Annotated in this window: 53 protein-coding genes and 2 riboswitches (1 of these 55 only partly in view); of the genes, 28 read left to right on the top strand and 25 right to left on the bottom strand. The window is 62.0% G+C overall.

Annotated features, from left to right (window positions below):
* The first annotated feature begins 69 nt into the window (after window positions 1-69).
* Complete coding sequence (gene tesB / locus ACSSNI_RS09165) at window positions 70-939, top strand: acyl-CoA thioesterase II (RefSeq protein WP_102837044.1); 870 nt, start codon at window positions 70-72, stop codon at window positions 937-939.
* On the top strand, window positions 936-1529 hold the full coding sequence (locus tag ACSSNI_RS09160) for an HAD family hydrolase (protein ID WP_200636761.1): 594 nt from the start codon (window positions 936-938) through the stop codon (window positions 1527-1529). The genes tesB and ACSSNI_RS09160 overlap by 4 nt, the downstream gene beginning before the upstream one ends.
* 179 nt (window positions 1530-1708) lie before the next feature.
* Here ACSSNI_RS09160 and trxA read toward each other — a convergent pair whose 3' ends face one another.
* The 4 genes from trxA to ACSSNI_RS09140 all read right to left on the bottom strand — a co-directional run bounded on the left by trxA (window position 1709) and on the right by ACSSNI_RS09140 (window position 4345).
* Complete coding sequence (trxA, locus tag ACSSNI_RS09155; protein ID WP_200636759.1) at window positions 1709-2578, bottom strand: thioredoxin; 870 nt, start codon at window positions 2576-2578, stop codon at window positions 1709-1711.
* A gap of 90 nt (window positions 2579-2668) precedes the next feature.
* Entirely contained in the window at window positions 2669-3199 is a 531-nt protein-coding gene (gene thpR / locus ACSSNI_RS09150) for an RNA 2',3'-cyclic phosphodiesterase (protein ID WP_200636757.1), read from the bottom strand.
* 31 nt (window positions 3200-3230) lie between these two features.
* Entirely contained in the window at window positions 3231-3908 is a 678-nt protein-coding gene (locus ACSSNI_RS09145) for a class I SAM-dependent methyltransferase (protein WP_200636755.1), read from the bottom strand.
* Complete coding sequence (locus ACSSNI_RS09140; RefSeq protein ID WP_102837039.1) at window positions 3905-4345, bottom strand: YbaY family lipoprotein; 441 nt, start codon at window positions 4343-4345, stop codon at window positions 3905-3907. Before ACSSNI_RS09140 ends, ACSSNI_RS09145 begins: the two co-directional genes overlap by 4 nt.
* Before the next feature lie 102 nt (window positions 4346-4447).
* On the opposite strand from ACSSNI_RS09140, the gene nrdR reads away from it, so the two are divergent.
* Entirely contained in the window at window positions 4448-4915 is a 468-nt protein-coding gene (gene nrdR / locus ACSSNI_RS09135; protein ID WP_045424280.1) for a transcriptional regulator NrdR, read from the top strand.
* Window positions 4912-6021: a bifunctional diaminohydroxyphosphoribosylaminopyrimidine deaminase/5-amino-6-(5-phosphoribosylamino)uracil reductase RibD gene (ribD, locus tag ACSSNI_RS09130; RefSeq protein WP_200636753.1), complete on the top strand. Its 1110-nt coding sequence runs from the start codon at window positions 4912-4914 to the stop codon at window positions 6019-6021. The genes nrdR and ribD overlap by 4 nt, the downstream gene beginning before the upstream one ends.
* Window positions 6022-6069: 48 nt before the next feature.
* Here the strand turns inward: ribD and ACSSNI_RS09125 are convergent, their stop codons facing one another.
* Complete coding sequence (locus ACSSNI_RS09125; RefSeq protein ID WP_200636751.1) at window positions 6070-6819, bottom strand: phytanoyl-CoA dioxygenase family protein; 750 nt, start codon at window positions 6817-6819, stop codon at window positions 6070-6072.
* Window positions 6820-7172: 353 nt separating this feature from the next.
* Window positions 7173-7317: riboswitch (FMN riboswitch) on the top strand.
* Window positions 7318-7436: 119 nt separating this feature from the next.
* Here ACSSNI_RS09125 and ACSSNI_RS09120 point away from each other — a divergent pair.
* From ACSSNI_RS09120 to ACSSNI_RS09075, 10 genes are all read left to right on the top strand, one after another.
* Window positions 7437-8105 carry a riboflavin synthase gene (locus ACSSNI_RS09120; protein WP_102837036.1) on the top strand — a complete coding sequence of 223 codons (669 nt, stop codon included), beginning with the start codon at window positions 7437-7439 and terminating at the stop codon, window positions 8103-8105.
* 22 nt (window positions 8106-8127) lie between these two features.
* On the top strand, window positions 8128-9207 hold the full coding sequence (gene ribBA, locus ACSSNI_RS09115) for a bifunctional 3,4-dihydroxy-2-butanone-4-phosphate synthase/GTP cyclohydrolase II (RefSeq protein ID WP_159967099.1): 1080 nt from the start codon (window positions 8128-8130) through the stop codon (window positions 9205-9207).
* A 64-nt stretch (window positions 9208-9271) separates the two neighbouring features.
* Complete coding sequence (ribH, locus tag ACSSNI_RS09110) at window positions 9272-9748, top strand: 6,7-dimethyl-8-ribityllumazine synthase (RefSeq protein ID WP_019340068.1); 477 nt, start codon at window positions 9272-9274, stop codon at window positions 9746-9748.
* The gene (gene nusB / locus ACSSNI_RS09105) at window positions 9745-10230 is read left to right on the top strand and encodes a transcription antitermination factor NusB (RefSeq protein ID WP_200636749.1); all 486 of its coding nucleotides are present in this window, start codon (window positions 9745-9747) and stop codon (window positions 10228-10230) included. Before ribH ends, nusB begins: the two co-directional genes overlap by 4 nt.
* Before the next feature lie 12 nt (window positions 10231-10242).
* Window positions 10243-11202, top strand: a complete 960-nt coding sequence (gene thiL, locus ACSSNI_RS09100) for a thiamine-phosphate kinase (RefSeq protein ID WP_200636747.1) — start codon at window positions 10243-10245, stop codon at window positions 11200-11202.
* A gap of 36 nt (window positions 11203-11238) precedes the next feature.
* Window positions 11239-11739, top strand: a complete 501-nt coding sequence (locus ACSSNI_RS09095; RefSeq protein ID WP_200636746.1) for a phosphatidylglycerophosphatase A family protein — start codon at window positions 11239-11241, stop codon at window positions 11737-11739.
* 94 nt (window positions 11740-11833) lie between these two features.
* Complete coding sequence (locus tag ACSSNI_RS09090; RefSeq protein ID WP_148925241.1) at window positions 11834-12481, top strand: retropepsin-like aspartic protease family protein; 648 nt, start codon at window positions 11834-11836, stop codon at window positions 12479-12481.
* Window positions 12482-12601: 120 nt separating this feature from the next.
* Entirely contained in the window at window positions 12602-13219 is a 618-nt protein-coding gene (gene ribA, locus ACSSNI_RS09085; RefSeq protein WP_102837031.1) for a GTP cyclohydrolase II, read from the top strand.
* The gene (locus ACSSNI_RS09080) at window positions 13216-13635 is read left to right on the top strand and encodes a hypothetical protein (RefSeq protein ID WP_102837030.1); all 420 of its coding nucleotides are present in this window, start codon (window positions 13216-13218) and stop codon (window positions 13633-13635) included. The genes ribA and ACSSNI_RS09080 overlap by 4 nt, the downstream gene beginning before the upstream one ends.
* The gene (locus tag ACSSNI_RS09075; RefSeq protein ID WP_200636745.1) at window positions 13635-14435 is read left to right on the top strand and encodes a cobalamin-binding protein; all 801 of its coding nucleotides are present in this window, start codon (window positions 13635-13637) and stop codon (window positions 14433-14435) included. The genes ACSSNI_RS09080 and ACSSNI_RS09075 overlap by 1 nt, the downstream gene beginning before the upstream one ends.
* 60 nt (window positions 14436-14495) lie before the next feature.
* On the opposite strand, the gene ACSSNI_RS09070 is transcribed toward ACSSNI_RS09075, so the two are convergent.
* The 6 genes from ACSSNI_RS09070 to cadR form a co-directional block, all read right to left on the bottom strand.
* Complete coding sequence (locus ACSSNI_RS09070) at window positions 14496-16409, bottom strand: TonB-dependent receptor (protein ID WP_234484329.1); 1914 nt, start codon at window positions 16407-16409, stop codon at window positions 14496-14498.
* A gap of 95 nt (window positions 16410-16504) precedes the next feature.
* Window positions 16505-16718: riboswitch (cobalamin riboswitch) on the bottom strand.
* Between the two features lie 255 nt (window positions 16719-16973).
* A complete protein-coding gene (gene dxs / locus ACSSNI_RS09065; RefSeq protein WP_200636744.1) occupies window positions 16974-18875 on the bottom strand; it encodes a 1-deoxy-D-xylulose-5-phosphate synthase in 1902 nt (633 codons plus the stop codon).
* Between the two features lie 129 nt (window positions 18876-19004).
* Complete coding sequence (locus ACSSNI_RS09060) at window positions 19005-19892, bottom strand: polyprenyl synthetase family protein (RefSeq protein WP_200636743.1); 888 nt, start codon at window positions 19890-19892, stop codon at window positions 19005-19007.
* Window positions 19889-20131 (bottom strand): exodeoxyribonuclease VII small subunit, encoded by a 243-nt coding sequence (locus ACSSNI_RS09055; RefSeq protein WP_102837024.1) that lies wholly within the window; start codon window positions 20129-20131, stop codon window positions 19889-19891. The genes ACSSNI_RS09060 and ACSSNI_RS09055 overlap by 4 nt, the downstream gene beginning before the upstream one ends.
* Before the next feature lie 97 nt (window positions 20132-20228).
* Window positions 20229-20999 carry a sulfite exporter TauE/SafE family protein gene (locus ACSSNI_RS09050; RefSeq protein WP_102837023.1) on the bottom strand — a complete coding sequence of 257 codons (771 nt, stop codon included), beginning with the start codon at window positions 20997-20999 and terminating at the stop codon, window positions 20229-20231.
* A 189-nt stretch (window positions 21000-21188) separates the two neighbouring features.
* Complete coding sequence (gene cadR / locus ACSSNI_RS09045) at window positions 21189-21611, bottom strand: Cd(II)/Pb(II)-responsive transcriptional regulator (protein ID WP_234484328.1); 423 nt, start codon at window positions 21609-21611, stop codon at window positions 21189-21191.
* Window positions 21612-21709: 98 nt separating this feature from the next.
* Here cadR and ACSSNI_RS09040 point away from each other — a divergent pair, with 98 nt between their 5' ends.
* Complete coding sequence (locus tag ACSSNI_RS09040) at window positions 21710-22369, top strand: cation efflux transmembrane domain-containing protein (protein ID WP_200636742.1); 660 nt, start codon at window positions 21710-21712, stop codon at window positions 22367-22369.
* 56 nt (window positions 22370-22425) lie between these two features.
* Here ACSSNI_RS09040 and ACSSNI_RS09035 read toward each other — a convergent pair whose 3' ends face one another.
* The 3 genes from ACSSNI_RS09035 to rloA3 all read right to left on the bottom strand — a co-directional run bounded on the left by ACSSNI_RS09035 (window position 22426) and on the right by rloA3 (window position 25653).
* Window positions 22426-23424: an SDR family oxidoreductase gene (locus tag ACSSNI_RS09035; RefSeq protein ID WP_200636741.1), complete on the bottom strand. Its 999-nt coding sequence runs from the start codon at window positions 23422-23424 to the stop codon at window positions 22426-22428.
* Window positions 23425-23449: 25 nt separating this feature from the next.
* Entirely contained in the window at window positions 23450-24874 is a 1425-nt protein-coding gene (locus tag ACSSNI_RS09030) for a vitamin K epoxide reductase family protein (RefSeq protein WP_234484431.1), read from the bottom strand.
* Window positions 24875-25113: 239 nt separating this feature from the next.
* Entirely contained in the window at window positions 25114-25653 is a 540-nt protein-coding gene (gene rloA3, locus ACSSNI_RS09025; RefSeq protein WP_200636739.1) for a retropepsin-like aspartic peptidase RloA3, read from the bottom strand.
* 285 nt (window positions 25654-25938) lie between these two features.
* Here rloA3 and ACSSNI_RS09020 point away from each other — a divergent pair, with 285 nt between their 5' ends.
* On the top strand, window positions 25939-26826 hold the full coding sequence (locus ACSSNI_RS09020; RefSeq protein WP_148925233.1) for a manganese catalase family protein: 888 nt from the start codon (window positions 25939-25941) through the stop codon (window positions 26824-26826).
* Window positions 26827-27142: 316 nt separating this feature from the next.
* Here ACSSNI_RS09020 and ACSSNI_RS09015 read toward each other — a convergent pair whose 3' ends face one another.
* The 10 genes from ACSSNI_RS09015 to exaC form a co-directional block, all read right to left on the bottom strand.
* The gene (locus ACSSNI_RS09015) at window positions 27143-29374 is read right to left on the bottom strand and encodes a xanthine dehydrogenase family protein molybdopterin-binding subunit (protein ID WP_200636736.1); all 2232 of its coding nucleotides are present in this window, start codon (window positions 29372-29374) and stop codon (window positions 27143-27145) included.
* Window positions 29375-29399: 25 nt separating this feature from the next.
* Window positions 29400-30386 carry an FAD binding domain-containing protein gene (locus ACSSNI_RS09010; RefSeq protein WP_200636734.1) on the bottom strand — a complete coding sequence of 329 codons (987 nt, stop codon included), beginning with the start codon at window positions 30384-30386 and terminating at the stop codon, window positions 29400-29402.
* Window positions 30387-30395: 9 nt separating this feature from the next.
* Window positions 30396-31172 carry a (2Fe-2S)-binding protein gene (locus tag ACSSNI_RS09005; RefSeq protein WP_448259142.1) on the bottom strand — a complete coding sequence of 259 codons (777 nt, stop codon included), beginning with the start codon at window positions 31170-31172 and terminating at the stop codon, window positions 30396-30398.
* Window positions 31173-31490: 318 nt separating this feature from the next.
* On the bottom strand, window positions 31491-33758 hold the full coding sequence (locus ACSSNI_RS09000; protein WP_200636730.1) for an MHYT domain-containing protein: 2268 nt from the start codon (window positions 33756-33758) through the stop codon (window positions 31491-31493).
* A gap of 250 nt (window positions 33759-34008) precedes the next feature.
* Window positions 34009-34536 carry an inorganic diphosphatase gene (gene ppa / locus ACSSNI_RS08995; protein WP_102837015.1) on the bottom strand — a complete coding sequence of 176 codons (528 nt, stop codon included), beginning with the start codon at window positions 34534-34536 and terminating at the stop codon, window positions 34009-34011.
* Window positions 34537-34675: 139 nt separating this feature from the next.
* Window positions 34676-35488, bottom strand: coding sequence for a M90 family metallopeptidase (locus tag ACSSNI_RS08990; protein ID WP_200636728.1), 813 nt, complete (start codon window positions 35486-35488; stop codon window positions 34676-34678).
* Window positions 35489-35705: 217 nt separating this feature from the next.
* Complete coding sequence (gene eutC, locus ACSSNI_RS08985) at window positions 35706-36521, bottom strand: ethanolamine ammonia-lyase subunit EutC (protein WP_200636726.1); 816 nt, start codon at window positions 36519-36521, stop codon at window positions 35706-35708.
* 46 nt (window positions 36522-36567) lie between these two features.
* Window positions 36568-37962: an ethanolamine ammonia-lyase subunit EutB gene (locus ACSSNI_RS08980; protein WP_200636724.1), complete on the bottom strand. Its 1395-nt coding sequence runs from the start codon at window positions 37960-37962 to the stop codon at window positions 36568-36570.
* A gap of 151 nt (window positions 37963-38113) precedes the next feature.
* Window positions 38114-39562 (bottom strand): ethanolamine permease, encoded by a 1449-nt coding sequence (gene eat / locus ACSSNI_RS08975; RefSeq protein ID WP_200636722.1) that lies wholly within the window; start codon window positions 39560-39562, stop codon window positions 38114-38116.
* Window positions 39563-39734: 172 nt separating this feature from the next.
* Complete coding sequence (gene exaC / locus ACSSNI_RS08970) at window positions 39735-41255, bottom strand: acetaldehyde dehydrogenase ExaC (protein ID WP_200636720.1); 1521 nt, start codon at window positions 41253-41255, stop codon at window positions 39735-39737.
* A 216-nt stretch (window positions 41256-41471) separates the two neighbouring features.
* On the opposite strand from exaC, the gene mpl reads away from it, so the two are divergent.
* From mpl to ftsH, 4 genes are all read left to right on the top strand, one after another.
* Window positions 41472-42821, top strand: a complete 1350-nt coding sequence (gene mpl, locus ACSSNI_RS08965; protein WP_200636719.1) for a UDP-N-acetylmuramate:L-alanyl-gamma-D-glutamyl-meso-diaminopimelate ligase — start codon at window positions 41472-41474, stop codon at window positions 42819-42821.
* Window positions 42822-43076: 255 nt separating this feature from the next.
* Window positions 43077-43706, top strand: a complete 630-nt coding sequence (gene ubiX, locus ACSSNI_RS08960) for a flavin prenyltransferase UbiX (protein ID WP_102837008.1) — start codon at window positions 43077-43079, stop codon at window positions 43704-43706.
* Window positions 43707-43769: 63 nt separating this feature from the next.
* Complete coding sequence (locus ACSSNI_RS08955) at window positions 43770-44069, top strand: YceK/YidQ family lipoprotein (protein ID WP_418952658.1); 300 nt, start codon at window positions 43770-43772, stop codon at window positions 44067-44069.
* A 123-nt stretch (window positions 44070-44192) separates the two neighbouring features.
* Complete coding sequence (gene ftsH, locus ACSSNI_RS08950) at window positions 44193-46022, top strand: ATP-dependent zinc metalloprotease FtsH (RefSeq protein ID WP_200636718.1); 1830 nt, start codon at window positions 44193-44195, stop codon at window positions 46020-46022.
* Here ftsH and queG read toward each other — a convergent pair.
* Window positions 46019-47110 carry a tRNA epoxyqueuosine(34) reductase QueG gene (queG, locus tag ACSSNI_RS08945; protein WP_200636717.1) on the bottom strand — a complete coding sequence of 364 codons (1092 nt, stop codon included), beginning with the start codon at window positions 47108-47110 and terminating at the stop codon, window positions 46019-46021. The two genes, ftsH and queG, sit on opposite strands and share 4 nt — an antisense overlap.
* A gap of 184 nt (window positions 47111-47294) precedes the next feature.
* Here queG and ACSSNI_RS08940 point away from each other — a divergent pair, with 184 nt between their 5' ends.
* The 8 genes from ACSSNI_RS08940 to hflK form a co-directional block, all read left to right on the top strand.
* A complete protein-coding gene (locus ACSSNI_RS08940) occupies window positions 47295-48794 on the top strand; it encodes an NAD(P)H-hydrate dehydratase (RefSeq protein ID WP_200636716.1) in 1500 nt (499 codons plus the stop codon).
* A complete protein-coding gene (tsaE, locus tag ACSSNI_RS08935) occupies window positions 48782-49252 on the top strand; it encodes a tRNA (adenosine(37)-N6)-threonylcarbamoyltransferase complex ATPase subunit type 1 TsaE (RefSeq protein ID WP_200636715.1) in 471 nt (156 codons plus the stop codon). The genes ACSSNI_RS08940 and tsaE overlap by 13 nt, the downstream gene beginning before the upstream one ends.
* Window positions 49253-49269: 17 nt before the next feature.
* Complete coding sequence (locus ACSSNI_RS08930) at window positions 49270-50691, top strand: N-acetylmuramoyl-L-alanine amidase (protein WP_325166555.1); 1422 nt, start codon at window positions 49270-49272, stop codon at window positions 50689-50691.
* A complete protein-coding gene (gene mutL / locus ACSSNI_RS08925) occupies window positions 50688-52571 on the top strand; it encodes a DNA mismatch repair endonuclease MutL (protein WP_200636708.1) in 1884 nt (627 codons plus the stop codon). Before ACSSNI_RS08930 ends, mutL begins: the two co-directional genes overlap by 4 nt.
* Before the next feature lie 63 nt (window positions 52572-52634).
* Window positions 52635-53606, top strand: coding sequence for a tRNA (adenosine(37)-N6)-dimethylallyltransferase MiaA (gene miaA, locus ACSSNI_RS08920; RefSeq protein ID WP_200636706.1), 972 nt, complete (start codon window positions 52635-52637; stop codon window positions 53604-53606).
* An 89-nt stretch (window positions 53607-53695) separates the two neighbouring features.
* Window positions 53696-53950 (top strand): RNA chaperone Hfq, encoded by a 255-nt coding sequence (gene hfq, locus ACSSNI_RS08915; RefSeq protein ID WP_019340119.1) that lies wholly within the window; start codon window positions 53696-53698, stop codon window positions 53948-53950.
* A 12-nt stretch (window positions 53951-53962) separates the two neighbouring features.
* Window positions 53963-55264 carry a ribosome rescue GTPase HflX gene (gene hflX, locus ACSSNI_RS08910; protein WP_200636704.1) on the top strand — a complete coding sequence of 434 codons (1302 nt, stop codon included), beginning with the start codon at window positions 53963-53965 and terminating at the stop codon, window positions 55262-55264.
* A 97-nt stretch (window positions 55265-55361) separates the two neighbouring features.
* On the top strand, window positions 55362-55947 hold the 5' end (the start) of the coding sequence (gene hflK / locus ACSSNI_RS08905; RefSeq protein ID WP_200636702.1) for an FtsH protease activity modulator HflK. The gene runs 602 nt beyond the window's last position; only the first 586 of its 1188 coding nucleotides appear in the window; the start codon lies at window positions 55362-55364; its stop codon lies off the right edge, out of view.

Here is a 55947-nt window from a genome sequence, read left to right as displayed (position 1 = left end):
GCCGCTTCGGAGGAATCCGTAACATTGCGCGCCTGCCTCGTGCCTCGCATACATAAAGGAACTTACACCATGAGCGACACCCTAGACACGCTGGTCAACCTGCTGTCGCTGGAGCGTATCGAAGAAAACCTCTTCCGCGGTGCCAGCCAGGACCTGGGCTTTCCCCAGCTGTTCGGCGGCCAGGTGGTCGGTCAGGCGCTGTCCGCCGCCAGCCAGACGGTGGCGCCGGAGCGTCACGTGCATTCGATGCACGGTTACTTCCTGCGCCCTGGGGATTCGCATCATCCGGTGGTCTACGACGTCGACCGGGTGCGTGACGGTGGCAGTTTCACCACGCGCCGCGTGAGCGCGATCCAGAAAGGGCAGACCATCTTTACCTGCAGCGCCTCGTTCCAGGCCGACGAGACCGGGTTCGAGCATCAGTTGCCGATGCCTGACGTGGTCGGCCCCGAAGACCTGCTCAGCGAATGGGAGCTGTTGCACAAGCTGACACCACTGGTCCCGGCGCGCGTGGCGGAAAAGCTGCGCCGTCCAAAACCCATCGAGATCCGTCCGGTCACGCTGCAGGACCCCATCAATCCGCAGCCGATCGAGCCTGTTCGGCACATCTGGTTCCGCGCCGATGGCTCGCTACCGGACAACCCGGCCCTGCACAAGTACCTGGTCGCCTACGCCTCGGACTTCAGCTTTATCGGCACCGCCCTGCAGCCACACGGCGTCAGCTCCTGGAGCAAGTTTATCCAGCTGGCGAGCCTTGACCATGCCATCTGGTTCCACCGCGAAGTGCGCGCCGATGAATGGCTGCTGTACTCCATGGACAGCCCCTGGGCCGGCAACGCGCGTGGTTTCGCCCGCGGCAGTATCTTCAACCGCGCGGGTGAGCTGGTCGCTTCGGTGGCGCAGGAAGGCCTGATTCGCGTGCGTGAGGACTGGAAGTGAGCCTGGCCGATGCGCGGCACTGGGTGTTCGACATGGACGGCACCCTGACCCTTGCCGTGCATGACTTCCCGGCGATCAAGCGGGCGCTTGACATTCCCCAGGAAGACGACATCCTGCATCACCTGGCTGCGCTGCCGTCTGACGAAGCCGCCAGCAAGCGCGCCTGGCTGCTCGATCACGAGCGCGAGCTGGCTCATGCGGCGACACCCGCGCCAGGCGCCCGTGAGCTCCTGCACATGCTGCGTGACCGAGGTTGCCGGCTTGGCGTGCTGACGCGCAATGCGCATGAGCTGGCGCTGGTAACCCTGCAAGCGGTGGGCATGGGTGACTGCTTTGCCAGTGAAGACATCCTCGGCCGTGACGAAGCACCACCGAAGCCCGATCCGGGCGGCTTGCTGCACCTGGCGGACAAATGGAGCATCGAACCCAGCGAGCTGGTGATGGTGGGTGATTTCCGTTTCGACCTGGAATGCGCCAAGGCGGCAGGCGCGCGCGGCGTGCTGGTCAACCTGCCAGAAAATCCCTGGCCTGAGCTGACCGATCTGCACGCCCGTGATTGCCTGGCGTTGCGCCAGCTACTCAGTGGCTAGCCGAAGCATCGCCCAAAGATCGGCATGCATTAAGCGGTAGGGTGGATCACGCTCTACCGATCCGCCGCGCTGTCAGGCTGGACCAGGACGCGGGTATGAGAAACGGGACATCCCCGGAACGGATAGCCGGCCTATCCGAGCCGGGAGGATCTATTGCTGAAGACGCTTCCGTCGATGGCTCAGTAAAGCGCCTGATACAGCTTGCGGCGGTAGGTTGTGACCAGCGGATGGTCGCTTCCCAATAGGTCGAATACCTGCAGCAACGTCTTGTGCGGCAGGCCGTCCGCGTAGCCGCGATTGCGCACGAACAACTTCAACAAACCGTCCAGCGCCGCTTCGTGCTGCTGGCGTGCCAGCTGCTGAATGGCCAGCTGGTAAGCCGCCTCGTCATCTTCGGCGTCCTGCGCCAGGCGGCTTTTCAGATCGGCCACTTCCGGCAGATCAGCGGCTTGGCGCAGAAAGGTCAGCTGCGCGCGGGCGCCGGCAAGTGCCTGCTTGTGCTCGTCGCCCTTGACCGCGTCGAGCACCAGTTCGGCTTCGCCAAGCTCGCCACGCTCGGCCAGGCAGCGCGCATAGAGAATCAGTGCTGCCGCGTTTTCGTTGTCTTCGGCCAGCAATTGCTTGAGCAGATTTTCCGCGTCGCTGATGCGCCCTTCGGCGAACAGCGCTTGGGCGGTTTCGAGCAGATCAGCTTCCGGCGCGGCTGGCGCCTGCACGTGTGGCTCAAGCATGGCGCGAATGGCCGATTCCGGCTGAGCACCGGCAAAACCGTCGACCGGCTGACCGTCCTTGAACAGCACCACGGTAGGCAGGCTGCGTACGCCGAAACGCGCCACCACGTCCTGCTCGATATCGCAGTTGACCTTGGCCAGTACCAGTTCGCCCTGATACTCCTCGGTAATCTTCGCCAGCAGCGGCATCAGCGCTTTGCACGGCGCACACCACTCGGCCCAGAAGTCCACCAGCACCGGCTTGTGAAAGGAGTTTTCCAGCACCAACTGCTCGAAATTGGCGCTGGTGACGTCAAAGATGTAGGGAGTCTGGCTCATTGAAATTCTCGGAATGGGCACATGCGAAGTAGGCGTGCATGTTAAGTGGGGGCGAGGCGATTCGGAAGCAAGGGTGCAGGTTGCAGATGCTCAGCCGCAGGGTGCAGCCAGCGGCCAGCTTGCCAGCTCGGTGTAATGAGCACCTTGTGCGGTGTTTTCTGAGAGGTAGAGCCCGAAGTGGTTCACGGCCCAACGAAAAGCCCGTGGCTCCATAGTGGGCAAGGCTTGAACCTGCCGCGACAGGGTGACATGCGGCAGGAACGGGCGAGAATCAAGCACGACACCGTGCGCGGACAGTCCGGCGTGCAATTGCCCGACGAGGTCAATCAAGGGCGAGGGGCTCAGGCTGGGCGTCAAACAGGCGAAATTCTTGCCGATCATCTGCAGCTGGTCGAGCTGCAGCAAGAAAGCATCAACACGCAGGCTGTTTGCAAGCTGCTTCAAGCCATCCACCGCTGTTGCCGGTTGGTTACCGAGAAAAGCCAGAGTCATATGCAGGTTGGCCTGGGCGACAGGGCGACCGCCCAGCGCGTGGCTGTCGCGCCAGTTGCAGATGGCATCCGCAAGGTCGGATGGGCAGGACAGGGCGAAGAACAGGCGTAATGGTTTGTCGGTCTGCATGTGTCCTCCAGAGCAAAGCCTGCGCTGCGCTTCAGCACATTGCGATGGGCACAGCTTGGCGATGGGCGTGGTAGAGGCTGACCCGGCGAAACTCCGCCGGTTCGGCCAGATCCGGCCAGGTGCAGGCGTCGAGAATATCCAGGCGCTCGTACAGGGGGTGCTGAAAGTCCCGCACGCGGGAATCGGCGACCAGTGCCACCTGGCCGCGGCTGAGAAACTCATCGAGCAGGGGCAGGTTGGCCCGGTCATAGAGCACATCGGCGACGATGATCAGGTCGTAACGGTCAGCCTCGGTAAAAAAATCGTCCGAATAGTTGAGCTGCACACCGTTGAGCTCCGCGTTGGCGCGACACGCGGCCAGGGCCAGCGGGTCCAGATCACAGGCCACAACCTCTGCGGCGCCGGCCTTTGCTGCGGCAATGGCCGCGACACCTGAGCCTGCACCGAAGTCCAGGACGCGCTTGCCTCGCACCCATTCCGGACGCTCGGCCAGCCAGCGCGCCAGGACCAGGCCGCTGGCCCAACAGAAGCACCAATAGGGCGGCTCTTCGAGAATCCTCCGGGTTTCCTCGGGGCTGAAGGCGCGGTCCATGTTCAGCGCATCGATCAACCACAGTTGGATATCCGTGCCGGGCAATGACTCGATGCTCAGCGAAGCATCGCCGAGCAGTTCTGCCAGTGCCTGTTGCAGCGCAGCGGGCGGCTTCATGGGGCTGGCACCAGATGCAACGGGCCGAGGGACTGGTTGGCCGAACTGCTGACTTGCACGGCGGGCAGGCGCATGATCAGTTGCCCAGAACGGGTCACGCGTCCGCGCAGTTCCACATCCCGGCCCTTGGGGAATTTCTCGGCATTGAACTTGAGAATGAACGGCAGCTCGGTTCCCCGGCCTTGCAGCCTCACATTGCTCAGCAGTCGGTCTGGCTGGTCACGACGGTTGACCTCCAGCAGCGCCAGCTCGACTTCGCTGTCAGCGGGTACGCCGATCAGACTGCCGTGCAATTCGTGCATCAAGGTGCTGGCCTCGGGCGGCTCTTCGAAGGTGACGGCCGCGGTAGGGCGCTGGGAACGCTCATTCGCACAACCAACCAGAACCAGCAGCAGCGCAGGTAGAACAAAGTGGCGTAACAGCACAAACGGCTCCATAACATGACGTAGATGCGCGCCTGTATAGCAACAATTCGCTCGATTTGTCTTGCTGGCGGGATGCGCTACCATGGCTCTCCCGACGTCTGACAGCTCTAGCCCATGCATTGTCCCTTCTGTGGTGCTCATGACACCAAAGTCATCGACTCGCGCCTCGTGGCCGAAGGCGATCAGGTGCGCCGTCGCCGTGAGTGCCTCGCCTGCGGTGAGCGTTTCACCACCTTCGAGACCGCTGAGCTTGTCATGCCTCGGCTGATCAAACAGGACGGCAGCCGTCAGCCGTTCGACGAGGAAAAGCTCCGCGCGGGCATGCAGCGCGCGCTGGAAAAACGCCCGGTCAGTGTCGAGCGCCTCGAAGAAGCCATCGCTCATATCAAGCATCGCCTGCGTGCCACCGGCGAACGCGAAATCAAGTCGCGCGTGCTCGGCGAGCTGGTGATGGTCGAGCTGCAGAAGCTCGATGAGGTCGCCTATATCCGCTTCGCGTCCGTCTACCGCCGTTTTCAGGACCTCAACGAATTCCGTGAGGAAATTGAGCGTCTGTCCCGCGAACCCGCCAAAACCGAATGAGCGCCAACGATCACCTCTGGATGGCCCGTGCGCTGCAGCTGGCGCGCAAGGGGCTCTATTCGACGCACCCTAATCCGCGGGTCGGCTGCGTCATCGTCAAGAGCGGTGAACTGGTGGGTGAAGGTTGGCACGTGCGTGCTGGCGAGCCGCATGCCGAAGTCCACGCCCTGCGTCAGGCTGGCGAGCGCGCCGCTGGCGCAACCGCTTATGTCACCCTTGAGCCATGCAGCCACTACGGCCGCACACCGCCCTGCGCCGAGGCGCTGGTCAAGGCGGGGGTTGGCCGGGTAGTCGCAGCCATGCAGGACCCCAATCCACAGGTGGCCGGTCGTGGCCTGGAGCTGTTGCGCAGCTCGGGCATCGAGGTCGCCAGCGGCGTGCTGGAAAGCGAAGCGCGCGCGTTGAACCCTGGTTTCATCAAGCGCATGGAAACGGGGCTGCCTTACCTGCGGGCCAAGTTGGCGATGAGCCTGGATGGGCGCACCGCGATGGCCAGCGGCGAAAGCCAATGGATCACCGGGCCGGATGCACGCGCCGAGGTACAGCGTTTGAGAGCGCAGTCGAGCGTGGTGCTCACCGGCGCAGACACGGTGCTGATGGACAGCGCTCGGCTGACTGTGCGTGCTGGCGAGCTGCGGTTGGATGACGAACTGTCCGCGCTGGCGATGCAACGGCAACCGCTGCGGGTTCTGGTCGACGGGCGACTACGTGTGCCGTTGGACGCGCCGTTCTTTTTGGCTGGACCCGCACTGGTCGTCAGCAATAGTGAGGATCAGGCCGCTCGTTATAAGTCGGCGGGCCATGAGTTGCTGGCGCTTCCCTGTGAGGCGGGGCGTGTCGATCTGCGTCGTCTGTTGCATGAACTGGCCAAGCGCGATGTCAACGAGGTGCTGCTCGAAGCCGGGCCGCGCTTGGCCGGTGCCTTCGCCGCGCTGGGCCTGATCGACGAATACCAGATATTCGTCGCCGCTAAGTTCCTAGGCTCCTCGGCGCGGCCGCTCCTAGATATGCCGCTGGATCGCATGAGTGAGGCGCGCGAACTGCAGTTCAAGGATGTCCGGGCAGTTGGCGACGATTGGAAAATCACCGCCACCCCCAGCGTCTGATCAGGCGCTGGATAGCCGCCAGACTGCCAGCACCGTTGCGCAAAACCCTCAGTTCACCGGCCTCAGCCCATTATGGTCCAGCTTGGCCCGGCGTTTGTTCGCTCCCAGTAATGATCGCGCCAGCGCGCTTTCGTGATGCGGATTGCCGAAGTGAAACAGCGCCGTGGCGCGCAGCATAGATGGATCGCATACGTCATTCGCATGCAGGCTGCGGTAGCCCGAGAACAGATACAGGTTGCCGGGCACCAGCTTCAGGCGGATCGGTTTCAGCCAGCCGCGCCGCACCGCAAAGGCGACCAGCTTCTGACTGACAGTGTTATGCAGCACGGCCTTTTCAATAACGTTGCGCAACGCGTTGAATCGGATATGCCGCGTATTGGGAAAGATGATCAGGTCGCCGCAGTGTTCGCCTTCAGTCGGAATGTACAACGGTAGCAATGCGGTAACGGCCGTGGCGTCGAAGTGGTAGAAGTGCGATTGCTTGAGCCCACTGCGCCCTTGCAGACAGCGAATAACCGGAAAGACCTGCTCCTCAGTGGCCGGCTCTTGGCCCGACTGAAGGCGGTAAAGCTGCGCCATTCGGTCCTTGAATGGCGGTGAGAGCGCCAATCCCGCAAACATGGTGCCGCTCAGCTCTTCAATACCATGAATGCAGAAATACTCACCGTCGCGGGTGGCCGCTTGTTGCTTGATGAAGGCGCGGCCCAGTTCGAGTTGTTCGGGTGAGATGTAGTGCTCTATGACGGTGTAGCCCTTGCGGTCGATCTGGGCAGCATGTGCCTCAGCCGACGGTTCCATAGCCGTAACCTCTGACATACCCATCCCTCATGGCACATGTGAAGGTTCGGAGCGTTCGTCCTGATCGTGTCCTGGTCGGCGCGGAGGATCTGCAACTACGAGCGGATCCTGGCTCGGCGTGTCGGTACGAAGATTGCGGGCGTGACGTTCCTTCCTGATCGTCTTGTGTTGCGCGGGTGCAGCTGGCGGCGTCTGCGCGAATAGACCGCTGCGACGCGTATGGACAAACAAACGCAACGGTAGTTGCGTAGATGTTTGAAAATGTTTCGCTGCCGCAGCGCCGGTCTGGCGGTCGTTTGTCGGCTGCAGAATCGACGCAACTGTGGTAAAAACTGCGCCGGGCCTGAAAGGGCCCACGTTCTCAGGGCGGGGTGAGATTCCCCACCGGCGGTAATGGCACAGTTCAGTGCCTAGCCCGCGAGCGCTTGCCCAGGCAAGGTCAGCAGACCCGGTGTGATTCCGGGGCCGACGGTATAGTCCGGATGAGAGAGAGCGGGATGCCTCGACGGGCGCCTTTCGTGCGCGCGTCCACTCCCTATCGATCTGCAGCGCCCTGTTTTATCCAAAACAGGAGTTCGTCATATGCATCGTTTCAACAGCCTTCCACGGGAGGCCGCATGTTCACAGGAATAATCGAATCCATCGGGACCATTGGTGCCATGACGCCGAAGGGTGGCGACGTTCGCGTGCTGGTCGAGACCGGCAAACTGGATCTGGGCGACGTCAAGCTCGGCGACAGTATTGCGGTCAATGGCGTCTGTCTGACCGCCGTTGAGCTGCCGGGCAACGGTTTCTGGGCCGATGTCAGTCGTGAGACGCTCGCGCGCACCGCCTTCGTTGATCTCAAGACCGGTAGCCGGGTGAATCTGGAGAAGGCCCTGACGCCGACCAGTCGCCTCGGCGGGCACCTGGTCAGCGGTCACGTCGATGGCGTGGGTGAGGTGGTTTCGCGTGAAGAGAATGCCCGCGCCGTGCAGTTCCGTATCCGCGCGCCACGCGAATTGGCCAAGTACATCGCGCTCAAGGGCTCGATCACCGTCGATGGCACCAGCCTGACGGTCAATTCGGTCAATGGCGCGGAGTTCGAACTCACCATTGTTCCGCACACCCTGGCCGAAACCATCATGGTCGACTACCGCCCCGGGCGGAAAGTGAATCTGGAAGTAGATCTGCTGGCGCGTTACCTGGAGCGCCTGCTGATGGGTGACAAGGCCGCCGAACCCAATGCCTCGGGCCTGACCGAAAGCTTCCTCGCCGAACACGGCTACCTGAACCCGGCTCGGTAAACGAATAGAAGGAATGGCCACCATGGCTCTGAACACCGCTGAAGAACTGATCGAAGATATTCGCGCCGGCAAGATGGTCATCCTCATGGATGACGAGGACCGGGAAAACGAGGGCGACATCATCATCGCCTCCGAATGCGTGACTGCCGAGCACATCAATTTCATGGCTCGTTTCGCCCGCGGCCTGATCTGCATGCCGATGACACGCGAGCGCTGCGAAACCCTTCAGCTGCCGCTGATGGCGCCGCGCAACGGCTCCGGCTTTGGCACCAAATTCACCGTCTCCATCGAGGCGGCTGAGGGTGTCACCACCGGTATCTCTGCCGCTGACCGCGCACGCACCGTGCAGGCCGCCGTGGCAAGGAATGCCGTGGCCGAAGACATCGTCAGCCCCGGTCATATCTTCCCCCTGATGGCGCAGCCGGGCGGCGTCCTGGCGCGCGCCGGGCATACGGAAGCGGCCTGTGACCTCGCGCGCATGGCCGGCTTCGAGCCGTCTGGTGTGATCTGCGAAATCATGAATGACGACGGCACCATGGCGCGTCGCCCAGAGCTCGAGCTTTTCGCTGAGCAGCACGGCCTGAAGATCGGCACCATCGCCGACCTGATCCACTACCGCATGATTCACGAACGCACCGTCGAGCGGGTTTCCGAGCAGCCGTTGGAAACCGAGCTGGGTCAGTTCACGCTGGTCACCTATCGCGACGACGTGGAAGACACGGTGCACATGGCGTTGACGCGCGGTGAGATTTCCCCTGAAGAGCCAACCCTTGTGCGCGTGCACAACATGGAGCCCCTGCGCGACCTGTTGCTGGTGACCGTGCCGGGGCGCTGGAGTCTGCGCGCGGCGATGAGCGAAGTGGCAAAAGCCGGCAGCGGCGTGGTACTGCTGCTGGGTAATCCGCTGACCGGACCGCATCTGCTGGCTCAGCTCAACCGTCAGCAATCTCCGAGCCCGGCAACTTACAGCACCGTGGGTGCCGGATCTCAGATCCTCCGCGACCTCGGTGTTCGAAAGATGCGCTTGCTGAGCTCGCCGATGAAGTTCAATGCGATATCCGGCTTTGATCTGGAAGTTGTAGAATACCTGCCCGCCGAATAAACGATGTCAGGGCGCCGCGTTGCAACGCGGCGCCTTCGTTCTTTAAAGAGATGAGAAACCACCTATGACACTGAAGACCATCGAAGGTACCTTCATCGCCCCGCAGGGCAAGTTCGCCCTGGTCGTTGGCCGCTTCAACAGCTTCGTTGTCGAGAGCCTGGTGAGTGGCGCCGTCGATGCGCTGGTGCGCCACGGCATCGCCGAAGACGCCATCACCATCATCCGCGCGCCGGGTGCCTTCGAGATTCCGCTGGTCGCACAGAAAGTTGCCCAGCAGGGCGAGTACGACGCGATCATCGCCCTCGGCGCGGTCATCCGTGGTGGCACACCGCACTTCGAATACGTGGCTGGCGAATGCACCAAGGGCCTGTCGCAGGTTTCCATGGAGTTCGGTGTGCCGGTCGCCTTCGGCGTGTTGACTGTCGATTCCATCGAACAGGCTATCGAGCGCTCCGGCACCAAAGCTGGCAACAAAGGCGCCGAAGCTGCCCTGTCTGCGCTTGAAATGGTGAGTCTGCTGGCGCAGCTGGAGGCCAAGTGAGCCTTAATCACGACGACAGTCAGGATGCTCCGCAGCCAAAGGCCAAGGGCAAGATCGCAACGCGCCGCGTCGCGCGTAGCCTGGCAATGCAGGCGCTGTACCAGTGGCACATGGCCGGCCAAAGCCTCAACGAAATCGAGGCGCAGTTTCGCGTCGACAACGATTTCTCCGGCGTCGATGGCAACTACTTCCATGAGCTGCTGACTGGCGTTGCGCGCGCGAAGACTGAAATCGACGGCGCCATCGTGCCGCATCTCGATCGTTCGCTCGAAGAGCTCGACCCGGTTGAACTGGCGGTTCTGCGCCTGTCCACTTTCGAGCTGATGCATCGCGTCGACGTCCCGTATCGCGTGGTGATCAACGAGGGCATCGAGCTGGCCAAGGTGTTCGGCGCCACTGACGGGCACAAGTTCGTCAATGGTGTGCTGGACAAGCTGGCGCCCAGCCTGCGCAGTGCCGAGGTCAGCGCACACAAGCGCTGAGCCATCCGGCTGATGGGTGAGTTCGAGCTGATCCGCCACTACTTCGCCGCCGCCGCTTGTGCCAGGGCTGGCGGCGATGTCGCGTTGGGCATCGGCGATGACTGCGCGTTGCTGACCGTCCCGGTCGGCGAGCAGCTGACAGTTTCCACAGACACGCTGGTCGCTGGCGTGCATTTCTCCGATCCGTGCGATCCCTATCTGCTTGGTCAGCGTGCGTTGGCTGTATCGACCAGCGATCTCGCCGGGATGGGCGCGACGCCCATTGGTTTCACGCTGGCGCTGACGATTCCTTCCGTTGATCCCGACTGGCTGAGTGAGTTCGCCCGTGGTCTCGACACCATGGCTGCTGGCTGTGACATGCGCCTGATCGGCGGCGACACTACGCGCGGCCCGCTGAGCATGACGCTGACGGTCTTTGGGCGCGTACCGGTAGGTCAGGCGTTGTTGCGCAGCGGCGCGCAACCAGGCGATTTGCTGTGTGTTGGTGGAGCGCTTGGCGATGCGGCCGGGGCGTTGCCGGTGGTGCTCGGCGAGCGAGAAGCGAGCTCAGTCGAGGCTGCAGCGCTGCTAAGGCGCTACTGGTCGCCGCAACCGCAGCTCGCGCTCGGTCAGGCGCTGCGGGGCAAGGCAACCGCGGCGTTGGACATCTCCGATGGCCTCTTGGCCGACTGCACGCATATTGCCAACGCGTCCTCTGTTTCGCTGGTCGTCGAGCAAGCGAGGGTGCCGCTGTCGGATTCGCTGCTGCGTTTTGCCGGTGCCCAGCGGGCGCTGCAGTGCGGCTTGGCAGGAGGCGATGACTACGTTCTTGCGTTTACCTTGCCAGCTGATGCGTTTCCCATCATGCAGGCTGAAGGCTGGCCCATTCATGCGATCGGCCACGTGGCCGCGGGTGAGGGCGTTCGGTTGGTCGATGCAGAAGGGCATTTCGTGGACGTCAGCCATCAGGGCTACAACCACTTCACGAGCTGAGCCGTTGCTGCTCGATTAGAACAAGAGGACCACCGTTTGACCGATTCCCTGCAGCCTGTCGCCGAACCAATCCCTCATTCGGTGTGGAGCAATCCGTGGCATAACCTGGCCTTTGGTTTCGGCTCCGGCACGCTGCCCAAGGCACCCGGCACCTGGGGATCCCTTGTGGCGCTGGCGTTCGTGCCCCTGTGGCAGATGCTGCCGGCGTGGGGCTACGGCGCGCTAATCCTCGCCAGCATGCTGTTCGGCATCTGGTTATGTGGCAAGGTCGCCCAGGATCTGGGCGTGCATGACCACGAGGGCATTGTCTGGGACGAGTTCGCCGGTATCTGGATTACCTTCTGGCTGGTGCCGGCGGGCTGGTACTGGCTGCTGCTCGGTTTTGTCGTGTTCCGTCTGCTGGATATCCTCAAGCCCTGGCCGATCAGTTGGGTGGATCGTCAGGTGCATGGTGGGCTGGGCATCATGCTTGACGACATCCTCGCCGGCTTCGCCGCTTGCGGTGTGATGCATATTGGAGTGCGGTTGCTGGCCTGACCCGGCTTGGGCTCTGGCTGTGCATCGGATCGCTGCAAGGCCTGGATGCTCTATGAAAGAATGCGACCTGCCCAGATTCTAGGAGCCGCCGCTGATGCGCCCTGTTGCCCTGCTGTTCGCCGTTAGCCTTTCGCTCGTCTCGCTCGCTGTCACGGCCGCGCCCCGGGTGCAGGTTGTCGGCCTGTTTCCTGGCGCTGCGGTATTGAATGTCGATGGTCAGCGCAAGCTCGTACGGGTTGGCCAGGTGGGGCCGGGCGGTGTAGAGGTGGTCAGCGCAGATTCGAAAGGCGCCGTTCTGCGGGTAGATGGCGTCGAGCGCAATTACGGGCTTTCCCGTGAACTGAGTTCCGGGTTTGCCGAGCCTGATCGTCGCCAACTGAGCATCGCTCAGGGGCAGGGCGGTCACTACTGGATAGCCGGTTCGGTCAATGGACAGCCCGTTCAGTTTCTCGTCGATACCGGCGCCACCTCGGTGGCGATCAACGAAATCCAGGCGCGGCGCCTCGGTATCGACTATCGGGTCGATGGTCGGCAAATCGTCGTCGGCACGGCAAGCGGCACGGCCAAGGCCTGGCGGGTCAACCTCAACAGCGTGAAAGTCGGCGCGATCGACGTGCTCGGGGTCGAAGCCGTGGTGGTGGAAGGCAGCTCACCTACCGACGCCCTGCTTGGCATGAGCTTTCTCAGTCGCGTCAGCTGGCGCGAGGATCAAGGCGTTCTGAAGCTCGAATCGAAGATATAGGCGAGGCCCCTCGTGATAGAGGCTTGCCTATATCCACCGAGGTCTGCGGTATCTTCCGATACAGCTTGCCGCAGCACTGCTGTTACAATATCCGCTTTTCCGCCTTCTGGAGTTTCTCCGGTGTCAGTCGTGTTCGTCGCCGCTTCCCAACTGCCGACGCCGTTCGGTGTGTTCACCATGCATGGTTTTCTCGATCAGGACACTGGCAAGGAACATGTCGTACTGACCCTGGGCAATGTGGCCGACGGCAAGCCCGTTTTGGGTCGCCTGCATTCCGAGTGCCTCACCGGTGATGCCCTGTTCAGCCTGCGTTGCGATTGCGGGTTTCAACTAGAAGCTGCGCTGCGTGCGATCTCCGACGAGGGTCGTGGGGCGTTGTTGTATCTGCGTCAGGAAGGCCGCGGCATCGGCTTGCTGAACAAGATCCGCGCCTACGAGCTGCAGGATGCAGGCGCCGATACTGTCGAGGCCAACGAACGCCTGGGCTTTGCCCCGGACATGCGTGACTACGCCATCTGCCTGCCAATGCTCGAGCATCTGGGTATCGCCGAAATCAAGCTGATGACCAACAACCCACGCAAGGTAAAGGCGCTGCAAGGGTTCGGCATTCGTGTAGCCCAGCGCATGCCGCTGGAAATCGCACACAACCCGCATAACGAAAAGTACCTCGCTACCAAGGCCGGCAAGCTCGGTCACATGCTCGGCGAAATCCATCAGGGCGAAGCCGAGCAGTCGTGAATCGTGCTGCTGCCCGTCGCCAGCTGTCACGTGACGGCTGGCTGCAACTGCTGCTGGTAGTAGTGCCGGTGCTTGCTGCCAACCAGCTTCCCGAGCTGACTGGTAGCCACCAAGATTTCCTTGCGTTCCCGTTGTTCTTTATCGGCCTGGGCCTGTTGTTTCTCAGCTTGCCGCGCTTCACCGCGTACAAGCATGCCCTGATTAAAACCGAGCGAGCGTTCGACAGCGATGCCGAGCCCTCAGCGTGGTCCGCGTTGCGAAATGTTCGTCTACGCGCACTGCGGATTGCCGGGCTGCCGGCCTGGGTCGCTGCGGTTGGCGCACCGCTCGGGGTCGAGCCGGTGGCACAGCTGCTGCTGGTGTGCGGCAGCCTGATGCTGCTTGTTCTCTATCGCGTCCCACGTCAGCTTCAGTGATGCATGCGTTGCTGCTGTGCCTGGCGCTGCTGGTTTCGCCGCAATTGCCGGCCGTCGAGCGCGTAATCAGCCTGGCGCCCTCGCTCAGCGAGATCATGCTGGAGCTGGACGCCAGCGATCTTCTGGTCGGCGTTCTCGACGGCGGCGAGCGGCCGGCGGCGCTGGCGGGGGTGCCCTCGGTCGGGCGTGTGGGACAGCTCGAAATGGAGAGCCTGCTCGAGCTGCAGCCAACCCTGGTGCTGCTCTGGCCAGACAGTATCAGCCGTGCGCAGCGCGACCAGCTCACTCAATTTGGCATTCCGGTACTTGTCGCTCAGCCGACCTCCCTAGCGCAACTCGCCAACCAGTTTGCCGTGATCGGTCAACGCGTGGGGCGAAGCGAACAGGGACAAGCACTCCAGCGCCAGTTCAATCAGGGTTTGGATCAGCTACGTCAGCGCTATCGCCGTGAGCCCCCGCTGGATGTCTTCTACCAGATATGGAATCGCCCGCTTTACACGCTCGGCGGACCTCAGATCATTGGTGAAGCCATCGAAATCTGCGGTGGTCGCAACGTCTTCGCCGATCTACAGCTGCCCGCGCCGCAGGTCAGCGTGGAGTCCGTGCTGTCTCGGAACCCTGACGTAATCCTGGCCGGCAGCGGTGCTCAGCTGTCCGAATGGAGCGCCTGGCCCCAGCTGAAAGCAGTGCGTAAAGGGCAACTCTGGGAAGTGCCCGACAAGGGGCTTGAGCGACCGAGCTTCCAGATGCTTGGGGCGATCGAGAAGCTCTGCGAGGTGATGGGGCAGGCGGTTTACTGACCGGGCGCAAGACGCCCGCACTCCACTGCGAACTGGACAGCCGGCCTTATCCCCCTGGGTTCAAAAGCGATAGCCCACACTTAGCTGAATATCTTCTTCTGGCGCTGGGTACAAAGCCTTGTTGCCTGCTTGCCAGCTGTTGTAAACGGCGTAGCTGTCGTAGCGCTTTCCAGTCAGGTTATTGATGCGAAGTTTGGCGTTGAGGTTTCGGTATTCGTACCGGATAGCGGCATTGAACAACGTATAACCACCCTCCTTTGGTAGCGCCAGGCCGTCATCGCTGGCTAAGTAACGCGGGCCTGTATAGATGGCCTCAAGATATCCGTGAAGATTAGCAATGATCTGGTAGTCCAGATGCATGGCGGCACTGTGGCGTGATACCCAGGGGATTTCATTGCCCTTGTTGGCACCTGCACGCAGCTCCGTATCGGTAAAACTGTATTGGCCTCCGACGCGAAGTCGATCGGTCAGTTTACGCTCAGCCTCGATCAGCAGGCCTTCGCGCCGAGTCTGGTTCAAGTTTACATTAGCGCCCCAGCCACCAAAGGCATAAGGCGCGAAGAGCAACTCATCGTCGAGATCGAGCCGGTAGAGGCTGGCCTGGTAGAGTTGGGTGGCGTCTTGCCAGGCGATTCCCGCTTCCCATGACTCGCCCGTCTGTGGTTTGAGAAATTCGATGCCAGGCTCGACGAGCGCGTTTTCGTTGACGTTGGCCCAGCGCAGAACTTCCTCGCGTTTAATGAATGCGTGAGTCTGGTCAGTCACCTGCCAGCTCAGCGCTACGCTCGAGCTGTCTTCGCTGTCGCTGCGCGTACGGCCGTTGTGTCTGTCATTCACTTCACTGATGCGATAGCCGAGGCTTAGAGTCAGGCGATCGGTTAGCGGTTGGTTGACTTGCGTGTACCAGTCTCGCTGCGTTTGCTCGGCGTCGCTGCTTAGCGTCGGGTAGAACGCATACGCTGCCTGGTAATCAGCCTTCAGGTAATCGAAGCCCAACAGCCACTCGCCGCGGCCTGACGTACTGTCCCAATTGGCGGTGAGGCGAGGGCTGATGGTTTCGACGCGGGTCCGTTCTGTGAACGGACTACCTGAAATCAGGCCCGCCCCATCGCTGTCTCTGATGCTGTAGTCCAGGTTCGCGGTCCAATGGCGACCTAACGCCTGTTCGCCCGCAAAGCGATGCACGTCCGTCTTGCTGTTGTTCCATTCGTTCGAGGTGCTTGCTCTGCGGTCGGCGCGGCGTTGCGCGATGGTGAGGCTGCGCGGGTAGAGCAGCTCATCGTCGATGTTCTGGTATTCGTACAGAAGCCAGCCGCTGTCATGGTCATAGCGGAGGCGTCCGAACAGGTCGCGGTAGCTGGCGTCGTTGTGGTCGCGATAGTTGTCCGTATTCCGGGTCTCGCCGGTGATATATGCGGAAAGACCGCCCCAGAGCGCTTGAGACACATGGCCACGGTACGCCTCCAAGTCGTGACTGCCTTGAGTGGTTTCGATATAGGCTTCGTTGCCCGATGGGCGACGGGTAATGATGTTGACCACCCCACCGACAGCCTGGTCGCCGTATAGGACTGTTCCGGCGCCGCGCAAGATCTCGATCCGCTCGATGTTTGCAAGCGGTACGCTATTCAGGTCCGGGCCGCTGAGACTTGGATTGTTCAGCCTCCGGCCGTCGACCAGAACCAGCACGTTGTTCACCGCGTTGTCCCCGAAACCACGCAGGCTGATGGAGGCATGGTTGCCGTCACCGAGCGTGTCACGGATCTGGATACCAGCTTTCCCGTTCAGCACCTCTATCAGGCTACTGGCTGCACTCCGCTCGATTTCGTTCCTGTCGATCACTCGAGTGCTGGCCGGAGCAGGCTTTTCCAGGGCAGTCGCTCGGGTGATGACCATTGGAGGAGCTTGGTAAGGCTCCAGGGCGGCAGCAATGCTCGGCAGCAGCGCCACGGCCAAGGCAAGACGGGTCAGTTTCATCAGGTTCGATCCTCAAAAGTTCAGCGCTTTTGAGAAGGGCAGGAACAAGGGCGGAATGACGAGCAGCCGCGCTTGACGGTGCTGCCCTCCGCAACACCAGTCGAATCCGTCAGGCCGGTCTCCGGGCTTTCGACACGCACCGTGCTCGCCTTCCCGTGACGTGCACAGTGGCGGTTGAGCGGGCGGTGATCCTCTGATCACGGTCGATTACCGTTGCGGGGGCAGCGCCGGCCTTGCTCTTCGAGCGCACCGGCTTCCCGTTTAATGCGGACCAGGAGGTCGCGCACACCTGGGCGGATTGGAAATCGCGCGAACCTTACGGCCTGGGCTGGGGAAAGACAAGCGAATGAATGACGCGCCTCAATGCAAACGTTTCGACGGTCAGAATTGGTCAATTGGATCTTGATGTGGCGCATGGTGCGCTAGGTCGACCTGCCAAGCCGGCTGTAGAAGCCCAGCGCGAATCATGCTGTCCTCGATCCGCCGAGCATGGGGCGGATCGAGATGACGCTACTTTCGCGGTGTGGCGAGCCGTCTCGCTGCTACCTGCGGTGGCGTTGGACCTTACGATCGGCTGTGCAAGTCTGCCAGGCGCGCCCGAACTGCGGCTTCGATACCGGCGGCGTCCAGTCCGCACTCCTTGATCATCTCGGTGGGTTTGGCATGTTCGACATAATAGTCGGGCAGGCCCAGATGAAGGATCGGTGTGCTCAGGTTCTGCGAAGCGAGGAACTCGCCGACCGCGCTGCCAGCACCGCCCATGATGCTGTTCTCCTCGATGGTCACCAGTAGGTCGTGGCTGTCGGCCATCTGGCGAACCATCGCCTCGTCCAGGGGTTTGACGAAACGCATGTCGACGACGGTTGCGTCCAGGGCTTCGGCAACCTGCATGGCTTCCGGCAGTTGCACACCGAACACCAGCAAAGCGACCTGCTTACCTTCGCGACGCACCACTGCCTTGCCGATTTCCAGCGGTTCGAGGCCCGGTTCCAACCTTGCGTTCGGGCCGGTACCACGCGGATATCGCACGGCGGCGGGACCTTCGAAGTGATAGCCGGTGGTGAGCATCCGGCGCATCTCGTTCTCATCGCTTGGGGTCATCACCAGCATGCAGGGGATGCAACGCAGATAGGTCAGGTCGAAGCTGCCCGCGTGGGTCGGACCGTCCTCGCCAACCAAACCGGCGCGGTCGATGGCGAAGAGTACGTCGAGGTTTTGCACCGCGACGTCATGAATCAGCTGGTCGTAGGCACGCTGCAGGAAGGTCGAATAGATCGCCACCACTGGCTTGGCGCCTTCGCAGGCCATGCCGGCAGCGAGGGTAACTGCATGCTGTTCGGCAATGGCGACATCGAAGTAGCGGTCAGGGTAGCGCTCGCTGAAATCGACCAGGTCGGAGCCTTCTTTCATCGCCGGGGTGATACCCATCAGGCGCGGGTCTGCCGCAGCCATATCGCACAGCCACTGGCCGAACACATTGGAATATTTGGGACCGCTGGGTTTCTTCGGCTTGACTGGTGCGCCGATGGGTTCGAGCTTGCTGATCGCGTGCCAGGTGATCGGGTCGACTTCGGCCGGGGCGAAGCCTTTGCCTTTTTTGGTGACCACATGCAGAAACTGCGGGCCGGAGAGGTCGCGCATGTTGCGCAGGGTGCCGATCAGCGTCGGCAGGTCATGGCCGTCGATGGGGCCGATGTAGTTCCAGCCGAGCTCTTCGAACAACGTGCCAGGAACCAGCATGCCCTTGGCATATTCCTCGGTGCGGCGGGCGATTTCCCAGGCGCCGGGCAGGCGCGACAGGACCTTTTTGCTGCCTTCGCGCATGCTCGAGTAGGTGCGGCTGGAGAGGATCTTAGCCAGGTAGTTCGACAGTCCGCCGACGTTGCGCGAAATCGACATGTCGTTGTCGTTGAGTACCACAAGCATGTCCGCACCGACTTCCGGCGCGTGGTTTAGCGCCTCGAAGGCCATCCCGGCCGTGAGCGCGCCGTCGCCGATGACTGCAATCGACTTGCGCTTCTTGCCCTGCATGCGGGCGGCGATGGCCATGCCCAGGGCGGCGCTGATCGAAGTGCTGGAGTGGCCGACGCCAAAGGTGTCGTACTCGCTCTCGCTGCGGCGCGGAAAGGCAGCGAGGCCATCCTTCTGACGCAGACTTTCCATGCGCTCGCGGCGCCCGGTGAGGATTTTGTGCGGATAGGCCTGATGACCGACATCCCAGACCAGGCGGTCTTTCGGCGTGTCGTAGACATAATGCAGGGCAATGGTCAGCTCGATCACGCCAAGGCCAGCACCGAAGTGCCCGCCGGTCCGGCCCACGCTGTAGAGGAGGTCCTGACGCAGTTCGTTGGCGAGTTCTTCGAGTTCCGCTTCGCCTAGGCGGCGCAGCTGCTCGGGCGTAGCCGCGCGATCTAGAACGGGCGTCGCAGGGCGGACCCGAGGAATCTCATGAAACGTCTTGGGCATCGGGCGAATCATTTTGGCTGAAAAAAGAGCCGCAGTTTACCCGATGGTTACAACGATAAGAACGCCTCAAGCATCAACGGTCACCGCTGGGCCGAACAGCCACAGCGGCGAGCAGTTGCGATTTGGCTTTCAGCTGCGGCGTTCGACGATAAAGCAGGCCAGCTGGCGCAGCGGCTCGGCGCTAGTTCCGAGCGGGGCGAGTGCGGCGAGCGCCAGGTCGCGCAGCTCCAGCGCATAAGCCTTGGCACTGTCCATGCCCAGCAGCGCCGGATAGGTGGGTTTGTCGCGCGCGATGTCGGCACCCTGGTGCTTGCCCAGCGTCGCGGTGTCGCTTTCCACGTCGAGGATGTCGTCCTGTACCTGAAAGGCCAGGCCCACGGCTTGCGCGTATTGCTGCAGCGCTGACAACGTTGACGCGTCGGCACGGCCGCTGGCAAGGGCGCCGAGGCGCACGCTGACCTCGATCAGTGCACCGGTCTTGTGCCGGTGCATCAGCTCCAGCGCGGTTCGATCAAGCTTCAGACCCACCGAACCAAGATCGATCGCCTGGCCACCGACCATGCCGGCCGGTCCGGCTGCGCGTGCGAGGCTGGCGACCATCTCCAGGCGCTGTGACGGATCCGCAGGATTATGGGCATCGAGCGCCAGGGCCTCGAACGCCAGGCTCTGCAGGCCGTCTCCGGCGAGAATGGCGCAGGCTTCGTCGAAGGCCTTGTGTGTGGTGGGCTGGCCGCGACGCAGGTCATCGTCATCCATGGCCGGCAGATCGTCATGGACCAGCGAATAGGCATGAATCAGTTCGACAGCACAGGCTGCACCATCTGCCAGCGCAACCTCGCCCTCGAGCGCTTCGCACGAGGCGTAGACCAGGAGCGGGCGGACGCGCTTGCCCCCATTCATCACGCTGTAGCGCATGGCCTGATAGAGACGGTCGAGTTGCGGCCGAGGCGGGGAGAAGAGCGTGTCTAGGCAGCTGTCTACGCGTTGCTGGCAGCGTTTCTGGTAGGCGCCGATCATGCTTCCGGGTCCACCTCGAATGGCGCTTCCTGCAGTTTGCCGTCGCGCTCGAGGAGAATCTGCACCTTCTGCTCAGCCTGGCTCAGTGCAGCCTGGCAATCGCGAGTCAGGCCGATGCCCTGCTCGAAGCAGGTCAGCGAATCCTCCAGCGACAGCTCGCCACTTTCCAGACGCTCGACCAGCTGCTGTAACTCGGCGAGGGATTGTTCGAAATCGAGGGCGACTTTCTTGCGGGCCATGCGGGAACCTGTTCTCTGCGGCTGCTCTGAATCGGGCGCGACACTAGCAGAGCTCTGCGGCAGAAGCCATAAGCCGAGCGGGCTAGATGCCTGTCGGTCAAGGCAGGTACATGGCCTTGAAGTAATAAACCGTCATGACGCTGCCGACCAGAATGACGAACAAACGCAGCCAGGTTGCGGGTAGTTTCTTGCTCAACGCGCCGCCCGCGTAGCCGCCGAGCGTGGTGCCCACCAGCAGGATCGCCAGCTCGTAGCCGCTCACCCGTCCGGCAATCACGAAGGTCGCCGTGGCCACACTGTAGATCACCGCAGAAATCAGATTTTTCAGCGCGTTGGCGCGGACCAGCTGATGGCCTTCGATGGAAAATGCGGCCAATTGCAGGATGCCCATGCCGGCGCCGAAGTAGCCGCCGTAGATCGAGACTAGTCCGTGAGCGGCCAGCGAAGTCGGGGCGTGAGGCGGCACCGCATTGGTGTCCTTGCGGCGCGCCGCGAGCCAGCGGCTCAGCCAGGGACTGGCGGCGAACAGTGCGGTGGCGAGCAATAGCAGCCAGGGGATGAGCAGACTGAAGACGTCATCGCCGCTGGCCAGCAGCAACAGGCCGCCCAGCAAACCCCCGACCAGGCCCGCCAGCAGCAGGGGGATCAGGTAGCGGCCAAGAGGGCGCAACGCCGACCGTGCTGCCCAGGCGGCGGCGAGGCTGGCGGGCCAGAGCGCTACGGCATTCGTCGCGTTGGCGGTCACGGGTGGCAAGCCGGTTGCCAGCAGTGCGGGAAATGAAAAGAAGGTGCCGCCGCCTGCGAGTGCGTTCATGCCTCCCGCAGCAAAGCCGGCGGCGATCAACAGCAGCATATCGAACAGGGGCATTGGAAAGGCTCGCGGCAAAAGAGCCGAAGAGTATCGCTGCCGCTTTGTTGCGCCAAGCATCCCGTTTGCAGCTCTTAGCAGCGACCCGTGCCAGCGAGGCGCCTGCAGGCCGTGTTTTGTTCTCGGATGGAACGGTACGCATGCCAGGTCTCGCTGACCCCGGAATGGCCACGGACGAGAAACTACTGCCTACGGCTGCATATCGTCGCCAGCCAGCGGCGCACTGCTCAGCTCGTTGAGGATGCCGCAGCCGTGCATCGCGCTGTTGCCAGTGCAGCAGCTGCGCAATTCCTGCAACTGACGTTCAAGGGCATGGAGGTTTTCCAGTCGCGTGCGGACACGTTCGAGTTGCTCGTCGATCAGCAGGTTGATGTCTCCGCAGCTGGCATCCGGGTGGGTAGAGAACTCCAGAAGCCGGCGGATATCAGCCAGGCCAATGTCCAGTGCGCGGCAATGGCGAATGAACGTCAGCTGCGCCAGCTGCTTGGATGAATAGGACCGATAGCCATTGGCGCCGCGCTCCGGGGCGGGCATCAAGCCGATCTTTTCGTAATAGCGAATGGTCTCGACGTCGACCTCGGCCGCTGTGCTCAGCTCGCCTATGCGCATCATGGCCTCCTGCTTGTCGGCTTGATTCGGTAAATGGGGCTTGACCCTGGAGTTGCTCCAGGGTGTGCAATGGCTCCGAATATAGTTCAGGAGGACATCCGATGTCGTCGAGATGCTGTGATTCCGGTTGCTCTACCCCGGCGGTCAATCCGGGCTTCCGCAAGGCGTTGTGGGTCGCGCTGGCGATCAATCTGCTCATGTTTGTCGTGGAAATCATCAGCGGGCTTCGTTCCGGCTCGGTTTCCTTGCTGGCCGATGCCATCGACTTTGCAGGCGATGCGGCCAACTACGGGATCACCCTGGTGGTGTTGTCGATGGGGCTGGTCTGGCGATCGCGGGCGGCTATGGTCAAAGGTCTGACGATGCTCGCGTTCGGCGTATTCGTGCTGGCTCGCGCAGGCTGGTCGATTTATGCCGACGTGGTGCCCGAACCGCTGACCATGGGCATCATCGGTGCGCTGGCGTTGATTGCCAATGTCGTTGTGGCGCTGATGCTCTATGCCTTTCGCGAGGGCGATTCGAATATGCGCTCGGTCTGGCTGTGCAGCCGCAACGACGCGATTGGTAACGTCGCTGTAATGATCGCCGCTGCCGGGGTGTTCGGCACTGGCGCCGGCTGGCCTGATCTGGTCGTGGCGCTGGTCATGGCCGGGCTTGCGTTGTCAGCCGGCTTCTCGGTCGTTCGGCAGGCGCGCCAGGAGTTGAAGTCCCACTCAGCGACTCCGGGCGAAGCTGTCTCGACAGACACCAAGGCAGGTTGACGGAGCCAATGATCGAAAGCTGGTCGCCGGTCGTGGCAGGCCGCCCGTGCATGGCCCTAGCTGGCGATGGCAGCGACCAGCGCGATGACGAGTACGGCGATCACTGCCAGGCCTCCGGCGGCCAGTTTGCCGACCGTTTCGGCACTCAAACCGAGGGCCTTGTCTTTCACCTGACTGCCGAACCGGCCGTCGATTCGGTGCAGTCCGTCGACCGGCTGGAACAGGTTGTCAGGCTGTTCATCACTGGCCGGTTCATCAGTCATCTGCCCGCTCCAGGCCTGCTTGGCCATCATCCGGTCGAGCAGGCCGGGCATGAACATGTTGCCGATGATCGCCTGGAACGAGGCGCGCCCCAACCAGAGTTCACGCGGTGCATCGGTCGCGGCGCGCAAAATGGCGCGTGCGGCCACCTCTGGGGTATGGATGGGCGGAACCGGCTGCGGGCGTTTGCCCATCTTGTTACGCGACCAATCGAACTGCGGCGTGTTGTGCGCAGGAAGCTGGACCATGGTCAACCGGACCTTGCTGTTGGTATGGATCAGTTCGCAGCGCAGGGAATCGGTGAAACCTCGGATCGCGAATTTCGCCGCGCAGTAGGCGGATTGCAGCGGAATCGAACGGTAGGACAACGCCGAGCCGACCTGAACAATGGTGCCCCGGTTGCGGGCCTCCATATAGCGTAGCGCCGCCAGCGTGCCGTGAACGAAGCCCAGATAAGTCACCTCGGTGACCCGCTTGAATTCCGCGGCGCTGGTCTTGTTGACCGGCCCGAACACTGTGGCCATGGCGGCATTGACCCAGACCTCGATCGGGCCCAGCTCTGCTTCGATTCGCTCGGCAGCGTGGTCGACCGCTTCGGCATCGGCGACATCGGCTGAAATCGCCAACACCTTCGCCCCCGCCGCTTCCAGCTCTTTGCGTGTGTCGGCCAGGCCCTGCTCACCGCGCGCGATCACCGCCACACGAAAGCCCGCCTGCGCGAACGCATGGGCCGTTGCGCGGCCTACGCCAGCAGTGCCTCCACAGATCACGGCAGTCTGTTCGCGGTCGCTCATCTAAAAGCTCCTTGTCTTTGATGGGTTAGCGCAGCAGCGCGTTCCAGCCCGCATAGCGGTGGCGGATCGGTCCGCGCGGCAGGCTCAGGCCAATGACCAGTACGCCGGCGATCAGGCTGCCAACGGTGGCGGCGAAGCCGGCACCCTCCAGAAAGGACGGAGCGGCGATCAGCCAGGCGCCGATCGGCAGGTTGAGAAAACGTAGCGGGCGCGCCACTTCGGCAAAGGCCAGCACCGAGACGGTGATCAACAATGAGCCCATCAGGTGGTCGCTGTTGGCCATTGACCCTTCGGTGCCGAATATCAGGCGTGTGCACATCAGCCAGACGCCGAGGATGCAGAGCAGCGCAAGGCCCCATGGAGGGTTCACGCCGCGAAGCCCTTTCAGTGCCATGGACGACAGGCTGTTGTCGAAATCTGGTGTGTTGTCCTCGCGCGCGCCTTCCATCGCGTCGCCTTGCCAGAAGGTTTTCCAGAACGGCTTACCACGACTCTTGGCGTCTTTAAGGAATTGCCCCATGGCCACCAGCTCATTCAAGGCGTAAGGCATCATCACCAGCATCGCCAGCGCCTGGACCAAGCAGAGCGTGCACCAGGTGTCGATGAAGATCGGCTGGGCGATGATGAAAAAGATACTCACGGCCCCCAATGGCACCACGACCACGCCAAACCCGGCGACCATCCAGGGCATGGTCCGCCAGCGCCGCGCATCGCCCATCACCGCCATCAACAGCTCAATCATGTAGGCCATGACGCCGATCCCAGCATCGGAGACCGGCCAGGCGCGGGACATGTCGGAAGTGATGATGGTCTCGGTGCCGTTGGGCTCGGTCCCAAAGAACGGATCCCAGGCGCCGGCGGTATGCCCCAACTGATAGCCGGCCAGGTACCGAGCCAGCAGGATGCCGATCACCGCCAGAAAGGCGATGGGCAACCGCTGCAGCCAGGTCGATGGATTGTAGTCCCAGCCCGGCGGCACGGCTGCCTTCTGCATCATGCCGCTCATGCTCATGCCGGGCATCATCGGCACCAGGGTCGAGAAGGCGATCACCAGCCCGCCGACCAGAAGTGCATTGCCGTAGCCGGCGGGCGAGGGCGTCCAGAACAGCAGCGGTGCCAGCATCAGCCAGAGACCCATGACCGTGTTAGCCCATTGCGCCCAGGCGATACGCTTCAGCGAAAGGATCGAAAACAGCACGATCAACGCACCACTGACGACGTCGTTCCAGGTCATCAGCAGCGCGCGGGTGGCGACACTCGGCAGGTCACGTTCGGCCGCCAGTCTCGGCAAGTCCAGATCGGTTGGTGCGATGTTCAGGTAGCCAAAGATGAAGGGGGCGCTAAGCACCCATAGCCCCAGCAGTGCATTGACGAAATGGCACCAGAGCGTGGCGAGCCGGCGTCGCTCCATCATCTGCATGTGTGCGTCCATGCTCATGTCGGATGGCATGGCGCCCTGTCTCAGGTATTCACCTTGATGCTCCACGAATCCCCCGCATGACCGGTCGTTTTGCTGAGATCTGCCCAGGCAGCCAGGAATGTCGCCTCGCTGGCGGCGACAGGCTGCTGTTCAGTTGACCGGAGGGGCTTGGGTGAGTTGCAGAAAAAGCGCCGGGCTTGCGGATCGATGCCGACCGCAGCACTCAGCGTGCTGGCTAGCGCGCAGTGCCCGGTCGGGTTTGATGGCTGTTACTGCTCAGGCTCGGAGCAACTTGGCTCGATGGTAAAGGTCTTGGATGAATCCACCAGGCCGACCTTTTCCAGCGTGCGGCGGCCAATCAGCACCGGGTAATTCATCTTGTCCCGGTCATTTAGCGAGAACTGCTCTTCATACATTTGGCTGCCGAGGCAGACCTTCATCAGCACCACCGGCCGCTCTTCAGCGCCGCCTGCACCACGCACCTTGATGTCGCGGATCAGCGGGCGTTCCAGGCGAGTCCGCACCTGCTTGTCGGTGTTGATGTCTTCGAGCTCGACGGTAAATCGTACCCAGTCTTCGCCATCCTTCTCGAAATGATCGATGTTTTCCGCGTGCATGGAAGAAGTCAGGGCGCCGGTGTCGAGCTTGAATTTCACCGCGACCCTTTCAGGAAGGATCAACCCTTCCTCGACCCAACCGAGCACCTGTGGCGAGTCAGCAAGGCCTGGCGTGCTGCCGAGCGAGAGGGCTGCGGCTGCAAGCATCAAGGTGGCGAAGCGGTTACGGACGGAACCTAGGGGATGACGCATCTGAGACCTCGATCAGCAAAAGCTGTGGTTTCGATAGAGTCGTCTCGTTTGGAACCGTTCACGTTTTTTCATGACGGGAACAGCAAAGTGGCGGGCGAGAGACCGTCAAACAGCGACGACAAACCATTGCTATTTCTCATGGCCTTCATTGAAAAAAACAATCGGACGGCTGCCGCGCCTTGCACTCCATCTTTAGGGTCGCCTGCAATCAGTGCAGTTCGCAGCGACCATTTTTGACCACATAGGAGGCAGTGAATTAGGGAAGCCCAACCTGAGAGGTGAACCATGTTCGTCCATAACAAACGACTTCAATACACCGTGCGAGTAGCCGCTCCGAATCCGGGACTGGCCAACCTGATGCTCGAGCAGTTCGGCGGACCGCAAGGCGAGTTGGCCGCTGCGATGCGCTATTTCGTCCAAGGCGTAGCCGAGGATGACCCAGGCCGCAAAGACATGCTCATGGACATTGCGACCGAAGAGCTCAGCCACCTGGAAGTCATTGGCTCCATCGTTGGCATGCTCAACAAAGGTGCTAAGGGTGAGTTGTCCGAAGGTGTCGAAAAGGAAGCGGATTTGTATCGCTCCCTGACCGGTGGCGGTAACGATTCGCACATCACCTCGCTGCTCTACGGCGGCGGTCCGGCGCTGACCAATTCGGCGGGTGTGCCCTGGACGGCGGCGTATGTCGACTCCATCGGCGAACCAACCGCAGATCTGCGTTCCAACATTGCCGCCGAGGCGCGCGCCAAGATCGTCTACGAGCGTCTGATCAACGTGACCGATGACCCAGGCATTAAGGATGCACTCAAATTTCTGATGACCCGCGAAATTGCGCACCAGAAATCTTTCGAGAAGGCCTTGCACGCGATTCAGCCCAACTTCCCTCAGGGCAAACTGCCGGGTGATCCGCAATTTGCCAACGTCTACTACAACCTTTCGCAGGGTGAAGGCGACTTGCGCGGCCCGTGGAACCAGGGGCCGGAGTGGGAGTTCGTCGAGAACCCAGAGCCGGCTGTAGACGGCGGAGATGGAAAACCCTCCGTCGATCTGAGCAAGGCGCAGCAGAAAGTGGTACAGCAGATGGCGGTGCGGACCCAGTCCGACGTCTCCGTCGATCCGATGACCGGAGCCGATCTCGGTTCGGGAGAGGCAATCAAGAAAGGCAAGAGCTGACGGGCGAACGCTGCCGATTCGTCTGTAATCAGACGCATCGGTAGCGTTCTGTTTGCGGCTTCGTGAGCCGGCCTTTCAGGCCGGCTTTTTCGTGTCGGACGACCCGTTTCCGCCAGGTGAGCAGTGGTGTCGAAGCGTTTCGTCTAACTGCGTGTGCGTGTGCGGATTTGTGGCTCGCATCAGTCCCAACGCTGGGACGGAACCGAAGCGCCACCTGCAGAGCTCTGGCAGCAAAACCCTGGCCAAGCGGCCAGAGCCTGCAGCTGTCTGGTCGGCCGCGCCTGAGCGAGCCGGCTGCCTTCCAGCAGCCTCGCCGTTACGCCTGTTTCACCGAAGCCGAGGCGTCCATTAGCTTGTCCATGGTGATCGGCAGGTCGCGGATGCGCTTGCCGGTGGCGTGGTAGACCGCGTTGGCAATCGCGGCGGGTATCCCGGTGATGCCGATCTCGCCAATGCCGCGCGCGCCGAACTCGTTGAACTTGAAGTCCGGATAGTCGAGCAGGATGACGTCGACATCCGGCTGGTCAGCATGAACCGGCACCAGGTATTCGGCGTAGTTATTGTTCACCGGGCGTGCATCGCGGTGGTCGTAGTCGGTCTGCTCGAAACGCGCCATGCCGATGCCCATGACAATGGCGCCCTCGACCTGGTTGCGCGACGTCAATGCGTTGATGGCGCGGCCGACATCGATGGCGCTGACCACGCGGGAGACGCGCAGGTTGGAGATGCCCGGGTCCCAGCGCACCTCGACGAAATGTGCACCGAACGAGCGGAAGGCATAGGTCTCGGTGGGGGCGCCCTCGGTATGCGCCTCACCGTCGGCACTGGCCAGCTGGCGGGCCTTGAGCACCTCGGCGAAACCGATCGACTTCCCATCGGTGTTCTTCAGCTGACCGTCTTCGAAAGTAAGGTCCTCTGGCTTGGCATCTGGAAAGGCCCCGTTTTCCGACGTCGCATACTCCTTGAGCACCTCGATGGCCTTGCGCCCGGCTGCGGCGATAGCGGGCAGGGTGGTCGCCGTCGCCCAGGAACCGCCGGAGATCGGCCCGGACGGATAGGAAGAGTCACCGAGCTCGACCTCGATCTTCTCAAGCGGCACGCCGGTTACATCACTGACCGCTTGGGCCACGATGGTGTAGGTGCCGGTACCGATGTCTTGGGTTGCACAGGAAGCAAAAGCGGAACCGTCGGCACGCAGCGAAACCCGCGCATCGCAGGGCCGGCGGATCGCCTCCCAGTTGCAGCTCGCCATGCCCCAGCCAATGATTTCATTGCCCTTGCGCATCGAGCCGATTGCTGGATTGCGTTTGGCCCAGCCAAAACGCTCGGCGGCTTGGTCGTAGGCTTCACGAATCTGATTGCTCGACCAGGGCAGTCCCTTGCTCTCGTCAGTGTCGGAGACATTGCGACGGCGGAATTCGAGAGGGTCCATGCCGAGTTGCTCGGCCATCTCGTCCATGGCCGATTCCAGCGCAAACATGCCCGGCGCCGCGCCTGGCGCGCGCATCGAGGTAGGCGTGCCGCGGTTGGTACGCGCCGCTGCGTGGGTCACGCTCAGGTTGTCGCAGCTGTACAGGCCCTGGGTCATCTTTCCGCAAGACTCGACGTAGGTATCGACCTGGTCGACCGTCGACGTGGTGTAGATCGTCTCATGGCGCAGCGAGACCAGTCGCCCAGCATCGTCGGTGCCCAGTCGCATACGCTGGCGCGTCTCGGGTCGATGGCCGGTGGTGGTGAACATTTCCTGGCGCGGTACCACGAGCTGCACCGGGCGACCAATTTCACGGGCAGCTGCCGCCGCGGCAATGGCGTTCGGCCAGGGCCATAACTTGCTGCCGAAGCCCGAGCCGAGAAACGGCGTCAGCACCTCGACCCGATCCGGCGATAGACCAAACACCTTGGCATAGACGTTACGCGCATTCACCACGCCCTGGGTCGTGTCGTACATGGTCAGCTTGCCGTCATTCCAGGCCGCTACGGTGGCGTGCATCTCCATCGGGTTGTGCGTCTCGACCGGCGTGTAGTACGTGGCATCAATGGTTTTGGCCGCGTTCCCGTACGCCTCCTCTGGATTGCCCCGGGTATGGTTGGATTTTTTCTGCATCTTGCTGCCGTTGCGCTCGACAGCTTGGTCAAGATTGGCGATGGCGGCGCTCTTCTGATAATCGACCTTGACCTTGTAGGCGGCTGCACGGGCGTTCTCGAAGGTGTCAGCCACCACCAGCGCGACGAACTGGCCAGCGTAATAGACCTTGTTGTCTTCGAATGGCAGGCGTACCTCGTCGACCTTGTTTTCCTGCGCCATGCTGCTGGGCGTGTGGTACAGCTTCGGGAAGTGGTTGTGATGAAAGATGTCGATCACGCCGGGAGACTGTTTCGCCACGCGGGTATCGATGTTAGTGATTTCGCCGCGGGCGATGGTGCTGAACACGCCGTAGGCATACACCATGCCGGGCAGGTTGTTGTCCGAGGAATACTTGGCGCGGCCGGTCAGCTTCTGGGGGCCGTCGATGCGTGGTTTGGCAGCACCGATGATTTTTTCGCTCATGGTTGCGGTCCTGTATTGGCTGGCTTCATCCGGCGGTGAGGTTGGTCAGCGTGCGCACGATGGCTTGCTGGCCCAGCGGAATCTTGAATGCGTTGTGCTCGTAGCCCTTGGCCCCTTGCATGGCGATGCGCGCAGCCTTCTCGAAGGTGGCAGTGTTAGCCGGTTGCCCTTTGAGGGCCTGCTCGGCTTCCAGGGCGCGCCAGGGTTTGGTCGCGACGCCGCCAAGTGCCAAACGCGCATCACGGATGGTGTTGCCGTCGAGCGCAACGATGACTGCGCTCGAGGCCAGGGCAAACTGGTAAGAGGAGCGATCGCGCAGCTTCAGATAGCCGGACTTCCCGCCCTGCAGCGGCGCATCCAGAGTGACGTGGGTGATCAGCTCATCATCCTTCAGCGCGAACTCTTCCCAGGGCTTGTCGCCCGGTAGCAGGTGAAAGTCTAGAAAGTCGATATCACGTGCCCCATCGGGCCCGACTACGTTGACCTTGGCGCCAATGGCTGCCATGGCCACGCACATGTCGGAGGGATGGCTGGCGATGCACTGATCGCTGGTCCCGAGCACCGCATGCACCGAGCGGTTGTAGCCGCCAATGGCCGAGCAGCCTGAGCCCGGGTCACGCTTGTTGCAGGCCGAGGTGCCGTCACGGAAATAGGGGCAGCGCACCCGTTGCATGACATTGCCGCCGGTAGTCGCCTTGTTGCGCAACTGCGTCGAGGCGCCGGACAGCAGCGCTTCGGACAGCACCCGGTAGCTCTTTTCCACCCGCGGATGGCGCGCCAGCGCGGCGTTGGAAACCATGGCGCCGACCTTGAGTCGTCCGTCATCCAGTTCTTCGACCTGACCGAGTTGCAGCCGATTGACGTCGACCATCAGCTCGGGACGCATGATGTCGAGCTTGACCATATCCAACAGGTTGGTGCCGCCGGCGAGAAACGAGGCATCTTTGCCCCCGGAATAAGTAGCGACTGCCTGCTCGACGCTGTCGGCGCGGCTGTATTCAAAATGGCGCATGGCGATCTCCTAGGCGGGCTTCATCTGCTTGCGCGCCGACTGGATGGCGCTGAGGATGTTCTTGTAGGCACCGCAGCGGCAGATGTTGCCGCTCATGGCCTCACGCACGGAGAGATCGTCCTTGCCCACGCTCGGATCGTTGAGGATGGCCACGGCCGTCATCATCTGGCCCGAGGTGCAGTAGCCGCACTGATAAGCGTCGTGTTCGAGGAAAGCCTGCTGGATGGGATGCATCTGGCCGTCGCGCTCCAGGCCTTCGACCGTGGTGATCTCGTCCCCGTCGTGGGCAATCGCCAGGCTCAGGCAGGAATTGATCGCCTGCCCGTTGACGTGAATGGTGCACGCGCCGCACTGGCCGTGATCGCAGCCTTTCTTGGTGCCGGTCAGATCGAGCTGATGTCGCAGCACGTCGAGCAAGACCATGTTGGCCGCGACATTCAGGGTATGGGGTTTGCCGTTGACCTTGAGCGTGATTCGCTGTTGGCCGGCCGCCGGGCCCGCTTCGCCATCCGCGTGCTGCGCAGCCGGCTCTTCCTTATCGTCATTGACGTACCCGACCCGACCCCAGGCGGGCACCGCTGCCGCCGCCAGGCCGGTCGCCCCGACCGCCTTGAGAAAGGCGCGGCGCGATCTGGATGCGGCATCGGGGTCATGGATCTCGACACCGTTGCGCGGGTTGCTGTCGCGGGCGTCCTGGCCCGGAGGGTTGCGGTTGTCATCGGCCATGGTCTGCCCCATCGCTGGGCTGCCTTGCGGCAGCGGGTTGCTGACTAGCGTTCTTTGCACGCCGTCCTGAGTCCTGCGACGGTTGTGCCGGCAGGGTTGCGATCCAACCGTTTGGACTGCCATAGGTCGGCAAGCGTTTCAGGGACGTGGGTGCGCTGGGGATGGGAGTGAAGTCAGCCGAGCGGGGGCAGACCACAACAGACCTTGCTATAAGGACCAGAAGCCCCGGCATCAGCGGGCAGAGCTTCGGCTGTTGACGTTGCAAACGGGGTGCCGCCGTTCGTCGATTTTGAAACCGTGTGCGGCTTGGCCGGCCCTACGGCAGCCCCGTCGGGCCTAGGATCGTCGGCGTTAAGGTTGTTTGCCGTCTTTGACGGGTCACCGCCGGCTGAGCAGGGGGACCACGACATTCGAACTGGGACGGCCCAGCGCTTCGCTGATCGCACCGCTCAGCGCCTGCTGTGTAAAAGGCTTGGCCAGCGTGTGCAGCAGGCGACCTTCCTCAGACAGATCTGCATAGCCGCTGACCAACAGGATTGGCAGGGCGGGGTGCTCGGCTTTAACGGTCTTTGCCAGTTGGGTTCCGGTCATCCCAGGCATCATCTGGTCGGTAATCAGAATATCGAAGGGCTGGGCTTGGCGTAGCGCGTCGAGTGCCGCGTCGCCACTGCTGACAGCAGTCACTCGATGCCCCAGATCCTCAAGCAGTGCAACCGTGTTGTCCAACACGAGTGGATCGTCGTCGACTACGAGAATCGTCAAGTTTGATAGCGATAGAGTAGTCAGCTCACTGTCATCGACTGCTGCGGGAGCGGCTGTTCTGGCAGACACGCCCAGGGGCAGCCAAAGCTCGATGGTAGTGCCCACGCCCGCACTGCTGGTGATTTCCATTAGGCCGCCGGACTGCTCGGCCAGCCCATGCGCCATCGACAGACCCAGGCCGGTGCCTTTACCGGGGCCTTTGGTGGTAAAGAAAGGTTCGGTTGCGCGGGCTAATGTTTCCGGATTCATGCCGGTGCCGTTGTCATTCACGATCAGTGCGACAAACTCCTGGGCCCGTTGTCCGGCGGACTCCAGCGCTCGCAGCTGCCCTTCGATGCAGATCAGGCCGCCTTCCGGCATCGCGTCCCGGGCATTGACGACCAGGTTGATCAACACCATTTCGAGCTGATTTGCGTCAACGTAGGCCGGAGGCAGACTGAGCGGAAACCGCGTGTCGATGGTGATGCCGGTTCCGACTGAACGTTGCAGCAGCTCACGCATGTTCAGTACCAGGTCCGGCAGTTCGACTGAACTGGGGTTCAACTCCTGCTTGCGTGCAAAGGCCAGCATGCGTTGAACCAGACTTGCGCCACGTTGGGTAGCCAGCAACGCGTTATCGATCAAGGTACTTGCCCGGGCCGGGTCGTGCGGCAACCGCTTGCGCAGCAGTTCGAGATTTCCGCTCACCACCGCGAGCAGGTTGTTGAAGTCATGTGCGATACCGCCAGTCAGCTTGCCGATGGCTTCCATCTTCTGAGCCTGGCGAAGGGCGGCCTCGGCGTTACGGCGCTCGGTGATGTTTACCAGCCCACCAATGATGAGTGCGCCTTGGATGGTCTTCTCCAGGCGAGTGGAAGCCAGTACATCGATGAAGACACCGGCCCTTGCGACCAAGCGGTACTCGGCGTTCAGGCATTCGCCAGTACCCAGTAGTACGGGCCAGTCCTGATCCAGCATTTGTCGCGCCGAGCGCTCGGTCATGAAGTTGATCAGTGGGCGGCCGATCACGTCCTCACGGCGATAGCCCATCAATATGAGCCATGCATCGCTGACCGATTCCAATCGGCCCTGGTCATCCAGCGAATGCAGCGGCAACGGAGTTTTGCTGTACAGCTCCCGGAAGCGCTCTTCGCTCTGGCGCAATGCAGCTGCTTCGTGATCGCTGATAATCGCCATGCGTCTGTCGTACATGGAGGCGGTAAGACCCAGAAACAGCACGACGAATGTTGAGCCGGCCACCGCTAGCGCCAGTGTCAGTAGATCCAGATTGCTGGACGGGGCCGGCATCGCATCGTCCATGGGCGTGAAGTTCGCGCCAATCATCGCCGAGTAATGCATGCCCGCCACGGCAAAACCCATGGCAACGGCTGACCCAGCCTGCAACAGAAAGCGCCGACTTTGTGCCGAAAGCCAGAGAGATGTGGTTGCTGCGCCAATGGCAATGGCGAACGAAATGCCAACCCAAAGCGGGTCGTAGGTCAGTTCGGCGTGCATCGTCATGGCAGCCATGCCCATGTAATGCATGGCCCCGATCCCGATCCCCATGAGCAGCCCGCCGACGACGAGCGTCTTGCTTCCAGGCCCGCGGATGTTTACTGCGAAAAAGCCGATAGCGGTTACCACAATCGGCACGGCCAGCGACCAGAGCGTGAGCGCCAGGTCGTACTTGATTTCCATACCAGGCATGCCGAACGCGAGCATCCCGACAAAATGCATCGACCAGACGCTGCCGCCCATGCATACGGCCGCCGCACACAGCCAGGCGTGCTTCATCCAGTTCTCTGCCGCGCGTGCCCGGCTGGCCAAGTCCAGGGCCGTAAAGGAACCGGCGATGGAGATCAGGATGGAGAGGCACACCATTGCGGTGTTGTAGGTGGCAGGCATCGTTGAATCCGCTAGACGTTGATGGCAATCGCCCTGTTTAGTAGACGAGTCACAACTGGTGTCAGGGTTCCCGGTCGCGGTGGAGTTTCCGGAGAATTGTGATCTGCCTCGCGGCTGAAGCTTAGCAGGAGGCGGACATGTCTACGGCCTACGCTATCCGCCGGGTCTGAGAGCGGCTGTGTCTGTTGACTAGAAATATGCAGGCAATAAAAAAGCCGGCTTGTGGCCGGCTTTTCTTCAGTGCTTCGGCTTACTTCTGGTAAGCCTCGGCAGCTTTCATGATGGCTGCGCGAGCGGCGTCGGCGCCTTCCCAGCCTTCGACCTTGACCCACTTGCCCTTCTCGAGATCCTTATAGTTCTCGAAGAAGTGCTTGATCTGCTCGATCAGCAGCGGCGGCAGGTCGGTGTATTCCTTGATGTCTGTGTAGAGCTGGGTCAGCTTGTCGTGCGGGACGGCGATCAGCTTGGCGTCGCCGCCGGCTTCGTCGGTCATGTTCAGCACGCCGACCGGACGGCAGCGGATAACCGAGCCCGGCGCAACCGGATAGGGGGTTACAACCAGTACGTCGAGCGGGTCGCCGTCGTCAGCCAGAGTGTGCGGGATGAAGCCGTAGTTGGCCGGGTAGAACATCGGCGTAGCCATGAAGCGGTCGACGAACAGGCAGTCAGTGTCGTGATCGATTTCGTATTTGATCGGCGCGTGGTTGGCCGGGATTTCGATGGCGACGTAGATGTCGTTTGGCAGGTCTTTGCCGGCCGGGACTTTGCTGTAGCTCATGAACATTGCTCCGTGGTCGGCCAAGGCGGCCTGGGGCGAAAAAAGTGGGCGCGATTATAGGCGCAGTGTCGGGCGTTTTGCCATGCCGGCGGTGGCGAAGCTCGCTGGTCCGGCAATGCGCGCATTCGACGGTCACAAATCAGTGAGGTTCCGCGTACTGCGGATGGCTGGCTTGCAGTTGCTGCAGGCGTTTCAGCGGGTCCTGTCGATAGAAGGCCGCGAGCTGCCGGTAGACCTCTGGATAGGCCTCGTGCAAGAGATCGGGGGCGCTGAAGAAGTACTCACTGGTGACGGCAAAAAACTCGGCCGGGTTCTCCGCGGCGTAGGGATCGATGGCGGTGTGGGCATGGGGATGGGCGTCCAGCCGGGCGTTGAGGGCGTCGTACGCCTTTTGCATGGCGTGAGCCCAATCCTCGATACGCATGGTGCGGTGCAGCGGGGGCAGGCCGTTGGCGTCGCCGTTGAGCATGTCGAGCTTGTGGGCGAGCTCGTGGATCACCAGGTTGTAGCCTTCCCAGGCGCCGCTTTGCCGGACACCTGGCAGGGCGAGAATCACCGGCCCCTGCAACCAGGCTTCGCCGCTGTGCTCGCCGTCCCACTCGTGCATCACGCCAGTGGAGTCGCGGTGCTTTTGCGGGCTGTGGAAATCGTCGGGGTAGATGACGATTTCATGGAAGCCCTGATACCAGTCCAGATCCGCCAGGTGCAGCAAGGGCAGCTCGGCCTGGGCGGCCAGGCGCAGCCGGTCAGCCGGCTCCAGTTCGACGCCGGGTAGGGCGGTCAATCGTTTGGCATGCAGGAACAGCAGGCTGCGCTCACGTAGACGCTCGGTCTCCTCGGTGCTGAGGCCATCGAGAATCGGCAGGCTGTCGAGCACGCTTTGCCAAAGCGCCGGTTCGATGGCGAGACGGGCGAGGATGCGCTTGCGGCGCCAGTCGCGAAAAGACCACATGAACGAGCTTCCAACCTGGGGGCGATCACCTTAAGCGCGGTGGCGATGGGCAGCAAGCGGGTGGCTCTGGGGTAAGTGCGCCAGTGGCGCGCCTATATGGGCGAAATGGTGCGGTCGCTGGCCTATCGATGCGTTCAGTCGTCAAAGCGGCTGCGGTTGAGTCGCGTGCCGCGGGCAGCAAATCGGCTGCGCATCCTCTGTCGCGACAGGCGATTCATTAACCGAGCAGGAAATTGCCGACCTTCGGCTTGCCGTCATCCAGGCTGAGCATTTCCGCTTCGTCTTTGAGATTCACGCCGGAAAGCTGCCTGCGGCAGGCTTCGCGCATCAAATGAATCAGGCGGTGGGCGGCGAGGTTGTAGCTCAGGCCTTCGAGGCGGATGTTTGAGATGCAGTTGCGGTCGGCATCGGTGCGCCCGACCTTGGGCGCATAGGTGAAGTACAAACCCAGACTGTCCGGCGAGCTCAGGCCGGGGCGTTCGCCGAGCAGCATGACCACCATCTTCGCCTTCAGCCGCTCGCCCACCTCGTCACCAAGCGCGACGCGGCTCTGCCGCACCAGGCTGATCGGCGCAAGGCTCCAGCCGTCTTTCTCGATCTGCTCCTCGATTCGCTGTAGCAGCGGCAGGGCGTGGCGCTGTACGGCGAGCGCCGAAAGCCCGTCGGCAATGACGATGGCCAAGTCATAGCCCGCCCCATGTTGCTGCGCGTGGGCGTCTACCCGCTCGGCCGACTCGTCGCTTAATCGCCGTCCCAGGTCTGGCCGTTGCAGATAGATGTCGCGGTCCGGTGCGGCGCTGTGCAGCTGCAGGACGCGATGGCCGCGTTGTTCCAGCTGCATGGCCAGAGTTTCGGTGTCCAGAGTGAGGTGTACGGCGTCGCGGGCCTGGGCGTGGGCGAACTGGAAGTCCAGTTGAGCCTCAGTGGGCAAGCTGGCGCCGGCTCGGCCCAGTGCGATCCGTGCCGGGGTGTGTTGACGCAGGTGCGCCCAGGGATTGGTGATCGCGGTGGGTGCTGGAGGTTGGCGGCTCATGGAGCACTCCTTGGAGAGGGTCGACCAGTGCACGCGACACGGGACTTCATGTCATGCGCTCCAGCGCCTGGCGGAACGCAGGTGGGAGCTGGCTGCCCATCTGCAAGCGGCCGCCGTCCTGGCGCAGGATCTCCATCTTCGCTAGCCATTCCTCGAACTCTGGCGCCGGACGGAGGCCGAGGCTCTGACGCAGGTAGAGTGCATCGTGGAAGGAGGTGGTCTGGTAGTTGAGCATCACGTCGTCGGAGCCGGGGATGCCCATGATGAAGTTGATGCCGGCGGTGCCGAGCAGGGTCAGCAGCACGTCCATGTCGTCCTGATCGGCTTCGGCGTGGTTGGTGTAGCAGATGTCGCAACCCATGGGCACGCCGAGCAGTTTGGCGCAGAAATGGTCTTCGAGCCCGGCGCGAATGATCTGCTTGCCGTTGTAGAGGTATTCCGGGCCGATGAAACCGACCACGGTGTTCACCAGCAGCGGTTTGAATTTACGGGCCACGGCATAAGCGCGCGCTTCGCAGGTTTGCTGGTCGACGCCGTGATGGGCATTGGCCGACAAGGCGCTGCCCTGGCCAGTCTCGAAATACATCAGGTTGTCACCCACCGTGCCGCGCTTCTGCGACAGGCCTGCCTCGTAGCCTTCCTGCAGCAGCGCGAGGTTGATGCCGAAACTGCTGTTAGCCGCTTCGGTGCCGGCGATGGACTGGAACACCAGGTCCAGCGGTGCGCCGCGGTTAATCGCCTCGATAGACGTGGTGACGTGGGTGAGGATGCAGCCTTGGGTGGGGATCTCGTAGCGGCTGATGACCGCGTCGAGCATCTTCAGCAGCTCGCAAATGCCGCTGGTGCTATCCGTAGCCGGGTTGATACCGATGACCGCATCGCCGTTGCCGTACAGCAGCCCGTCGACAATGCTTGCGGCGATGCCGGCGGCTTCGTCTGTGGGATGATTGGGCTGCAGGCGGGTGGACATGCGCCCGCACAGGCCGATGGTGTTGCGAAAGCGCGTCACCACGCGGACCTTTTGCGCCACCAGAATCAGGTCCTGCACGCGCATGATCTTCGATACCGCGGCGACCATCTCCGGCGTCAGCCCTGGCGCCAGGGATTTCAGCACCGCCTCGTCTGCATCGTCCCCGAGCAGCCAGTTGCGGAAGTCGCCCACAGTCAGGTGACTGACCGGGGCGAAGGCTTCGGCGTCGTGACTGTCGATGATCAGCCGCGTGACTTCGTCGGTTTCATAGGGGATCAGCGCTTCCTCGAGAAAGCGCTTGAGCGGGATTTGCGCGAGACACATCTGCGCGGCGACCCGCTCGGCATCGCTGCCCGCCGCGACTTCGGCGAGAAAGTCGCCGGAGCGCGCCGGGCTGGCCTTGGCCATGACCTCGCGCAGGCTGTCGAAGCGCCACTGGGTGCCGCCTACGCTGTGGGTGTATGCCGCCATACCGCCTCCCTTAGCAAGCTGATGAAAACTACCTGCGTTGGCATTCCTGCGTTAAAAGCGGCCTCAACGTACTCATTTACAAAACGTAAACTCCGCCGTTTCGGCCGCTTTCGCCTTGTACTGCCTGCCTCGCTTACGTTTCAACAGCTCGCTAATGCAATGCCGCCTCGGCGTTCTCAATCGCCGCAAATTCCTCTTCCGGCGTACCGGCCACCAGATGGTGCCGGCTGTAGAGAGCGAAGTAGGCGATGAATATGCCGTAAATCACCGCCGCAGCGATTACCACGCGCGGATCGACTAGAAATCCGGCGACCACCGCGATGCAGGCCAGCACCAGCGCCACGCCTGAGGTCAGCACGCCGCCGGGCGTCTTGTAGGGGCGGGGCAGATCCGGCCGGCGCATGCGCAGGACGATGTGCGAGGCCATCATCAGTACATAGGAGATGGTCGCGCCGAACACTGCGACGAGAATCAACAGGTCACCCTGGCCGGTTAGTGACAGCAGGAAACCGATAATGCCGGGGATCACCAATGCCATGACGGGCGCTTTGTTCTTGTTGGTCAGCGACAGCTTGCGCGGCAGGTAGCCAGCCCGCGACAGCGCAAAGATCTGCCGGGAATAGGCGTAGATGATCGAGAAGAAGCTGGCAATCAGCCCGGCCAGGCCGACCAGATTGACGAAGCCGCTCATCCAGGTCGATGAGCCGTAGGCGGTGGTCAGCGCTTCCACCAGCGGGTTGCCGGATTCGACCAGCGTGCTGGAACCCGCGCCGCCAGGGCCAACGAGCAAGATCAGCCCGGCGAACGCGGCCAGAATCAGCATGGCGCCGATCAGCCCGCGCGGCATGTCGCGCTGTGGATTCTTGGTTTCCTCAGCGGCCAGCGGCACGCCTTCGACGGCAAGGAAGAACCAGATCGCATAGGGGATCGCTGCCCAGATTCCCACATAGCCGTAAGGCAGGAAATTGCTGGCGCCAGCGGCCGTGGTCGGTGCGATGTCCAGCAGCTTGTCGACGGAGAAGTGCGGCACCATCGCGACGATGAACACCGCAAGCGCCAGCGCGGCGACTGCCGTGATGATGAACATCAGCTTCAAGGCTTCGCCGACGCCAAAAATGTGGATGCCGATGAAGATGATGTAGAAGGCCAGGTAGATTGCCCAGCCGCCGATACCGAACAGCGACTCGCAGTAGGCACCGATGAATACGGCGATGGCAGCCGGCGCAATGGCGTACTCGATAAGGATCGCAGTGCCGGTGAGAAAACCGCCCAGCGGGCCGAACGCGCTGCGGGCAAAGCCATAACCGCCGCCTGCAGTGGGAATCATCGAGGACAGCTCGGCGAGCGAGAAGCACATGCACAGGTACATGGTCGCCATCAGCAGCGTGGCGATGAACAGACCGCCCCAGCCCCCTTGGGCGAGGCCGAAGTTCCAGCCGGCGTAGTCGCCCGAGATGACGTAGGCGACGCCGAGGCCAACCAGCAGCACCCAACCAGCGGCGCCTTTTTTAAGCTCGCGGTCCTGAAAATAGGTACTGCCAACTGCTTCGAAATCGGTGGCGTGGGTCGCGGGTGTCGCACTGCTGTGTTCGAGAGCCATGGAGGATCATCCTTTGATGGGTTCGGGTACGGCAGGTTCGTTAAAGCAAGCGCTGTGCCTTTGCGCGATCTACGGCGTTTGGGAGCCTCTTGAGTGGAAGTGCAGCCACGGGTGCACCAGCCCGACGCCTCTCGGCGCGGGCGGGCACTCTTTATGGGCTAGAACTTATGGGCTAGAAAAACCCCAGTGGGTTGATGTCGTAGCTGATCAGCAGGTTCTTGGTCTGCTGGTAGCTGTCGAGGATCATCTTGTGGGTTTCGCGACCAACGCCGGACTTCTTGTAGCCACCGAACGCCGCATGCGCCGGATAGAGGTGGTAGCAGTTGGTCCAGACGCGCCCGGCCTTGATCGCGCGGCCCATGCGATAGGCGCGGTTGATGTCGCGGGTCCAGACGCCCGCGCCGAGGCCGTACTCGGTGTCGTTGGCGATGGCCAGGGCCTCGGCTTCGTCCTTGAAGGTGGTCACGCCGATCACCGGGCCGAAGATTTCCTCCTGGAACACGCGCATCTTGTTGGTGCCCTTGAGCAGCGTCGGCTGGATGTAATAGCCGGTGGCGAGGGAACCCTCGAGCTTTTCTGCTGCGCCGCCGGTGAGCACTTCGGCGCCTTCCTGTTTGGCGATTTCCAGATAGGACATGATCTTGTCGAACTGCTGCTGGCTGGCCTGGGCCCCGACCATGGTGTCGGTGTCCAATGGGTCGCCACGCTTGATCTGCGAGACCTTCTTCATTACCGCTTCCATGAACGGTCCATAGATCGACTCCTGCACCAACGCCCGAGACGGACAGGTGCAGACTTCACCCTGGTTGAAGAAGCCCAGCACCAGCCCTTCGGCTGCCTTTTCGATAAAGGTCGGCTCGGCCTGCATGATGTCTTCGAAATAAATATTCGGGCTCTTGCCGCCCAGCTCAACGGTGCTCGGGATGATGGCCTCAGCGGCGCGCTTCATAATGTGCGAGCCCACCGGTGTCGAGCCGGTGAAGGCAATCTTCGCGATGCGCTTGCTGCTTGCCAGGGCCTCGCCGGCTTCACGGCCATAGCCCTGAACCACGTTGAGCACACCTGGTGGCAGCAGGTCACCGATCACTTCCATCAGCACGGCGATGCCCAGCGGCGTTTGCTCGGCAGGCTTGAGCACCACGCAGTTACCCGCGGCCAGCGCTGGGGCGAGCTTCCAGGCGGCCATCAGGATCGGGAAGTTCCACGGAATGATTTGCCCGACCACGCCCAGCGGTTCATGGAAATGGTAGGCGGCGGTGTGCTCGTCGATCTCCGCAGCGGTGCCTTCCTGGGCGCGGATGCAACCGGCGAAGTAGCGGAAGTGGTCGGCGGCGAGGGGGATGTCCGCGTTAAGGGTTTCGCGCACGGCCTTGCCGTTGTCCCAGGTTTCGGTAATGGCGAGCATCTCGAGGTTCTGCTCGATGCGGTCGGCGATCAGCAGCAGGATCAATGAGCGCGCCTGTACGCTGGTCTTGCCCCAGGCATCAGCCGCTGCGTGGGCGGCGTCCAGCGCCTTCTCGATGTCGGCAGCGTCGGAGCGTGGAAACTCGGCAATGGGCTGACCGTTAACCGGGGACAGGTTGGTGAAGTATTGGCCGTTGGCTGGCTCGACGAACTCGCCGTTGATGAAGTTGCCGTAACGGGACTTGAAGGAAACGACAGCGCCTTCGCTGCCGGGATGGGCGTAACGCATGGTGAGTCTCCGGGGCTTGTAATTGTGTTGGGACTGCTGTCATCCAGCGTAGAACAAAGTCCGTTCGTCGGCTGGCGAGGCGACGTGCGGTGTACCGCTGGTCGGGCATTGGCAGCGCCAGTGCTGTGCTAATCTGCGCCGCAGTTTTCGGCGCCCACAGGCGCGGCTGTGCCGCCTGATCCCATTGCCCGGCGCGGCGTTTTTCAGAGGTCATTCATGCATATCCATATTCTCGGCATTTGCGGCACCTTCATGGGATCGCTGGCAGTGCTGGCCAAGGAGCTGGGCCACCGCGTCACCGGTTCGGACGCCAATGTCTATCCCCCGATGAGCACTCAGCTTGAGGCTCAGGGCATCGAGCTGACCCAAGGCTACGAGCCCAGTCAGCTCGAACCGGCGCCGGACCTGGTAGTGATCGGCAATGCGTTGTCACGTGGCAACCCGGCCGTGGAATACGTGCTGAACAAGGGGTTGCCTTATGTGTCCGGCCCGCAGTGGCTGGCTGACCATGTGCTGCAGGGCCGCTGGGTGTTGGCTGCGGCAGGCACCCACGGCAAGACCACCACCAGCAGCATGCTTGCGTGGGTGCTGGAACATGCCGGCATGAGCCCAGGCTTTCTTATCGGCGGGGTGCCGCAGAATTTCGGCATCTCCGCCCGACTGGGTAGTACGCCATTCTTCGTGGTTGAGGCGGACGAGTACGACAGCGCGTTCTTCGACAAGCGCAGCAAGTTCGTCCACTACCGCCCGCGCACGGCGATCCTCAATAATCTCGAGTTCGACCACGCGGATATTTTCCCGGACCTCGCTTCAATTGAACGCCAGTTCCACCATCTGGTACGCACGGTGCCGAGCGAAGGACTGGTCATCCATCCGGAATCCGAGCAGGCGCTCAAGCGCGTTATCGGCATGGGTTGCTGGACGCCGGTGCAGACCACCGGCGAAGGCGGGCAGTGGCAGGCGAATCTGTTGAGCGCCGACGGCTCGCGCTTCGAGGTGATTTTTGAGGGTGACGTACAGGGCGTAGTCGACTGGGAGCTGACCGGCCAGCACAACGTCAACAATGCACTGGCGACCTTGGCCGCAGCACGGCACGTGGGCGTGTTGCCGAAGCAGGGCGCCGAAGCGCTGAGCGAATTTCGCAGCGTCAAACGACGCATGGAAAAGGTCGCCGAGGTCAACGGAGTGACCATCTATGACGACTTTGCTCATCACCCAACCGCGATCGCCACCACGCTCGATGGGCTGCGCAAGCGTGTTGGCGATACGCCAATCATTGCAGTGGTTGAACCGCGGTCGAACTCGATGAAACTCGGCGCGCATCGTGAGGGATTGGCCGAGTCGGTGGCGCTGGCGGATCAGGCCATCTGGTACGCACCGCCGAATCTGGGTTGGGACCTGGCCGCTACGGTCGCCGGCTCGCCGGTCGAAACCACCGTCTGCGACTCGCTGGAGGCGATCATCGCCAAGGTCAAGGTCGACGCCACGCCGGGGACGCAGGTAGTGGTGATGAGCAACGGCGGCTTTGGTGGGTTGCACGTCAAACTGGCCACTGCTCTGGCGTAGGGTGGAAATCGCCGAAGGCATTTCCACGCGTAGAGTTGGTAGGGAAATTGGTGTCGGGCGTAACGGTGGAAAAACGCTTCGCGGTTTTCCACCCTACGAGATTCCGAATAGGGCGAATTTGTTCTCAAAACGTCGCGAGCGAAGCTTAGGCAAGGCGAAACCTTGCGAAAAAGCGGAGCTTGCTGGTGCAAGTGAGCATTTCGAGTAAGGTTTCAACGCAGCATAAGCAAGCGCAGCAGCTTTGGGAGCACATTCATGAGCGGACCGGAACGCATCACCTTGGCCATGACCGGCGCCTCCGGCGCGCAGTACGGTTTGCGCCTGCTCGACTGCCTGATCCAAGAAGACCGCGAAGTGCACTTCCTGATTTCCAAGGCCGCGCAGCTGGTGATGGCCACCGAGACCGATGTCGTGCTGCCCGCCAAGCCGCAGGCTATGCAGGCATTTCTCTCCGAATACACCGGCGCCGCGGCGGGGCAGATCCGTGTGTTTGCCAAGGAAGACTGGATGGCGCCGCCGGCTTCCGGCTCTGGCGCACCGACCGCGATGGTGGTGGTGCCGTGCTCGACCGGCACCTTGTCGGCGATTGCCACCGGCGCCTGCAATAACCTGATCGAGCGTGCGGCGGATGTTGCCCTTAAGGAACGCCGACAGCTGATCCTGGTGCCGCGTGAAGCGCCGTACTCGAGCATCCATCTGGAACACATGCTCAAGCTGTCCAATCTAGGGGTGACCATCCTGCCGGCATCACCGGGCTTCTATCACCAGCCGCAGACTATCGATGACCTCGTCGACTTCATCGTGGCGCGCATTCTCAACCTGCTCAACATCCCGCAGGACATGCTGCCGCGTTGGGGCGAGCACCATATCGTCAGTGACGATTGAGTGTGGCTGCGTAACCGGGCAGAGGCACCGTCTCCATCCCGTGACTAATGACCAGGAGCGGTTATGAAACGATCTGTCATGCGGCGTTGCTCGCTACTCCTGACAGTTCTGCTGCTCTCCGGCTGCGGCACAGTGCGCACCCTGAATGCCGCCAAACCCGGCGCACCCATTGTCTACTCCGGCACTCGCCTGGACTGGTACAGCCTCAACGGCGGTTGCTGCCCGCTGGACCGCTTTGGTGCCGAGGCGCCCAGGCATGCAGCGCTCGACCTACCAGCCAGCGCTTTGCTGGACACGCTGTTGTTGCCCTTTGCCCTCGCCGCCGTATTGGGTGTTGGGCTTGGCGTCAGCGGCGGTCTCTGAAACGTTCTGAGGTGACACTGCCTGGCCTGTTACTGATCTGGGTCCAGCGTGGAGCCACGGAAAGGACCATAGTCGCCGTATCTGCAATATGTTGCACATGGTGGTCAGGACCAGGAGGGAAGGGTGAAAGAACAAGCTCAGTTTCACGTGAGTTACTGGTTTATCGCCGTCCTGGCGTTTCTCGGCATTCAATACCTGCTGACGGCACAGCAGGAAGTGGCGACGATCCCCTACAGCGAATTCGAGCAGCACCTCAAGGATGGGCGCATCGACGAGCTGGCGATCACCGAGCGACGTATCGAAGGCACCTTCAAGGAGCCGTTGCCCAGCGGGCAGCGACGCTTCGTCAGTAACCGCGTCGAGCCGCAGTTGGCCGAGCACCTGCAGCAATATCCGGTGCGCTACACCGGCAGGGTGGAAAGCACACTGGTGCGCGACCTGCTGTCGTGGGTCGTTCCGGCGGCGCTGTTCTTTGGCATCTGGCTGTTTCTGCTGCGCCGCATGAGCGGTGGCCTTGGCGGCGGCATGATGCAGATCGGCAAGAGCAAAGCGCGGGTCTACGTCGAGACTGACATGAAGGTTAGCTTCGCTGATGTGGCCGGCGTCGACGAGGCCAAGGACGAACTCAAGGAAATTATCGAGTTCCTGCGTGATCCGCAGGCCTACGGCCGCCTCGGCGGACGCATGCCCAAGGGCGTGCTGCTGGTTGGCCCGCCCGGCACCGGCAAGACGTTGTTGGCGCGGGCCGTGGCTGGCGAGGCAAAGGTGCCGTTCTTCTCCATTTCCGGCTCCGAGTTTGTCGAGATGTTTGTCGGGGTGGGTGCGGCGCGGGTGCGTGACCTGTTCGAGCAGGCCCGTGCCCAGGCACCGGCGATCATCTTCATTGACGAACTGGACGCCCTCGGTCGCGCCCGTGGCGCCGGGCCGCTGTCCGGCGGGCACGATGAGAAGGAGCAGACGCTCAACCAATTGCTGGTCGAGATGGACGGCTTCGATACCTCCAGCGGACTGGTCTTGCTGGCCGCCACCAACCGGCCGGAGATTCTCGATCCGGCCCTGCTCCGCGCTGGCCGGTTCGACCGTCAGGTGTTGGTCGATCGCCCGGACAAAGTCGGGCGGGTACAGATCCTCAAGGTGCACCTGAAAAAAGCCAGGCTCGACGCTGATGTCGATCCTCAGGCCATCGCTGCGTTGACGCCTGGATTCACCGGTGCCGACCTGGCCAACCTGGTCAACGAGGCGACGCTGCTGGCCACCCGGCGTCACGGCGAGGCGGTGAGCATGGAAGACTTCACCGCCGCCATCGAGCGCATCGTCGCCGGTCTGGAGAAGCGCAATCGGCTGCTCAACCCACGTGAGCGCGAGATTGTCGCCTATCACGAAATGGGCCACGCGCTGGTCGCCATGGCACTGCCGGGCGTCGACCCGGTGCACAAGGTCTCGATCATTCCCCGTGGCATGGGCGCGCTGGGCTATACCATCCAGCGACCCATCGAAGATCGCTTCCTGATGACCCGCGAAGAGCTGGAAAACAAGATGGCGGTACTGCTCGGCGGCCGTGCAGCGGAGTGGCTTGTGTTTGCCCACTTGTCCACCGGTGCGGCGGACGACCTGGCCAAGGTCACCGACATTGCCCGAGCCATGGTCACCCGCTACGGCATGTCCCGGCGCCTCGGTCATATGGCATTGGAGCGCGAGCCGAACTCCTTTTTGGGCAACGAAGCGATGCTTGGCCTCAAGCCGCAGCATGATTACTCGGAAAGTACCGCCACAGCGATCGATGAGGAGGTGCAGGAGCTTGTTCAGTCCGCTTTTCAGCGCAGCCTGGCGCTACTTGAGGCACGACGGGAGCTACTCGAGCGCAGCGCAAGCAGGCTACTGCAGCAGGAAACGCTGGAAGGTGAAGAGTTACTCAGCTTGAGTGCTGCTTCAATTAGCGCCTCGGGCCCTTAGTTCCCGCTATCTGAGGCAGACGAAGAGCGTTGTTCATGCTGCGCCAGTGCCCACTCGACATGCTCGCGCACCAGCTCGGACGAGTCGTCGCGGCGCGACTGCAGCGCTTCCAGTACAGGAATGCTGGACGGAGCGTTGCCGAGCCCAACGGCCAGGTTGCGTAACCAGTTCTGATAGCCCGTTCGCCGCAGCGGCGAGCCCTCGGTGCGGCTCAGAAATTCGTCTTCTGTCCAGCGAAACAGCGTGGCCAGCTCGGCATTGTCCAGGCTGTGGCGGGGCTGGAAGTCGGTCTGCTGGGTCGGTTTGGCGAAGCGGTTCCAGGGGCAGACGATCTGGCAGTCATCGCAGCCGAACACTCGATTGCCGATCTTCGACCGTAACTCGACGGGAATCGAACCTTTCAGCTCGATGGTGAGGTAGGAGATACATTTTCGCGCGTCCAGCACGCGTTCGCCGACGAAGGCCTCGGTCGGGCAGATGTCCAGGCAGGCATGGCAGCTCCCACAGTGGTCGCGGGCGGTGGGTTCGTCGACCGGCAGGGCAATGTCGACGAATAGTTCGCCAAGGAAGAACCAGCTGCCGGCTTTGCGATTGAGCACCAGGGTGTTCTTGCCGATCCAGCCGAGGCCGGCCTGCTGCGCGACGGCCTTTTCCAGCACCGGTGCGCTGTCGACGAAGGCACGGAAGCCGAAGGGGCCGATTACCTTCTGAATACGCTCGGCCAGCTGCTGCAGGCGCTTGCGGATCAGCTTGTGATAGTCGCGGCCCAACGCATAGCGGGACACGTAGGCTTTTTCCGGATGCGCCAGTTGCTCGGCCATGTGCGTGTCGCCCGGCAGGTAGTCCATGCGCAACGACACGACTCGCAGCGTACCCGGCACCAGTTGCTCCGGGTGGGAACGTTTGCTGCCATGAGCAGCCATATAGTCCATCTCGCCGTGGTAGCCGGCTGCCAGCCAGCGTTCGAGGTGGGCCTCGTGCTCGCCCAGATCGACACCGGTGATGCCGACCTGCTGGAATCCGAGCTCGCGGCCCCACTCCTTGATGGAGTCGGCAAGAGCGGCTGGGTCGAGGGTGGTGCTGGACATGGCTTCGAATCGTCGGGCATTGCGGTGGGGGAGCGGGTTAACGAGGCAGCCTGCTGAGGTGATCGTCGATCTGCTGCGCTGCGCACCGCGAGACGACCGTGACGCTTTGATCCGCCACCGATGCGTGGGAGCGGGTCGGGCGGCGCATGCGTATAATTCTGCCAGATATTCGCTCGGGTGATTCATGTCCCAGACCACCGATACACTTCCCGTCCCGCTTTACTCTGCCGCTCAAGTGCGTGAGCTCGATGCTCGGTTGATCGCGGCCGGGACCCCCGGTTACGAACTGATGCAGCGTGCCGCGCATGCGGCGTGGCGTGCCTTAAGGCGCCGCTGGCCTGATGCAGACGAGATCAGTGTGCTTGCTGGCCGGGGCAACAATGCCGGGGATGGCTATTTGATTGCGGCATTGGCGCAGCGTGCCGGTCGTCAGGTCCGGGTGTTTGCGGTGGGCGATCCGCAGCAACTGCAAGGCGATGCCGCCCAGGCCTTTGCGGAAGCCCAGGCAGCCGGCGTTGAGGTCACGCCTTGGGCCGCCGGTACGGAGTTGCGCGGCGTGCTGGTCGATGCGCTGCTCGGTACGGGTATTGCCGGCGAGGTGCGTGAACCCTATGCCAGCGCCATACGCGCGATGAATGAAAGCGCGCAGCCGATCCTCTCGGTCGACCTGCCGTCCGGGTTGTGTGCCGACACGGGGCATCAGCTCGGCGACGCAGTGCGGGCCGAGCTGACTGTAACCTTTATCGGCCTCAAGCTCGGCCTGTTTACAGGCCAGGGTCCGGATTGTTTCGGAGCGCTGGTATTCGATGACCTGCAGGCCGATGCGGAGGTCGTCGCACAGATCAAGCCGTCCGCTCTGCGCTTGTGCGAGGCCAACTTGCCGACGCTCGCGCCCCGCTCGCCAACTGCTCATAAAGGAAGCTTTGGTCAGGTGCTGGTCATCGGTGGCGACCTCGGCACCGGCGGCGCCGCGTTGCTCAGTGCCGAAGCCGCGCTGCGCTGCGGCGCCGGCATGGTAACCCTGGCGACGCGTCCCGAGCATGTCACTGCCTCGCTGGTGCGGCGTCCTGAAATCATGTGCAACGGCGTCGAATCCACCTATGCATTGACGGCGCTGACCCAACGCGCCGATGTGCTGGTCATCGGGCCGGGCCTGGGCCAGGCGCCGTGGGGGCGCAGCTTGCTGTCGCTGGCACCGCAATGTCGCGTCCCGCAGGTGTGGGATGCCGATGCACTGAATCTGCTGGCGACAGGTGCGGTCGAGTTGCCAAGTGATTGTTTGCTCACACCGCATCCTGGAGAGGCGGCGCGGCTGCTGGGTATTTCCGTGGCTGATGTGCAGGCCGACCGACCCGCCGCCGCTCGTGCTCTGGCGGCTCGCTTCGGTTGCGCCGTATTGCTGAAGGGCGCCGGAACCCTGATTGCCGATCACGACGGTCGGTTGGCGCTGTGTGATCGCGGGCATCCGGCCATGGCCAGCGCGGGCCTCGGCGATGTCTTGGCGGGGGTTGCTGGTGCATTGCTGGCGCAGGGGCTGGCGCCTTTCGAAGCGGCCTGTCTTGCGGTCTGGTTGCATGCGGTGGCAGGCGAGCGTCTTGGTGCTGGGGGGCGCGGGCTGGTTGCCGCCGATCTGATTCCTATGGTCCGCCAGTTGCTCGAGGAGCATTCACCATGTCTGAACTGACGCTGTTGGCTGCCGACGAAGACGCCATGCTGTTGCTGGGGGCGCGCATCGCCCAGGCGACCGGCGGTCGGGGTGTGATCTACCTCCACGGTGACCTTGGCGCCGGCAAGACCACGCTGTCGCGTGGGCTGATCCGTGGGCTGGGGCACGAGGGCAAGGTCAAGAGCCCGACCTTTACCCTGGTCGAACCTTATGAGACTCCGACTGCACGAGTGTTCCATTTCGACCTGTACCGTCTGGTCGACCCGGAAGAACTGGAATTTCTCGGCATTCGCGACTATTTCGAAGGGGACGCTCTGTGCCTGGTAGAGTGGCCAGAGCGTGGCGCCGGCATTTTGCCAAAGGCTGACCTGGACATTACCATTACGCCGCACGGGGCCGGTCGTATGCTGCGCCTGACGCCACAGGGCGAGCGCGGTAAAGGCTGGTGTTCCATCCTGACCGTCGGCAATCAATGAACATCATGGGGTTGGGTATGCGCATGCGCGCGCTGGTGAGTGGTTTGGCATTGATGTTCGCGGCCATGCAGGTTCTGGCGGCTTCCGACGTCCAGAGCGTGCGTCTATGGCGAGCGCCTGACAACACACGGTTGGTCTTTGACCTGTCTGGCCCGGTCCAGCACAAGGTATTCACCTTGACGGCTCCGGATCGCATCGTCATTGACGTCGACGGCGCCAATCTGGCCAAGCCATTCGATCAGCTGCCGCTGCAGAACACGCCCATCTCGGGGCTGCGTGCAGCGAAATACGATGCGGACACCTTGCGGGTGGTCATCGACCTGAGCGCCGAGGTTTCGCCAAAGAGCTTTACGCTCACGCCGAACCAGCAGTATGGCCATCGGCTGGTGGTCGATCTGTTCGACAATGCTGCCGATGCTGCCGCGGCGTCCACCGCCAACGTCCCGGCGACTGCCACGCCGAGTACGCCAACTGCTCCTGTATCGCCGACCCTGCCGGCGATCAAGCTGCCCCCGTTGCCAAGCAGCAAGCGCGATATCGTCATTGCGATCGACGCCGGGCACGGCGGAGAAGACCCCGGCGCCATCGGCCCTGGCAAGATTTATGAGAAAACCGTGGTGCTGGCGCTTGCCAAGGAGCTGCAGCGCCAGATCAATACCGACAAAGGCTTCCGCGCCGAGCTGGTGCGCACCGGTGATTACTTTATCCCCTTGCGTAAACGCACCGAAATTGCCCGGAAGAAGGGCGCTGATCTGTTCGTCTCCATTCATGCCGATGCGGCGCCGCGGTCGTCGGCCTACGGCGCGTCGGTGTTTGCTTTGTCGGATCGCGGTGCGACATCGGAAACTGCACGTTGGCTGGCTGACAGTGAAAACCGTTCGGACCTGATCGGCGGTGCCGGAAATGTCAGCCTGGGCGACAAGGACCAGATGCTTGCCGGCGTGCTGTTGGATTTGTCGATGACCGCTTCGTTGTCCTCGAGTCTTAACGTCGGGCAGAAGGTGCTGAGCAACATGGGTCGGATCACGCCGTTGCACAAACGTCGCGTGGAACAGGCCGGGTTCATGGTGCTGAAATCACCAGATATCCCGTCGATCCTGGTAGAGACCGGGTTCATTTCCAACCCATCCGAGGCGCGGAAGCTGCAAACCGCAGCGCATCAGCAGGCCTTGGCGCGCTCAATCCACAGCGGCGTGCGACAGTTCTTCCATGAAAATCCGCCGCCCGGCACCTACGTTGCCTGGATGCGCGACTCCGGCAAGATTGCCAGCGCGGCGCGCGAGCATGTCGTTCGTTCAGGCGAAAGCCTGGCGCTGCTTGCTCAGCGCTATCAGATCAGCTTGCCTGCGTTGCGCAGTGCCAACAGCTTGAAAAGCGACGTGATCAAGGTTGGCCAAACGCTGAATATTCCCGCGACGACCCTGGCCTCACAGCCATGATCGAGGCTGCGCGCATCCAGCTGCTGAGTCCGCGGCTGGCGAACCAGATTGCCGCCGGCGAAGTGGTTGAACGACCCGCTTCGGTGATCAAAGAGCTGCTGGAGAACAGCCTCGATTCCGGGGCGACCCGGATCGAAGTGGACGTCGAACAAGGCGGCATCAAACTGCTGCGGGTGCGTGATGATGGCTGCGGTATCCCTGCCGAAGATTTGCCGCTGGCCCTGGCTCGGCATGCGACCAGCAAGATCCGTGACCTGGAAGACCTTGAGCGTGTCATGAGCCTGGGTTTTCGGGGCGAGGCGCTGGCGTCGATCAGTTCGGTCTCTCGGTTAACGCTGACGTCGCGTACGGCTGATGCTGCCGAGGCCTGGCAGGTCGAGACCGAAGGTCGGGACATGGAGGCGCGCGTTCAGCCAGCTGCCCATCCGGTCGGAACCTCGGTCGAGGTGCGCGACCTGTTCTTCAACACGCCTGCACGTCGTAAGTTCTTGCGTACTGAAAAGACTGAGTTCGACCACTTGCAGGAAGTGATCAAGCGGCTGGCACTGGCGCGGTTCGATGTCGCCTTCCATCTTCGCCACAACGGGAAGGTGGTGCTTGCGCTGCATCCGGCCAGTGATCCTGCGTCTCGGGGGCGCCGCGTCGCGTCGGTGTGCGGCCCCGCCTTTCTGGAACAGGCATTGCCGGTCGAGATTGAGCGTACCGGCCTGCATCTCTGGGGATGGGTCGGCTTGCCTACGTTTTCCCGTAGTCAGGCGGATCTGCAGTATTTCTATGTGAATGGACGCATGGTGCGCGACAAGCTGGTCGCGCATGCGGTGCGGCAGGCTTACCGCGATGTCCTGTTCAATGGTCGGCACCCGACCTTCGTGTTGTTCCTCGATGTCGACCCGGCGGTAGTGGACGTCAATGTTCATCCGACCAAACATGAGGTGCGATTTCGCGACAATCGCATGGTGCATGATTTCCTATACGGCACCTTGCACCGCGCGCTCGGTGATGTGCGTCCGGAGGATCAGCTTGCCGCGCCAGCGAGTGTGGCGCCGGTAACCAAGGTCTCTGTCTCTGGTCGTGATGCCGGAGAGTTCGCCGGGCAGAACGAAATGAGCCTTGCTGCCAACGTGCTGGAACAGCCGCAAGCGGAGCAGCCTGCCTGGCGCGGAGCCGGCGCGGGTTATCAGGCGCCTCGGCCGATGCCAGTCGGCAACCTTGCAGAAGCGCAGGGCGCTTACCGGGAGTTCTTCTCGCCACTGGCTGACGCGAATGCAGCGGCCCTGCCGGAAAGCCAGGGCGATGTGCCGCCGCTTGGCTATGCGCTGGCTCAACTCAAGGGCATCTATATCCTCTCGGAAAATGCTCAAGGGCTTGTGCTGGTGGATATGCACGCCGCCCATGAGCGAATCATGTATGAGCGCCTGAAAACCGCGATGGCCAGCGAAGGGCTGCGTGGCCAGCCGCTGCTGGTTCCCGAATCGATCGCCGTCAGCCAGCGCGAAGCCGATTGTGCTGAAGAGCATGCGCAGTGGTTCCAGAGGCTTGGCTTCGAGTTGCAGCGATTGGGGCCAGAAAGCCTGGCGATCCGCCAGATTCCATCCTTGCTCAAGCAAGCCGAGGCGACCCGGCTGGTACAGGATGTGCTGGCCGACCTGCTTGAATACGGCACCAGCGACCGCATTCAGGCGCACCTCAACGAACTGCTTGGCACCATGGCATGTCACGGCGCGGTCCGTGCAAACCGACGTCTTACCGTGCCGGAGATGAACGGCCTGTTGCGCGATATGGAGCAGACCGAGCGCAGTGGTCAGTGCAATCATGGGCGTCCGACCTGGACCCAGCTAGGCATGGGTGACCTGGACAAGCTCTTCCTCCGGGGGCGATAGAAAGGCGGTCTAGCCTTCTCGCTGGCGCCTGCATCGCCCTCGATACATTTCTTTGAGCATCCGATGTCCCGACTACCACCCGCCATTTTTCTCATGGGTCCTACCGCCGCCGGTAAAACAGACCTGGCGATCGAGCTTGCTCGTGCCTTGCCCTGTGACCTGATAAGCGTCGATTCCGCCCTGGTCTACCGCGACATGGACATCGGAACTGCCAAGCCTTCTGCCGAGCTATTGAGAGCTTTCCCGCATCGGCTGATCGATATCAGAGACCCAGTCCAGAGCTACTCAGCCGCCGAGTTTGTCAGCGATGCCCTGGCTGCAATGGCGCAGAGCACCGAGGCAGGGCGCATTCCGCTGCTGGTAGGTGGCACCATGTTGTACTTCAAGGCATTGCTGGATGGGTTGGCGGATATGCCGGCTGCCGATGTCGAGGTGCGCGCGGCGCTCGAAGCACAGATGCGGGCGGAGGGCGCTGGGGTGCTGCATCGCCAACTCAGCGAAGTCGATCCGGTATCGGCCGCACGTATCCATCCGAACGATCCGCAGCGTCTGATCAGGGCGCTTGAAGTCTATCGAGTCAGCGGTATCAGTATGACCGAGCATCGTGCTCGGCAATCCGCTCAAAAAGCCGGAGCCGGCACGCCAGACGGCTGCGTCTTGCCTTATACTGTCGCGCAGTTGTCCATGGCGCCTGCGCAGCGGCAGGTCTTGCACCAGCGTATCGAGCAGCGTTTCGTTCAGATGGTTGAACAGGGCTTTGTTGCAGAGGTCGAATCTCTTCGCTGGCGCCCTGATTTGCATGCCGAACTGCCGTCCATGCGAGCGGTCGGCTATCGTCAAGTCTGGCGCTATCTGGACGGTGAGTATTCTGCGCAGGAAATGGTTGAGCGTGGAGTGATCGCAACCCGGCAACTGGCCAAGCGTCAACTGACCTGGTTGAGGGGATGGGAGGGGGTTCACTGGCTGGAAAGTTCGGCCTGCGACAATCTGCCGCGAGCATTGAAATACTTGGAGAGGCTCACCATATTGAGCTGACACTACTATTTGACCGGCTATTCTCAATTACTGATCGGCCGTGTTCGATTCGAATAATTAATGAAAAGATCCTTTAAGGAGTGCGGCACATGTCAAAAGGGCATTCGCTACAAGACCCTTACCTGAACACCCTGCGTAAGGAGCGCGTTCCGGTTTCCATTTATTTGGTCAACGGTATCAAGCTTCAGGGTCAGATCGAGTCATTCGACCAATTTGTCATTCTGTTGAAGAACACGGTTAGTCAGATGGTTTACAAGCATGCCATCTCGACTGTCGTTCCTGGCCGTCCGGTGCGTCTGCCTGCTGCTGGCGATGCTGAGCAGTCCGAGTCGGGTAACGAATAAAGGGAGCCTTCATTGTTCTTCGAACGTCCCGGTGGTGGTGAGCGGGCTATCCTGGTTCATCTGGATGCTCAGGATCCAGCGGCGCGTGAAGACCCCCAAGAGTTTCGGGAGCTGGCGCGGTCAGCTGGCGCTGAAACCGTTGGTTTCGTCAATGTTGCCAAGCACCAACCTTCCGCCAAGTTTTTAATTGGCAGCGGCAAAGTCGAAGAGCTGCATGACCTTGTCAAGGATGGCGAGGTCGAGCTGGTCATTTTCAATCACACCCTGACGCCCAGCCAGGAGCGCAACCTTGAGCGAGCGCTCGAATGCCGTGTGCTTGATCGCACCGGGCTGATCCTCGATATCTTTGCTCAACGGGCACGCACGCACGAAGGCAAGTTGCAGGTTGAGCTGGCTCAGTTGGATCATATGAGCACTCGACTGGTGCGGGGCTGGACTCACCTTGAACGGCAGAAGGGGGGGATTGGTCTACGCGGCCCTGGCGAGACACAGCTTGAAACTGACAGGCGCTTGCTGCGTGTGCGTATCCGCCAGATCAAGCAGCGGCTGGAAAAGGTTCGTAGTCAGCGTGAGCAGGCTCGCCGTGGCCGCAGACGTGCTGACATTCCGCTTATATCCCTGGTGGGCTATACCAACGCGGGTAAGTCCACTCTTTTCAATGCTTTGACCGAATCCGAGGTTTACGCCGCCAACCAGCTTTTCGCTACGCTGGATCCCACCTTGCGTCGTCTGGATCTGGATGACCTGGGGCCGGTGGTTATTGCTGATACGGTTGGATTCATTCGTCACTTGCCGCACAAACTGGTCGAATCTTTCCGGGCCACGCTCGAAGAGTCGAGTAATGCTGATCTGCTGCTGCATGTCATCGATGCACACGAGCCTGAGCGGGATCAGCAGATCGAGCAGGTGCTGGCGGTGTTGACCGAGATCGGTGCGAATGAGCTACCGATTCTTGAGGTTTACAACAAAGTGGATCTGCTTGAAGGCATCGAGCCGCAGATCCAGCGCGATGCCGATGGCGTACCGCAGCGGGTATGGGTCTCGGCGCAACAAGGGTTGGGGCTGGATCTGCTGAAGCAGGCCATTGCTGAACTGCTTGGTAACGACCTTTACGTAGGGACGCTTCGGTTGCCTCAGCAGCTTGGGCGCATGCGTGCGCAGTTGTTCGACCTTGGGGCCGTGCAGTCCGAAGTTCACGATGAAGAGGGTGTCAGCCTGCTTGATGTACGTTTGCAGCGTGTCGAGCTGCATCGACTGATTAGTCGCGAGGGCTTTGAGGCGGAACAGTTCTTCGAGCAACACACTTTGCAATAAAGCTCGGGGGGCTTTTAAGCCGTTCGTTCCGGGCTTTCGGTAGCATTGGCGGACGCGCCGCTGGCGCGTCTTTAGCTTTATTTGAATGGAGAGCGCTATGGCTTGGAATGAGCCGGGTGGCAACTCGAACAACCAGGATCCCTGGGGTAGTGGTGGTGGTGGCGGTGGTCGTCGCGGTGGTGACGATCAGAAAGGTCCGCCTGACCTGGATGAAGCTTTTCGCAAGCTGCAGGACAGCCTAAACGGCATGTTCGGCGGCAAGAAACGCAGTGGTGGCTCCTCGGGTGGTGGTTCCGGGCGCCGCGGTGGGTTTGCGCTGGTCTGGGTTGGTCTGGTGGTGTTGCTCGCTGTCTGGCTGTTCAATGCCATCTACATTGTCGATGAGCAAGAGCAGGCTGTGGTGTTGCGCTTCGGGAAATATCACGAAACCGTGGGCCCAGGTCTGAATATCTACTTCCCGCCGTTTGATCGGAAGTTCCAGGCGAACGTGACTCGAGAGCGTTCCTACAGCAAGCAAGGGCAGATGCTTACCGAGGATGAGAACATCATCGAAGTGCCTTTGACCGTGCAGTACAAAATCAGCGACCTTCAAGCGTTCGTTCTCAATGTCGAAGATCCGGAAGCATCGCTGCAGCACGCTACTGATAGTGCTGTACGCCACGTTGTGGGTTCGACTGCGATGG

The sequence above is a fragment of the Stutzerimonas tianxiuensis genome, from assembly GCF_053470365.1.
This window is presented reverse-complemented; position numbering and strand designations above follow the sequence as displayed.

Coding starts and splice junctions, on each gene's coding strand:
- ACSSNI_RS09020 (WP_148925233.1), top strand. CDS start 25,939: ATGTTCGTCCATAACAAACGACTTCAATACACCGTGCGAGTAGCCGCT.
- trxA (WP_200636759.1), bottom strand. CDS start 2,578: ATGAGCCAGACTCCCTACATCTTTGACGTCACCAGCGCCAATTTCGAG.
- ACSSNI_RS09000 (WP_200636730.1), bottom strand. CDS start 33,758: ATGCCTGCCACCTACAACACCGCAATGGTGTGCCTCTCCATCCTGATC.
- tsaE (WP_200636715.1), top strand. CDS start 48,782: ATGTCTGAACTGACGCTGTTGGCTGCCGACGAAGACGCCATGCTGTTG.
- ACSSNI_RS09055 (WP_102837024.1), bottom strand. CDS start 20,131: ATGGCCCGCAAGAAAGTCGCCCTCGATTTCGAACAATCCCTCGCCGAG.
- cadR (WP_234484328.1), bottom strand. CDS start 21,611: ATGATGCGCATAGGCGAGCTGAGCACAGCGGCCGAGGTCGACGTCGAG.
- ACSSNI_RS09070 (WP_234484329.1), bottom strand. CDS start 16,409: ATGAAACTGACCCGTCTTGCCTTGGCCGTGGCGCTGCTGCCGAGCATT.
- miaA (WP_200636706.1), top strand. CDS start 52,635: ATGTCCCGACTACCACCCGCCATTTTTCTCATGGGTCCTACCGCCGCC.
- ribH (WP_019340068.1), top strand. CDS start 9,272: ATGACACTGAAGACCATCGAAGGTACCTTCATCGCCCCGCAGGGCAAG.
- ACSSNI_RS09050 (WP_102837023.1), bottom strand. CDS start 20,999: ATGCCCCTGTTCGATATGCTGCTGTTGATCGCCGCCGGCTTTGCTGCG.
- ribBA (WP_159967099.1), top strand. CDS start 8,128: ATGGCTCTGAACACCGCTGAAGAACTGATCGAAGATATTCGCGCCGGC.
- mutL (WP_200636708.1), top strand. CDS start 50,688: ATGATCGAGGCTGCGCGCATCCAGCTGCTGAGTCCGCGGCTGGCGAAC.
- tesB (WP_102837044.1), top strand. CDS start 70: ATGAGCGACACCCTAGACACGCTGGTCAACCTGCTGTCGCTGGAGCGT.
- ACSSNI_RS08980 (WP_200636724.1), bottom strand. CDS start 37,962: ATGGCGGCATACACCCACAGCGTAGGCGGCACCCAGTGGCGCTTCGAC.
- hfq (WP_019340119.1), top strand. CDS start 53,696: ATGTCAAAAGGGCATTCGCTACAAGACCCTTACCTGAACACCCTGCGT.
- ACSSNI_RS09040 (WP_200636742.1), top strand. CDS start 21,710: ATGTCGTCGAGATGCTGTGATTCCGGTTGCTCTACCCCGGCGGTCAAT.
- ACSSNI_RS09010 (WP_200636734.1), bottom strand. CDS start 30,386: ATGCGCCATTTTGAATACAGCCGCGCCGACAGCGTCGAGCAGGCAGTC.
- nrdR (WP_045424280.1), top strand. CDS start 4,448: ATGCATTGTCCCTTCTGTGGTGCTCATGACACCAAAGTCATCGACTCG.
- exaC (WP_200636720.1), bottom strand. CDS start 41,255: ATGCGTTACGCCCATCCCGGCAGCGAAGGCGCTGTCGTTTCCTTCAAG.
- ACSSNI_RS08940 (WP_200636716.1), top strand. CDS start 47,295: ATGTCCCAGACCACCGATACACTTCCCGTCCCGCTTTACTCTGCCGCT.
- eat (WP_200636722.1), bottom strand. CDS start 39,562: ATGGCTCTCGAACACAGCAGTGCGACACCCGCGACCCACGCCACCGAT.
- ribD (WP_200636753.1), top strand. CDS start 4,912: ATGAGCGCCAACGATCACCTCTGGATGGCCCGTGCGCTGCAGCTGGCG.
- ACSSNI_RS09090 (WP_148925241.1), top strand. CDS start 11,834: ATGCGCCCTGTTGCCCTGCTGTTCGCCGTTAGCCTTTCGCTCGTCTCG.
- dxs (WP_200636744.1), bottom strand. CDS start 18,875: ATGCCCAAGACGTTTCATGAGATTCCTCGGGTCCGCCCTGCGACGCCC.
- eutC (WP_200636726.1), bottom strand. CDS start 36,521: ATGAGCCGCCAACCTCCAGCACCCACCGCGATCACCAATCCCTGGGCG.
- ACSSNI_RS09030 (WP_234484431.1), bottom strand. CDS start 24,874: ATGCCATCCGACATGAGCATGGACGCACACATGCAGATGATGGAGCGA.
- ACSSNI_RS08990 (WP_200636728.1), bottom strand. CDS start 35,488: ATGTGGTCTTTTCGCGACTGGCGCCGCAAGCGCATCCTCGCCCGTCTC.
- ACSSNI_RS09140 (WP_102837039.1), bottom strand. CDS start 4,345: ATGGAGCCGTTTGTGCTGTTACGCCACTTTGTTCTACCTGCGCTGCTG.
- ACSSNI_RS09075 (WP_200636745.1), top strand. CDS start 13,635: ATGCATGCGTTGCTGCTGTGCCTGGCGCTGCTGGTTTCGCCGCAATTG.
- ppa (WP_102837015.1), bottom strand. CDS start 34,536: ATGAGCTACAGCAAAGTCCCGGCCGGCAAAGACCTGCCAAACGACATC.
- rloA3 (WP_200636739.1), bottom strand. CDS start 25,653: ATGCGTCATCCCCTAGGTTCCGTCCGTAACCGCTTCGCCACCTTGATG.
- ACSSNI_RS09145 (WP_200636755.1), bottom strand. CDS start 3,908: ATGAAGCCGCCCGCTGCGCTGCAACAGGCACTGGCAGAACTGCTCGGC.
- ubiX (WP_102837008.1), top strand. CDS start 43,077: ATGAGCGGACCGGAACGCATCACCTTGGCCATGACCGGCGCCTCCGGC.
- ACSSNI_RS09015 (WP_200636736.1), bottom strand. CDS start 29,374: ATGAGCGAAAAAATCATCGGTGCTGCCAAACCACGCATCGACGGCCCC.
- ACSSNI_RS09035 (WP_200636741.1), bottom strand. CDS start 23,424: ATGAGCGACCGCGAACAGACTGCCGTGATCTGTGGAGGCACTGCTGGC.
- queG (WP_200636717.1), bottom strand. CDS start 47,110: ATGTCCAGCACCACCCTCGACCCAGCCGCTCTTGCCGACTCCATCAAG.
- ACSSNI_RS09120 (WP_102837036.1), top strand. CDS start 7,437: ATGTTCACAGGAATAATCGAATCCATCGGGACCATTGGTGCCATGACG.
- thpR (WP_200636757.1), bottom strand. CDS start 3,199: ATGCAGACCGACAAACCATTACGCCTGTTCTTCGCCCTGTCCTGCCCA.
- ACSSNI_RS09060 (WP_200636743.1), bottom strand. CDS start 19,892: ATGATCGGCGCCTACCAGAAACGCTGCCAGCAACGCGTAGACAGCTGC.
- thiL (WP_200636747.1), top strand. CDS start 10,243: ATGGGTGAGTTCGAGCTGATCCGCCACTACTTCGCCGCCGCCGCTTGT.
- ACSSNI_RS09125 (WP_200636751.1), bottom strand. CDS start 6,819: ATGGAACCGTCGGCTGAGGCACATGCTGCCCAGATCGACCGCAAGGGC.
- ACSSNI_RS08930 (WP_325166555.1), top strand. CDS start 49,270: ATGCGCATGCGCGCGCTGGTGAGTGGTTTGGCATTGATGTTCGCGGCC.
- mpl (WP_200636719.1), top strand. CDS start 41,472: ATGCATATCCATATTCTCGGCATTTGCGGCACCTTCATGGGATCGCTG.
- ACSSNI_RS08955 (WP_418952658.1), top strand. CDS start 43,770: ATGAAACGATCTGTCATGCGGCGTTGCTCGCTACTCCTGACAGTTCTG.